This is a genomic window from Streptomyces phaeoluteigriseus (assembly GCF_001896135.2).
Classification (GTDB): Bacteria; Actinomycetota; Actinomycetes; order Streptomycetales; family Streptomycetaceae; genus Streptomyces; species Streptomyces phaeoluteigriseus.
This window is the reverse complement of sequence record NZ_MPOH02000003.1, coordinates 1-57,671: the sequence shown is the minus strand read 5'-3', so window position 1 is coordinate 57,671 and position 57,671 is coordinate 1. Positions and strand designations below refer to the sequence as shown.

The 57,671-nt window shown below is 67.5% G+C and carries 35 protein-coding genes and 9 pseudogenes (1 of these 44 running past the window's edge); 26 read left to right on the top strand and 18 right to left on the bottom strand.

What is annotated here, in order from left to right; all coding sequences use genetic code 11:
- The 3 genes and pseudogenes from BM536_RS40160 to BM536_RS02055 all read right to left on the bottom strand — a co-directional run.
- Positions 1-1,022, bottom strand: the 5' portion of a protein-coding gene (locus BM536_RS40160) for a PLL family lectin (protein WP_143650761.1). 574 nt of this gene lie to the left of the window's left edge; 1,022 of the gene's 1,596 nt are visible here — the first part of the coding sequence; the start codon lies at positions 1,020-1,022; its stop codon lies beyond the left edge, outside the window.
- Between the two features lie 1,009 nt (positions 1,023-2,031).
- Positions 2,032-3,217 (bottom strand): annotated as a pseudogene (locus tag BM536_RS02065) (IS110 family RNA-guided transposase).
- Between the two features lie 920 nt (positions 3,218-4,137).
- Positions 4,138-5,334: an RNA-guided endonuclease InsQ/TnpB family protein gene (locus BM536_RS02055; RefSeq protein WP_073491850.1), complete on the bottom strand. Its 1,197-nt coding sequence runs from the start codon at positions 5,332-5,334 to the stop codon at positions 4,138-4,140.
- 1,553 nt (positions 5,335-6,887) lie between these two features.
- Here BM536_RS02055 and BM536_RS02050 point away from each other — a divergent pair.
- The 4 genes from BM536_RS02050 to BM536_RS40150 all read left to right on the top strand — a co-directional run bounded on the left by BM536_RS02050 (position 6,888) and on the right by BM536_RS40150 (position 10,593).
- Positions 6,888-7,676, top strand: a complete 789-nt coding sequence (locus BM536_RS02050) for an IclR family transcriptional regulator (protein WP_211362804.1) — start codon at positions 6,888-6,890, stop codon at positions 7,674-7,676.
- 587 nt (positions 7,677-8,263) lie between these two features.
- Complete coding sequence (locus BM536_RS02045) at positions 8,264-8,881, top strand: N-6 DNA methylase (protein WP_079274914.1); 618 nt, start codon at positions 8,264-8,266, stop codon at positions 8,879-8,881.
- A 66-nt stretch (positions 8,882-8,947) separates the two neighbouring features.
- Positions 8,948-9,754: a hypothetical protein gene (locus BM536_RS40155; protein ID WP_143650759.1), complete on the top strand. Its 807-nt coding sequence runs from the start codon at positions 8,948-8,950 to the stop codon at positions 9,752-9,754.
- Positions 9,755-10,365: 611 nt separating this feature from the next.
- Positions 10,366-10,593, top strand: a complete 228-nt coding sequence (locus tag BM536_RS40150; RefSeq protein WP_143650756.1) for a hypothetical protein — start codon at positions 10,366-10,368, stop codon at positions 10,591-10,593.
- Here the strand turns inward: BM536_RS40150 and BM536_RS02035 are convergent.
- Positions 10,580-11,032 carry a hypothetical protein gene (locus tag BM536_RS02035; protein ID WP_073491846.1) on the bottom strand — a complete coding sequence of 151 codons (453 nt, stop codon included), beginning with the start codon at positions 11,030-11,032 and terminating at the stop codon, positions 10,580-10,582. The genes BM536_RS40150 and BM536_RS02035 overlap by 14 nt on opposite strands.
- A gap of 142 nt (positions 11,033-11,174) precedes the next feature.
- Here BM536_RS02035 and BM536_RS02030 point away from each other — a divergent pair, with 142 nt between their 5' ends.
- Positions 11,175-11,522: a hypothetical protein gene (locus BM536_RS02030; RefSeq protein ID WP_073491845.1), complete on the top strand. Its 348-nt coding sequence runs from the start codon at positions 11,175-11,177 to the stop codon at positions 11,520-11,522.
- A 130-nt stretch (positions 11,523-11,652) separates the two neighbouring features.
- On the opposite strand, the gene BM536_RS02025 is transcribed toward BM536_RS02030, so the two are convergent.
- The 5 genes from BM536_RS02025 to BM536_RS02005 all read right to left on the bottom strand — a co-directional run bounded on the left by BM536_RS02025 (position 11,653) and on the right by BM536_RS02005 (position 20,801).
- Positions 11,653-12,255 (bottom strand): hypothetical protein, encoded by a 603-nt coding sequence (locus BM536_RS02025; RefSeq protein ID WP_073491844.1) that lies wholly within the window; start codon positions 12,253-12,255, stop codon positions 11,653-11,655.
- A 221-nt stretch (positions 12,256-12,476) separates the two neighbouring features.
- Positions 12,477-13,769 (bottom strand): TIGR02679 family protein, encoded by a 1,293-nt coding sequence (locus tag BM536_RS02020; protein ID WP_073491843.1) that lies wholly within the window; start codon positions 13,767-13,769, stop codon positions 12,477-12,479.
- Positions 13,766-17,905: a TIGR02680 family protein gene (locus BM536_RS02015; protein ID WP_073491842.1), complete on the bottom strand. Its 4,140-nt coding sequence runs from the start codon at positions 17,903-17,905 to the stop codon at positions 13,766-13,768. Before BM536_RS02015 ends, BM536_RS02020 begins: the two co-directional genes overlap by 4 nt.
- A complete protein-coding gene (locus BM536_RS02010; RefSeq protein ID WP_073491841.1) occupies positions 17,902-19,272 on the bottom strand; it encodes a TIGR02678 family protein in 1,371 nt (456 codons plus the stop codon). The genes BM536_RS02015 and BM536_RS02010 overlap by 4 nt, the downstream gene beginning before the upstream one ends.
- Positions 19,269-20,801 carry a TIGR02677 family protein gene (locus BM536_RS02005; protein ID WP_245873229.1) on the bottom strand — a complete coding sequence of 511 codons (1,533 nt, stop codon included), beginning with the start codon at positions 20,799-20,801 and terminating at the stop codon, positions 19,269-19,271. The genes BM536_RS02010 and BM536_RS02005 overlap by 4 nt, the downstream gene beginning before the upstream one ends.
- On the opposite strand from BM536_RS02005, the gene BM536_RS41605 reads away from it, so the two are divergent.
- From BM536_RS41605 to BM536_RS01980, 6 genes and pseudogenes are all read left to right on the top strand, one after another.
- Entirely contained in the window at positions 20,800-20,973 is a 174-nt protein-coding gene (locus BM536_RS41605; protein WP_211362814.1) for a hypothetical protein, read from the top strand. The two genes, BM536_RS02005 and BM536_RS41605, sit on opposite strands and share 2 nt — an antisense overlap.
- Positions 20,974-21,098: 125 nt before the next feature.
- A pseudogene (locus tag BM536_RS42215) lies at positions 21,099-21,337 on the top strand (relaxase/mobilization nuclease domain-containing protein); the annotation flags it as partial.
- Between the two features lie 463 nt (positions 21,338-21,800).
- Entirely contained in the window at positions 21,801-22,268 is a 468-nt protein-coding gene (locus tag BM536_RS01995) for an SRPBCC family protein (RefSeq protein WP_073491839.1), read from the top strand.
- Between the two features lie 668 nt (positions 22,269-22,936).
- A pseudogene (locus BM536_RS01990) lies at positions 22,937-24,054 on the top strand (IS3 family transposase).
- A gap of 3 nt (positions 24,055-24,057) precedes the next feature.
- Positions 24,058-24,771 (top strand): annotated as a pseudogene (locus tag BM536_RS01985) (transposase family protein).
- A 169-nt stretch (positions 24,772-24,940) separates the two neighbouring features.
- Positions 24,941-25,688, top strand: a pseudogene (locus BM536_RS01980) (transposase family protein).
- A 398-nt stretch (positions 25,689-26,086) separates the two neighbouring features.
- On the opposite strand, the gene BM536_RS01970 reads toward BM536_RS01980, so the two are convergent.
- Complete coding sequence (locus BM536_RS01970; protein ID WP_073491836.1) at positions 26,087-26,653, bottom strand: RNA polymerase sigma factor; 567 nt, start codon at positions 26,651-26,653, stop codon at positions 26,087-26,089.
- A gap of 131 nt (positions 26,654-26,784) precedes the next feature.
- On the opposite strand from BM536_RS01970, the pseudogene BM536_RS01965 reads away from it, so the two are divergent.
- From BM536_RS01965 to BM536_RS01935, 7 genes and pseudogenes are all read left to right on the top strand, one after another.
- Positions 26,785-27,354 (top strand): annotated as a pseudogene (locus BM536_RS01965) (IS701 family transposase); the annotation flags it as partial.
- A gap of 145 nt (positions 27,355-27,499) precedes the next feature.
- Positions 27,500-28,462, top strand: coding sequence for a hypothetical protein (locus BM536_RS01960; protein WP_143650753.1), 963 nt, complete (start codon positions 27,500-27,502; stop codon positions 28,460-28,462).
- A 42-nt stretch (positions 28,463-28,504) separates the two neighbouring features.
- Positions 28,505-28,870 (top strand): annotated as a pseudogene (locus BM536_RS01955) (hypothetical protein); the annotation flags it as partial.
- A gap of 16 nt (positions 28,871-28,886) precedes the next feature.
- Positions 28,887-29,552, top strand: a complete 666-nt coding sequence (locus tag BM536_RS01950; protein WP_073491833.1) for a YdcF family protein — start codon at positions 28,887-28,889, stop codon at positions 29,550-29,552.
- Positions 29,479-29,844 (top strand): annotated as a pseudogene (locus BM536_RS44215) (WbqC family protein); the annotation flags it as partial. The gene BM536_RS01950 and the pseudogene BM536_RS44215, both read left to right, overlap by 74 nt.
- Before the next feature lie 112 nt (positions 29,845-29,956).
- Positions 29,957-30,289 carry a WbqC family protein gene (locus tag BM536_RS44210; protein ID WP_342748767.1) on the top strand — a complete coding sequence of 111 codons (333 nt, stop codon included), beginning with the start codon at positions 29,957-29,959 and terminating at the stop codon, positions 30,287-30,289.
- A 1,048-nt stretch (positions 30,290-31,337) separates the two neighbouring features.
- Positions 31,338-31,831, top strand: a pseudogene (locus BM536_RS01935) (lamin tail domain-containing protein).
- A gap of 174 nt (positions 31,832-32,005) precedes the next feature.
- Here the strand turns inward: BM536_RS01935 and BM536_RS01930 are convergent.
- Positions 32,006-32,482 carry a lamin tail domain-containing protein gene (locus BM536_RS01930; protein ID WP_425444593.1) on the bottom strand — a complete coding sequence of 159 codons (477 nt, stop codon included), beginning with the start codon at positions 32,480-32,482 and terminating at the stop codon, positions 32,006-32,008.
- A 574-nt stretch (positions 32,483-33,056) separates the two neighbouring features.
- On the opposite strand from BM536_RS01930, the gene BM536_RS01925 reads away from it, so the two are divergent.
- The 4 genes from BM536_RS01925 to BM536_RS01910 all read left to right on the top strand — a co-directional run bounded on the left by BM536_RS01925 (position 33,057) and on the right by BM536_RS01910 (position 36,138).
- Positions 33,057-33,374: a hypothetical protein gene (locus tag BM536_RS01925; RefSeq protein ID WP_073491829.1), complete on the top strand. Its 318-nt coding sequence runs from the start codon at positions 33,057-33,059 to the stop codon at positions 33,372-33,374.
- Between the two features lie 186 nt (positions 33,375-33,560).
- Positions 33,561-34,232: an HNH endonuclease family protein gene (locus BM536_RS01920; RefSeq protein ID WP_094102426.1), complete on the top strand. Its 672-nt coding sequence runs from the start codon at positions 33,561-33,563 to the stop codon at positions 34,230-34,232.
- A 134-nt stretch (positions 34,233-34,366) separates the two neighbouring features.
- The gene (locus BM536_RS41600; RefSeq protein ID WP_073491827.1) at positions 34,367-35,053 is read left to right on the top strand and encodes a hypothetical protein; all 687 of its coding nucleotides are present in this window, start codon (positions 34,367-34,369) and stop codon (positions 35,051-35,053) included.
- A gap of 101 nt (positions 35,054-35,154) precedes the next feature.
- Entirely contained in the window at positions 35,155-36,138 is a 984-nt protein-coding gene (locus BM536_RS01910) for a phosphotransferase family protein (protein WP_073491826.1), read from the top strand.
- A gap of 478 nt (positions 36,139-36,616) precedes the next feature.
- Here BM536_RS01910 and BM536_RS01905 read toward each other — a convergent pair whose 3' ends face one another.
- From BM536_RS01905 to BM536_RS01885, 5 genes are read right to left on the bottom strand one after another with little or no spacing between them, the layout of a single operon-like run.
- A complete protein-coding gene (locus BM536_RS01905) occupies positions 36,617-37,327 on the bottom strand; it encodes a type I-E CRISPR-associated protein Cas6/Cse3/CasE (RefSeq protein WP_245873227.1) in 711 nt (236 codons plus the stop codon).
- Positions 37,324-38,184, bottom strand: a complete 861-nt coding sequence (gene cas5e, locus BM536_RS01900) for a type I-E CRISPR-associated protein Cas5/CasD (RefSeq protein ID WP_073491824.1) — start codon at positions 38,182-38,184, stop codon at positions 37,324-37,326. The genes BM536_RS01905 and cas5e overlap by 4 nt, the downstream gene beginning before the upstream one ends.
- Entirely contained in the window at positions 38,181-39,536 is a 1,356-nt protein-coding gene (locus tag BM536_RS01895; RefSeq protein ID WP_073491823.1) for a type I-E CRISPR-associated protein Cas7/Cse4/CasC, read from the bottom strand. The genes cas5e and BM536_RS01895 overlap by 4 nt, the downstream gene beginning before the upstream one ends.
- A complete protein-coding gene (gene casB / locus BM536_RS01890; RefSeq protein ID WP_073491822.1) occupies positions 39,533-40,132 on the bottom strand; it encodes a type I-E CRISPR-associated protein Cse2/CasB in 600 nt (199 codons plus the stop codon). Before casB ends, BM536_RS01895 begins: the two co-directional genes overlap by 4 nt.
- Positions 40,129-41,652: a type I-E CRISPR-associated protein Cse1/CasA gene (locus BM536_RS01885; protein WP_245873226.1), complete on the bottom strand. Its 1,524-nt coding sequence runs from the start codon at positions 41,650-41,652 to the stop codon at positions 40,129-40,131. The genes casB and BM536_RS01885 overlap by 4 nt, the downstream gene beginning before the upstream one ends.
- A 118-nt stretch (positions 41,653-41,770) precedes the next feature.
- On the opposite strand from BM536_RS01885, the gene cas3 reads away from it, so the two are divergent.
- The 4 genes from cas3 (at position 41,771) to tcmP (ending at position 50,719) form a co-directional block, all read left to right on the top strand.
- Positions 41,771-44,683, top strand: coding sequence for a CRISPR-associated helicase Cas3' (gene cas3, locus BM536_RS01880; protein ID WP_158086481.1), 2,913 nt, complete (start codon positions 41,771-41,773; stop codon positions 44,681-44,683).
- Positions 44,684-46,764: 2,081 nt separating this feature from the next.
- Positions 46,765-47,160 (top strand): hypothetical protein, encoded by a 396-nt coding sequence (locus BM536_RS01875; protein WP_073491820.1) that lies wholly within the window; start codon positions 46,765-46,767, stop codon positions 47,158-47,160.
- Positions 47,161-47,897: 737 nt separating this feature from the next.
- Complete coding sequence (locus BM536_RS01870; RefSeq protein WP_073491819.1) at positions 47,898-48,887, top strand: ornithine cyclodeaminase family protein; 990 nt, start codon at positions 47,898-47,900, stop codon at positions 48,885-48,887.
- 647 nt (positions 48,888-49,534) lie between these two features.
- Positions 49,535-50,719, top strand: coding sequence for a three-Cys-motif partner protein TcmP (gene tcmP / locus BM536_RS01865; RefSeq protein WP_143650750.1), 1,185 nt, complete (start codon positions 49,535-49,537; stop codon positions 50,717-50,719).
- Between the two features lie 45 nt (positions 50,720-50,764).
- Here the strand turns inward: tcmP and BM536_RS01860 are convergent, their stop codons facing one another.
- Together BM536_RS01860 and BM536_RS01850 are read right to left on the bottom strand one after the other, a co-directional pair.
- Positions 50,765-51,511 carry a DUF5131 family protein gene (locus tag BM536_RS01860; protein WP_073500073.1) on the bottom strand — a complete coding sequence of 249 codons (747 nt, stop codon included), beginning with the start codon at positions 51,509-51,511 and terminating at the stop codon, positions 50,765-50,767.
- Between the two features lie 3,719 nt (positions 51,512-55,230).
- Entirely contained in the window at positions 55,231-56,193 is a 963-nt protein-coding gene (locus tag BM536_RS01850; RefSeq protein WP_073500136.1) for a hypothetical protein, read from the bottom strand.
- Between the last annotated feature and the right edge of the window lie 1,478 nt (positions 56,194-57,671).

Here is a 57,671-nt window from a genome sequence, read left to right as displayed (position 1 = left end):
GCAGACCATGTTCCAGAGGTGGCTTGCACTCTGTGCCAGATTTCGCCGACAGAATTGACACCGAAGAGCTCGATTTGTCCCGCGCCATTGGTTTCTGAAGCGATGGACAGCATTTCTCCACCGATTTCATTCCATCCCGACCAAGTGTCGCTCGCCGGTGCAGTTTGGGATCGATTTAGAATTCGTCCGGTTTGACTGACACCGAATAGAGAAAGCTTTTGCCCAGAACCTAACGAAAGGGCAAGAGGAGATCCAAGCGAAGGATCCGGGCCGGTCAATCTCACCAGAGCTTTAGCTGCTGCCCCGTAACTCGTGCGCGCCATGGCTGTCGCTCGCGGTACAGCGTATGCTTCGAACGGTAGAGAAGTCCCAGGATTCGTAATGAACTTCTTTTTCACCTGACCTATGTCGCCATTATACGCTACGCAGCGAAGCCAGTATTCCGTGATCGGATGCTCAGGAATGGGTATCGGATTACAAGACGGGTTAAGTCGTTCGATCAGGCGGTTATTTGTGTCGACAAGCGTCTCTCTGAGGAGAGTCGTATTGAATCCAGCGCGCGATCGCGCAACCAGAGCGATGGGCCCGACCGTGTTTAGCGCAAAACCGATTCCGTCCACATTAGGCAGCGAAGAGAGGCCTTCAACGTGGGACTGGGCTTTCGTGACGCACTCTGTAGTAGATACGGCAAATGCCTGCAGACTGTCTGGGCTTTTGTTTTCTATATCACCGAGCTCGATGACCGCAGCCCTTGTGCAGGCCCGAACATCATTTTCGGGTATCTGGCCGATTTCTGCAAGGATGACATCCCGGGAAGCCTCTATGGACGCCTGCAATTGATCAGTTGCTTGCTGCAGGGTCAACTGGTGGCCGAAAAAGAGCTGGTATGCACTGTAGGCCTTACCAACATATCCAGCGTAAGTCGCATATTTCTCAACGTCGTCACTAAAATCAGCTCGCGCTGGTTGAGAGAATGCTGACGCGCTCACAGCAAGAGACGTTACTATTGCGATACGTCTCACACGGCCAAGTTTCATGCGTTTCAATTCTCGACCCCATCGAATTGATTTCCCATAGGTGCAACTTCTGCCGACTGCACCTTTGAGTAAGAATACGTACACGGAAAATGGGTGGAACGTGAGCAAGTCGTCTACAGAAGGATTAGCGAGATAGAAGCGTCAATAGAGTCCCATGACATGGCGCGATAGTCGTAGGTATTCAGTACTCAAACCCGCCTGAGACCGCTTGCGTAGTGGGGCGGGTGCGGGTTGAGCTGCCCCTCGTGTGTGAATACAGGGGTTCATGCCGCAAGAGATATGTGCACTGTTGCGTGATGGTGCCGTTCGAACTCCATGAGCGAGAAGCAGAAGAGCACGCTGTGTCGGGCGTGGCAGTGTGACCCACCGGCATACCCTGAGCCTCGTGAGAAACCGGCACGAACTCTTCAGTGCATAGTCCTCGCTCCGTTCACTGCTAGAAGCTCTCAGCCGGGGCACACCCCTAGCTGGAGCCCTACCCATACTTCTGTGGATGCCGTGCCGGTCGCAGAGTTGGGCGAACGCGGCCGAGATGTATTGCGATCCGCGGTCCGCAGTGCGTGGATGACGAGCTCCCCCCGCATGTGCCAGGCTACCGACCGGCCGAGCACCCGGCACGACCGGATATCGATGACTCAAGCGACGCAAAGCCACGCCTCCGACCTGCACGTTTGTTACGTCGCTGCACTCTTTCTCGCCCAGCTGACTGGCGGTGAAGGCCCGCTGGACCAGGTCCGTGCTTGCACATCAGCCTGGCCACACACCTGCGGTGGACCGTGCGGCCGAAGCCTCGCGGAGGCTGACCTCGTCAACCACAAGGATGTCGGGCCGCTGGTTGAAGCCGACCCCGCCGGGCCACAACGCAAGCCAAGAGCGATGTGGGTCTCGCCGACTCCGTGCAGTCCCAGCAGAGCACCATTAGCCTTCGCCTCCGATCCTACGAACGATCAGATCAGATCCATGCCGCGGAAGATCGGACTTCCCATTGCTGATGTCAAGGCGCCTCTACGATGGGGAGTGAACGGTTGTAGCACTTTCTGTCACGGAGCATCGCCCACAGAAGGGCGACACGGCGGCGGGCGAGGGCCAGCAGAGCCTGTTTGTGTCCCCTTCCCTCGCTTCTCTTCCGCTGAGTAGTACGCCTTGGACGCAGGGGCAGACTTCAGGCTGGCCATCACCGACAAGTACCGGGTCCGCAGCAGGCCGCGGTGGTAGCGGCGAGGACTGTGCAGGTTGCCGCTGACGCGGCCGCAGTCACGCGGCTGCGGAGCCAGGCCGGCGAAGCCAGCCAGGTGGTCCGCGCTGCCGAAGGCCTGCATGTCGCCGCCCGTAGCGGCGATAAACTCGGCACCCAGCCTTGCCCCCATGCCGGGCAGGCTGCGGATCACCTCAGCCAGCAGGTGCTGCTGAAACCGGGTCTCGATGAGGGCATCGAGCTCGGTCATTTCGTCGTCGAGGACCATCACACCCTTCGCCAGGCGGACCACCATGGCAGCGGCCAACTGCTTGCCCGGAAGCGCAGTGTGCTGGGCCCGGACGGCGTCCACTGCGGTGCGGGCGAGTACGGCAGCGCCTTTGACCTTGCGATTCTTCAGCCACATCTCGATCCGCCTCGCGCCTGTCCGACGGATCGCTGTCGGAGTCTGGCAGCCGGTCAGAAGCATCACCGGTGTCTTGTTGGTCATGTCCAACGACCGTTCCAACGTGGGGAGGCTCTCTCGCTGTTATGCCCGAGGACGGTTGATCTGCCGGGTGCGGTCGAAGACAAGGTCCAGGCGCCGGGTGGTCAGGGTGCGCAGGTCGACGGCGATCTCGTCACCGGCCTGAGCAGCCCTAAATCCCGGCGGACGCGGGCCTGGTCGGCGCTGACGAAGGCGTCCTTCGCGTCGGTCTTTCCCTCGCCCGATAGGTGGCCGAGGCCCTGTGGATCGCCAGGCCAGTGAGGTGGCCACGGGCTGATTACAGGCGATGAGCAGGCCGATCAGAGCGGCACCGCCGTGATTGAGATCGACGGCCCCCAGTACGTCGTCGGATAACGCCAGCACGTCGCCGATCAGCGCCAACAGCTCCGTCTCGTCGTTGACGATCCGACGCGACAGGAGTTGCTCGCCCTCCGCGTTGATCACCACGGTGTGACGATGCGTCTTCCCGATGTCCACCCCGGCCCAGATCTCGGCCACGACTACCTCCGCCAGCTCGTCGTACACCGATCCCGCAGACGACCTCGCCGACGTTGTCCTACAGCCGCGATCGAGTCGCGTCTCCCCATTGGCGGTCGAGCCGTCGCGGGGCTCATGGCTGTGACGCATTGAGGTGGCGGTGTTGTCGGCGTCCCACTCGGAGGTTTCGTCGAGAGCGGCGGTCTGTTGATGCGAGAGCAGGCCTTCGACAGCTTGGACGATGTCACTCATGTATTCGCGTCGGCCACAGTGACGGGTGAGAGCCAGCCAGTTCTTCAGGTGCGCCATGCCGTGCTCAACGCGGATGCTCCGGCAAGAGGGCGCCTTGCGTTGCTGCTCGTGCCGACCCGCGTACCAAGCCGGAGCGTTCTTGAACTTCCGACGGTGGTGTTACAACGCCTGCGGCGGTCCCATGCCCTCGTAGCCGGATCCGCGAGCGTCTCTATGAAAGGGCCACCGGCCAGGGTGGGCCAGTCCCAGCTGTCGTGCCTGCGTGACGTCGGCGCAGTTGCCGGGCTGAACCTGACTGCAGAACAGCACACGCCCCTCGGTGTCCGTCCGCATCATGGGCTTTACTGCGTTCTACTTGACCTTGTTGGAGACAAATTCGTCCCCGTCCTTGCGGCCTGCGGCTGGGTAGCCTCGGATCTCCGTACCGTCGATGATCCCGGCCCGCCCCTTGACGCCCAGGTGCTCAACGACCTCGGCCAGGGAACACAGCCGGACGTCCCACGCAATGGTGCAGCCCGCCGCGCGAGCTGGGACCGCACCTCCCTCGATGGCGCAGGTGATGATGGAGAGGTCTACGCCGAATCAGCAGGCCCGCACGTCGTGAGCGGTGCCAGACCCCAGACCCACCAAGGAGGCCGACAGCCGGTCGACGAAATTGACTTCCTCCCCCTCCTGAAGGAGGGGGATTCCTACGGCTCGCGCTGTAGGGGTTTCTGCTTCGTCGCCGACTGCCCGCCCGGAGTTTTCCGTTGAGGTCTTACACCAGCTCCACAGACAGACGCCGTCAGCCCGACGGCCAGGATGTTCTTCGCCGCGTTCACGTCCCTGTCATGGGTCGTCCCGCAGTCGCACGTCCAGGTACGCACCTGCAGGGGCATCTTCTGCCGAAGACTGCCGCAGGCGGAGCACAGCCTGGAGGAGGGGAACCACCGGTCGACCGCGATCACCTCACGGCCGTACCACTGAGCCTTGTACTCCAGCATGCCCCGCAATTGCGACCAGGCCGCATCGCTGATGGCCCGGGCCAGGCCGGCGTTCTTCACCATGTTGCGAACGGCGAGGTCCTCGATCACGATCGTTTGGTTCTCACGAACGAGCCGAGTGGTGAGCTTGTGCAGGTGGTCACGCCTGCGGTCGGCGATGCGGGCATAGACCTTGGCGACCTTGAGGCGCGCCTTGGCCCGGTTCGCGCCGTCGCCCTTGGCTTTGCGGGCGAGGCGGCGCTGGGCGTGTGCGAGGCGTGCGCGGTCGCGGCGCTCGTGGCGGGGATTGGAGATCTTCTCCCCGGTGGAGAGAGTCGGCAGGTGGTCGAGGCCGGCGTCGATACCGATGGCCGCGTCGGTGGCGGGCAGCGGCTGCACGGACGGGTCTTCGCACAGCAGGGACACGTACCAGCGTCCCACCGCGTCCTGCGACACGCTCACCGTGGACGGGACCGCACCCTCCGGCAGCGGACGGGACCACACGATGTCGAGAGGCTCCACCATCTTCGCCAACGTCAGCTCGCCGTCCCGGAACCGGAACGCGCTGGCGGTGTACTCCGCCGACCTGCGCGACTTCTTCCGCGACTTGAACCGCGGGTACCCGGCCCGCTTGCCGAAGAAATTGGTGAACGCCACCTGCAGATGGCGAAGAGCCTGCTGGAGCGGGACGGAGGAAACCTCGTTGAGGTAGGCGAGTTCCCCGGTCTTCTTCCAGCCGGTCAGCATCGCCGACGTCTGGTTGTAGTTCACCCGCACCTGCCGCGCCCACGCCTCCGTGCGCGCCGCGAGCGCCAGGTTGTAGACCTTGCGCACACACCCGAACGTGCGCGACAGCTCGGCCGCCTGCGCATCAGTCGGATAGAAGCGGTACTTGAACGCCCGCTTCACGTGACTGGCCCTCACAGTTCACAAACTACCGCATCAATTTGGTGCGTACTGCGGGCAGTTGGAGGCGGACCCGGGTTCGCCCTGGCGGCGAACCGGCTCTTCCTGCCCTGCACCGCAGGAGCTTCGTTTCCTCCCCCGGCCGAAGCCGGGGGTATCCACGAAGGAGTAACCCGATGAACCTGTGCTTCGCCCCGGCTCCTACAACGCGTCACCGAAGCCGAACCGCCGGGCGTGGCTGACGCCGTCCACTCCATAACGGCCCCACCTCAGCCACAAGTTCGACATGCACCGTCGGCAACAACCCCGTGATCCAGCACCCCACCACAACCAACTCGGCGCTCCAGCCCTATCATGCTCACTTCAACAAGCTACCTGGGCGCGAGCCACGACCAACCCTGCACGAGGTCAGCCCGTGCCTACACGGGCATACTCATCGCTTTATCCTCTGCACAGAGCACCAGAATAGAAAAAGCGGATGCCCACCTCGGTGGGGCATTTCACCGCTACTCCCTCCCCCGCCCTGCATGCCCCGTTGCCGATGGCATGTCCTCAATTTGATCGGTCGGCATCCACCTCATGAGCTCACACTATTCGCTAAAACTGGCCACGACTTTACTTACTATCCTCGACTGCCATGAGAATAATCCGCCAACTCGAATCGACGCCTTGGTGGAGACCATCGACCTCGCCATTGTTCGCGAAGTCCTCAATGGCGCCGACCATGCGATGGCTACCCAGACTCTGGCACGCTCGGTCGTCGCCGTGGGGACGCTCTTGCTCCCAATAGGCGATTCACCGAGGATTTCCGCCACACTGAAGGCTGCGGGGGCGTACGTGGAGAACCCCACCGACGAAACCATGCAGACCTACTTCGACTGTGCAACCAACTCCTACCCCTACGGGCCTGGGGACGGTCACTACGGACTTCCTGGATGCAGATGCGAGGCTGGCAGCGGTTGCGCCTCGGGTGCCGGCACGCTCCGCTGCGCCGCTGAAGTGTTAGGCCATGAAACCGTCCTGCATCTACTCAGGGACACACTCCAGCCGTGGCTGTGCACCCATGCTTCGGTCAGCCCACTCTGCCCTCCAAGAGGTGGTCGCGATGACGCGTGACCATCCGGTGACTGTGAGAGTCCTGATGGCTCGGGTCCGACGACACGTCTACGACGCCGCTGCGGCCACTGGTGATCCGGTAGCTACTCAGCAGGTCGGGTCCGTGCGCGTCGGCGCGTAGCTACCGGTAGTGCACGTGAAGAAGCGGCTGCATGTGTCCGCCAACACGAAGCCAGCGCTGGTCACTCGCCGGCAGTGGATTGCCGATGTCATCCTAGCGGCGATACTGCAGCGAGATCACAAATAAACGGGCCATTTCGTGCCACATCAGCTGAGGACTCACTGAGCAGACAATACTCATGACAAGTCCAGTTGATGGGTACTAGATAAGGCATAGAGACCCTACGACGTGCCGTCTGTGCACGCCAATTCCAGCCTCGAAGGCCCTGGGCGCAGCTTGCAAGAGCGGCTTCCCATATCGCCGAGTCGTCGTGAGAACTGAAGGTGTGATGGCTATGCGCGGCCATGAGCCTGGAAAGACCGTGACATCGAAGGTACTCGCCTTGCTTGCCGCATTTGAGGGTGGATCCGAAAGACTGAGACTGAGCGACATGGCAGCTCGCAGCGGTGTCGCAGTCAGCACTGCACACCGACTGGTAACCGAACTCACCACCTGGGGGGCCTTGCAACGCGGTGAGGACGGGCGCTACCAGGTAGGGATTCGGATCTGGGAACTTGGTCAGCACGCGGCTCGTGAGCTGACCGAGGTAGCACATCCCTACCTGCACGATCTCTTCGAGCTCACACGCGAAAATGTGCATCTCTCGATCAGGCAGGGAACCGACGTGCTCTACCTTGAACGCTTCTACGGCAGCCGTCGTGTGCCCTTGGTTGCCCAGGTAGGCGGGCGGTTGCCGCTTCATCCCACAGCTGTCGGGAAGGTGATACTGGCCTACGAAGAAGCCTGGTTTCGCGATACCTACCTGGCTAGAACATTGGAGAGGCGCACTGCCTTCACTATCACTGAGCCAGGGAGGCTGAGCCGAGAGCTGCTCCAGATCCGGGCGCAAGGGTACGCTGTGACACGCGAAGAAATTCGGCTTGGCACCTGCTCTGTTGCGGTTCCGGTGCTGTCTGCACAGGGCACTTGCCACGCTGCCATCGGCATCGTGATGGCTACAGGACGCGCGGTAGAACTCCCCAGGCTCGTAGCTCCGCTTCAAGGCACTGCGCGCCGCGTCGAGGCAGCGCTTTGGCCAGGCCTGGTAAAGAGTCGGCCAGCCCACAGCCTGTGGCATGCGTGAGATCTGCTGATCAGAGGTGCAACTGAAGATTACCGATTACGCATGGGCCATCCTTGATCTGCACCAGGCACGGTCACCGGCCCCAGGCTGATCTACTCCGCACCCACCTCGACCGCCCCGCCAAAGGCCGGGGCAAGGGCTTCACCAACGTGTGGCTTGCCCGGTAGACCGGCCAGCACCTGGACACGGTGCGGCGTTGGAAGGGCTGTTCGCCGAGCAGGGCTTGCCGGGCCTGGCCGATCGCAAGCGCTCGGGCCGCCCGCACGCGTTCACCGCGCTGCAGCAGTGTCGCTCCTGGAGCTCATCACCGATCCTGGTTTTCGCCTCAAGGGCCGAACGCGTCCTGGACCTGTACGCGCGGACCTGGCATGGCGAGGCGCTTGGGGAGGACGAGTACGTCATCAGTGCGGATGAGAAGACTTCGATCCAGGCCGAGGACCGCCACAACGCGACGGCACAGCCGTTTCGGTGGAAGTACACCACCGCCGACCTGGACGATCTGCTGGCCAGGATCGACCGACACACCCTCGGGCCGAGAAGGAGAATCCTCGACCTGGCCAGCTGCATGATCGCCCTGGAAGGGCTTCCTGAGCCCCGGGCTTCCACAGCCCGACAACGCCTCTCTCCTGTTCGCCCAGATCCTGGTCAGCAAGCTTCGGGATCCGGCGGATGGCGGCGGCCGCGGCATCATGTTCACCACCACCGGACCGCTGTACGACGCGGGCGGAAGCGCTATCCGTGCATGGCTGCTCGACCAGGGTCTCCTGGACGCAGTGGTCGCATTGCCCGAAGGGCTCAGCACCAGCACCGGAGTGCGGCTGTACGCGCTGGTCTTCTCCAAACGTCGACGCAAGGTGCTGTTCATCGACCTCCGCGGCTTCTATCAGGACGGGGACGCCCGTCGACTCGAACGCCGCACAATCAGCGAGGCGGCTCTCGACGAACTGTCCCGCAGCCTGAGGCATTCAAAGCCGACGGCCTACAGCCGGACAGCCGCAGCAAAGGATCTGTCCTTCCGACAGGTCAGCGTCACCCACCACACCACCGCGGTCACCAGCAGGCGCGAGGCGGGCAATGTTCCTGCCGGCGACCTCCACCACCGAAGCCTGGCGCGACTCGGGCCCTCGGCCTGCCCAACATCGGCTATCGCGAGCGAAACGGACCACCGACTCTGTCGGCGGCCCGTCAGGAAAGATCGGGGCTAGCTGCCTGATCATATTCCATCAAAGCGAGTTCACCTGGGCAGCCGTCGACGAGGCGACGCTGATACGATGACCGATATGGACTATGAATTATCGGGTCTCGAATGGAAGTTGACGACGTACTGGGAGAAAAGCGCCTCGCAATATCAGGCATCCGTGTACGTGAGTGAACTGTTGGAGCAGTTGGCGAAAACTAACTGGTGGCCGAGATTGGAGTATGTAGGTCACAGTTTCTGGGATATGCACGAGCGGCAAGACAGGACCACCTTCTCACCGATGCGAACGCTCGAAGACCTCCAGAAGGTGACGGCAGGAGCCCATGGAACCTTCACACTGACGCAAGGAGGTGCACGTGAAGCCGTGTACACAATGGAGAGCGAGGCATTCTTCACGTTCGATCAAAGAAAAGACTTCCTCGAGGTGAAAGCAGGTGCTTCTTCAACCACTCTCGCTGATATGAAGGAGCGGTCTCTCGACGACATCATCGACCTTGTGTGCGCACTGAAGCGTGCTCGGCCCGAGATCCGCGTGTCGCACGCATCCGCTGCCCCTTTCGGTCCTCTCTTCTTCAACGACCGCAAACCACCAGCCGTGCATCGCCCTCTGCACGCCGTCGTCGATATCTTCGACCCTCAAGCCAGTGAAGAGGAGCGCGCGTTGGCTCATGCGCCTACTCCGCCCACAGTCCGCCGTCGTGAGCGGGACGGCTTGACGATACTTTCGTGGGTGAATGATCCGTCGTGCTGGGATCAGACCCGCGCTGCTGCCGCTCATCATGAACGGTGGATGACGCGGTGGGTCCGCCCTTTCGTGGCCGACGGGTGGCAAGGGGAGCTATGGCGTGCAGAAATGTCACGGATTGTGCAGCACGGGTAGCCTCCATTCCCGAGAGCGTCGCCATTGCCAGACACTCACGCCCTCCTGAGGAAGTGGGCGGCGCTGTCGCACGTCCAGCTGCACGTATGGTCCGGCCCGCTGCCCGAATCCGTGCTTCGGAACGTGTACGCCGCTTCCGAGGCGGCCGTGGTCGCCCGCAGGCTCGGGGTGACCAAGGAATCCGGCTGGTCGTCGACGCTCTACGCCTGGGGTTCCGCTGATCGTCTCCGATCACGACCCCGCGCTCACCAAGGCTCTGGTCGGCCACGACTGGGCCCGACCTGCCCGACAGCCGATGGAGCCGGTGTCCTGCGAGACCTTGCCTGGTCCCCGCTGCCCCGGCCTGCCGAGAGCGCGGCCGCCGGACTCAGCGTGCCCACAGTCGGCAAACAGGCCGGTTTGCTTACCGAGTTGAGGGATCTATGGTGATGCCCGCACTGCCCCCGCTGATCGCTGTTGACGGACCCGTCGAACCCGCCCCTGCTCACCGCCTGGTCACCCACTACCTGGCGCTCGGGATCGAGCGCCAGGAACTGCCGTAGGCTGCCCCGCGAGCTCTTCACGGGCCTTATCCGTCGTGGTGAGAGCAGCTATGGCTTCACGATGAGCAGATGCTGGCCGAGGCGCTCGAACGCGATTGCGCCTACGTTCCGGCTGTAGCCGGCGGCATCCGGGTCAGTGCTTTGGCCGAGGCCTTCAGCAACCAGCGCTTCAAGCAGAGACGCTTCGGTGTTGTGGCATGGCCAGATGTCCGCATGAGCGCGTTGACCCTCGCGCGGTCGAGCCATGGACATGGGGCAGTGCCGAGCGCCTTCGCCATAGCGCTCATGGCACGATGAACGATCTCGTCCGCCACCGGAGCCGTTGGTGGCTGATCCGGCTCTTGGTTGCGGCCAGCAGCAGCTTGACGAGGTCGTCGATACCCAGGGCCGCCTGGCCGATCGAGAGCTGACCTTCGTCCTTCAGTGCTTGGCACAGCAACCGAAGGAAGAGCGAGTTGTCGAATCCCTCCTGCACGGGGGACGCGGCCGGGGGTTCGAGCTCGTAATAGTCGGTGTACCGCTTTGAGCGCGTCGTACTCAAGGCGCTCGAAGCCCTCCGCACGATCTCGGGGATACTCAGGGCATCCAGCACTACTTCCGGCCGGTAGTGCGACCGCAGGGTGAAGACGACGCGAAGGTGTTCGTACCGGCTCATCTTGGTGACCAGCGAGACCAGTTCGTGCTGCCGCAGAGACCGTAGAACCGATTCGTTCAAGGCGTCGATCACCAGCTGCACCGGGCTTGCTGCAGATCGGCCAGGTGATCCACGCCAGCACCGTTCTCGTGGACCCGGGAACTGACCGGCCGATCATGTCTGTGTCCCTGGATGGGCGCGGTCTACAGCGACGAACAAGCACGCGCTGGAAATCCTGGCGAAGATGAACGCCGACCGGTCATCGCTCAACGCCATCGAGGAACGCGTCGCCCATGAGCGCAGCCGCCTGAACACCAGGGACCAAAACGGCAAGAGGATCGACAACCTCACCCCTCCTCCTGGAGCGATCAGGCCGACCATGCCGAAGACGGACTCCTTCGCCGTCGGTACCGGCGCCGGCATCTACCCCCTCTCCCTGCTGCGGGAACACATCCAGCGAGTCTTCGGTAACGCCGTCTCCCTGCTCGACCTGAGCACCGCAACGTCCTGGACGAGATCACCGAACCCCGGCCGCTCACGGGCGACCTCCCGGGTTTGGACTTTAAGCAGCCACCATGGGGCGAGCCTCTAAGATGGGGGCCCACATCGGGCCATTGCGGGCAGGTCAACAGACCGCCCGAGTCGCCGCAAGCTTACGGGCCCCAACCTTTGGCTCCACGGCAGCTTCAGCCGAAAGTCTCCAGACCAGCCGTGTGGGTCACTCAAGGGCTGCCGTTGGTGAGGAGCAGGTAGCAGGTGCGGTCGCGATGGATGAAAGTCGCCGTATCAGAGTCGCTGCCATCGAAATACACGGGCCGCACAGGCTCTTCGCCATTGAAATAGCCGGACGGGCGCAAGAAGTCTGGTTCGACCGAAGCGACCATCCACGTGGAGCCATCCTGGCTGAACAGCTCTTGAGTGAAATCGTGAGCCAGCCGTTCGGCGTCCGCGTCGGTGTAGTGGGTCATGTATGGGCTAAATGCCTCGCAGAGCATCCAACGCAGTCGCGCACGAAAGCCTGCGTAGCTGAGTGAGCTGGTCGCCGCAAGAAATCCGTCGCGAAGGAGGGGGCGCTCGTTGTGATGCCCGTCGAAGTCAGACAGGTTGCACCAGTCGCGATCACGGTCCGCGGCGAGCATCATCTCTTCGAAGAGACTGCTGCGTAGGTAGGCGTGGAGGACCTGCTGCCGGTTTCCCGCGGTGATTGGCACGTCGGTGGAGACCTTGAGCAGCAGGGTGTTGCTGTTCATCGTCGTGTCGACGGCCGACAGGAACGCGTCGACCGCAGGACGGTCGAGGTCGTCCGATAGGCCGGTGAACCTCACCAGATTCCCCCTTGCTCGTTCTGTCAGCCTTCCGTATTGGGTGTGTACCGCGAAGTTAGATAGATGAGGAAGACGACTCTGTCCGCACCCCGGGTTCCGTCCTCTAGCTTGCGGGCGACCTCATCCGGCGACAGCCTACGAAGGATGCGTGCACTCCATCCCAGGGCCGTAACCCCGCCGTGCCCGATCGCGCACGAGAACCGCGGGGAAGCAAGGTGCCCTCACGGCCGGCCAGGGGGACACCTGTGCTGAGCCACACCAGCGAGGTCTTTCAACAACACGTCAGCCACTAGTTCCTCGACCACGGCGGTACCGTGCCCTGCCATGATCTGGGCCAGCTCAGGGTCCCAGGGTGCTTCGGTGATGCGCCCGGGCTGAGGACCGCGCGGGTTGCGGGCGACCGCAGCACGATAGTCCGCTGCCGTCATGCGCCAAGGGCGCGCCGACGTCTTGTCCAGGACGTACGCGGCGATGCGGAGGCCCTCGCCGTCGAAGTCGCCGTGGTAGCGAAGATCCGCGCCGTGGTCCGCGAGCATGCGCAGGAGCTGGATCGCGGCGCTGTTGGGCCAGCCGGACGTACAGACGAGCGGCGGGCAGCGGGGACCGAAGCGGCGTAGGGCCAGCGCCAGGATGCTGGGGTTCTCCACGACGTGGACGACGGGTTCTGGGGCCTCGGAAAGGATGAACTGGCCCGGGTACCGGACGTGGGCGAGGGTCAGACTGGTGGCCTGACCGGCCTCTGTGCACGCTGTGGCCACCCGGGCGAGCAGGCCGTCGCCGGCTGGGCGCAGTCCGCCGACGAGGACGGTGGCTGACAGCTCGTCGTCGGCGACACCCGCGCGGGTCCACAGGGCACGCCGTTGCGCGGCGGACTGCGGAGGATCGGTGTCGTACAGGGTTGCCAGGGCGCGCAGGACGAGTGCGGACAGGGGTGTGCCGTCGTCGAGTGCGTGCGCTTGGCCGCTCAGGACCCGGGCGGTGAAGACGGGTAGGGGTTCTGCCTGGCCGGGCAGTTCGGCGAGCACCTTGAGCGCGTCTGTGAGCAGCGTACGGGTGTGCTCCGCCGAGCCGGCGACCACGCCGGCTGCCCGGCAGGTGGCGGCCCAGTGGGAGAGCACCGGCTGGGCCCTCACCGTCTCGTGCTCGGTCAGCCAGGTCCACAGCTCGGCCCGTTCGTCCTTCTGGCGGCGCCGCTCGCCGGCTCTGTCGCCGAGCGGGCCGACGAGCTCGGTGACGACTTCCCGTACTGTGCGGCCGGAGAGTTCCGTGACGGCGTCTTCCAGGCGGGTCAGTGCGACGGAGGGACGTGCGTCCGGCAGGCGGTCGAGGCCGAGGAGGTCGGCGAGCGCCTCGCGCTGGGTGTCGTCGAGCGGTCCGAGGCGCACCCGTGTGACGGGGCGGCCCGAGGAGAGGCGGCTGTGGAGCGTGTCCCACAGGGGGCGGAGTTCGGGGCGGCGCAGGGTGGCGTCGCCCGAGGCCGGTTCCGTGGGGATCGTCGCTTCGGTGCTGGTCATCCCACCTCCAGGTCGCTGCCGTTCCAGACGAAGCGGGCGCTGGTGACCGCGTCGTCGTCCCCGCCGGTGAGGAGTTGGTGGACGGCGATGCCGGGCAACTCGCCGTAGGTGCACCATTCGTGGTCGGAGGTGACCATGAGATCCAGGTCGAGTGCGGTGAGCAGCGCGAAGACCTGTCCCCGATTGACCGTGTCGACACCGACGAAGACCTCGTCCAGCAGGATCGGCCGGGGTGCCAGGGGCACGGCCTCGTAGTGGGCGGCGACGGCGGCGAAGAGGGGCAGGTGCAGTGCGATGGCCTTCTCGCCGCCGGAGAGCGCGCCGTGAAGCTTCTGGGTCAGCGGCTGCCAGCCGGTCCCGTTCGCCCGGTCGAGGCGGACGGTGAAGCGGTGCCAGGCGGTGTAGTCGAGCACCTCACCGAGTTGTTCCTCCCAGCTCGCGGCCGTCTCGTTGCTCTTGGCCTCCTCGATGCGGGCGCGGAAGAAGACGTACAGGGCCTCCCGGTCGCTCTCGGTGACCCGGCCGGGGTCCTTGAGCAGCAGCTGACGGGCGGTGCGGGTGCTGTCCGGGAGGTCCGGGCGGACGTCCCAGACGAGTTGGACGGCGACGTTGGAGGCGGTGCGGACCCGCTCCAGGTGCCGGTTCATACGGTCGACGAGTTCGCCGGCCTGGCGGATGCGGGCCGCGAGGTGGCGGCGGATGTCGCCGGTGAGGATCTGGTCGAAGAGGCGCTGCTCGGCGGCCGTGATGTCGTTGCGGCTGTGGTCCCGTTCCTGGGTGAGCGTGTTGAGCAGGCCCGTCGCCCCCACACGTACGCCGTCCAGGGTGGCGGTGAAGAGCTGGATGTCGTCGTCCGGTTCCAGGTCCAGGTCGGCACGGGCGCCGAGGCGCCGGCGGGCCTCGTGGACCGCTTCGGACAGGCGGGTCGCGGCGTCGCCCAGGTTTCGTGGGGCGTGCGGGATGTCCTGCCACTTCGCCGCCGTGGCGCGGGCGGCCTCCAGGGTGGCCTTGGTGCCGTCCCCGGCGTCGAGTGCCGGTGTGATGCCGGCGTCCTCGGCCAGCCCGGCCAGGCACAGGTGCCGGAACCGGTGCGCCGCCGCGTCCCGGGTCGCGACGGCCTGTTCCCGTCGTTCGGCGTCCTGACCGCTGGTGGCCCGCAGTTTTCCGACCTGTCCTTCCAGACGCAGCAGGAGTTCGGCGGCCCTGCCGGCCTCCTTACGGCAGCGACGCAGCTCGGCGCGCGCCTCGGCGACGCGTGCGACGATCTGCCGGTAGTCCGCGCCGATGGTGGCTTCCACTGCTTCCAGGCGCGCTCTGAGCCCCGTTGCCTCCGCTTCGGCGGCGGCCGCGTCCTCGGCGCGTTCCTCGGCGGTCCGGCGCGATCGGTCTGCCTGCGCGGCCCGCTGGCGGGCCCGGTCGGCGGCGGCGGTAGCGGCGAGCCGGGCGTCCACCCAGATCTCGGCCGTGTCCCGGAACCTGTCGATGGCGTCGGAGAGCGCACGCAACCTGGCGCGGTCGGTGGGCAGTCCGTGTTCGGCGGCCCGGCGGTCGAGCGTGCGCAGAGCGCCCGCCACTTCCCTCTCGCACCGCGCCAGGCGTCCGGCGACGTCACGCACGGCGTCGTCCCGAGCCGCCACGGTGTCCTCCGCGCGGTCCCGGTCACGCCGCCGGGCGTCGAGTTCCCGGTGGTCGGGGCGGGCGGCGCGGTCGGCGTCCAGCCGGGCGCGGCGAGCGGCGAGGCCGCGCAGTCGGTCGTCGAGTGCGGCGAGGGAGGCGTTCGTCTCGCCGATGCGGTCGGTCAGTTCGCCGATCATGCGCTGCCGGGCACGCTGACGTGCCAGGGCGCCGATGTGGGCCGGTTCCGGCTTGCTCCATGTCCCGGTGGCGAGCGCGAGACGCCAGGCGCCGTCGGCTGAGACGGCCGCGGGGTGCCCGCCCGGCAGGGTGGGGCCGTAGGCGATGCCTGCGAGGATGCGGGTCACGGTGTCGGATGGTACGGGGATGTCCTCCTCGGGCCTGAGCACCTCCAGCAGGCTGGGCCCTGGGGCGGTCGCGGCCAGGGCGGCCTCGGCGCGGGTGTCATGACCCGGCAGCGTGAGTCCGTCGTAGGGACTGACCCAGGCGTCCAGGAGACCCGACGCCTCCAGTGCAGCCTCCACCGCGGACTGGACGGGTAGCGGGACGCCTTCCCGGAAGGCGACCACTCGCCACAGGGGTGCTCCCGCCGTCGCCGTACGGACGGCGGTGCGGGTGGACGGGGGAACGGGCGGCAGGTCGGTTTCACCGCTCAGCCGTCGTAGCTCCTCCTCCAGCCGGTTCCGCTCGTCCCGCAGGCCCTGACGTGCGGCTCGAGTGGTGGCCTCCGCCGTGGCGATCTCCAGTTCCAGAGGGCGCGCGGCGGCTTCGGTCAGGGCCGTCACCTCGGCCTCCGCCGCCGCGGCGGCAGCCAGTTCGTCGAGGTCGGTGATGCGCAGTTCCGTGCATTCCTCGGCCCAGGCGAGCAGGCGTTCCGCCTGTGCGGCAAGGGCGTCGTCCCAGGCGGCGGACGCCTCGTCCCGCCGGGCAATCGCCTCTGCGAGACGGGTGCGGGCCCCGTCCAGCAGTTCCTCGGCGGCGCCTCGGTCGCTTACGGCGCGATCATGCTCGTCGATTGCCTCGGTGACGAGGGTGATCTGCTGCCGTCGGGCGGTGTCCGCGCCGCGCAGCAGCCGACGAGCTTGTCGCGCGCCGTTCTCGCCCGTCGTGCGCAGGCTGCCGCCCTGGTCGCGTCCCGAGCTGTGGGGAAGGGCCACCGTAGGAACCGCCTCGAGGACCGTCCTCACCTCGTGGTGGATGGACTCCAGCCCTGCCGCCCGGGCCGCCCTGTGTGCTACCCCGGTGGCTTCGCGCGCGTGCTCGCCGAGTGTGCGGGCCTGGTCCGCCGCCTCGTCGGCGTGCTGCTGTTCCTCCTCCGACCGGGCCTGAGCGGCCTGGGCAGCGGCTCGCTGCCTTTCGGCGGTAGCTGCCACGTCTTCGGTGCGGCGGCGGAGCCGGTCGAGTTCCTCGCCCTGCTGGTACGCGTCACTCTCGCGCAGGCCCTCGACGGTCTCGTCCAGCCCATGCGCGCGCAGCTCCTGTTCCTCGCGCCGGGCCCGGGCCGACCGGCGTTCCGCCAGAGCCTGTTCGAGGTCCTCGGCGCTCTGGCGGGCGACGCGTGTGAGGTTGTCCATCTCGGTCGTGGCCGAGATGAGCGCGGCGGAACTCGCCCGCAGGACCCGCCGCGCGTAGGCACGCTGCCGGGACGCGACGGTCTCGGCGGCCGTCACCTCGTCGTCGAGCCGCTTGAGGTGTTCGCGCTGCCGGTCGAGCCGTTCGAAGCCCTCGGCGAGTTCGGCGATCTCCCCCTCGCCCAGCGGGGGCAGGGCACGGGACAGCAGGGTGGAGAGCAGGGAAGGGTCGAGCCGCTCCGACAGTTTGGGCTGACGCAGCTGGAGCAGCGCGGACAGCAGCGACTCGTAACGCTGCTCTCCCATCCCCGCGAAGAGTTCACGCCGTACGGCCGTGCGGTAGTCGGTGGCCGAGACATGGATGTTGCCGCGGTCGCGCAGGGCTTCGGCGAGGGCGGCCCGGGTCAGTGGCTGTCCCGCCTCGTTGACGAGGAGGACACCGCCGGGACGGGCGATCCTGGAGCCGGTGGTGAAGTAGTCGGCGTGTACCGCGCTGGTGTGCACACTCGCCTGCAGGCGCGCCCCGCAGCCGAACCACCGTTCGGTGCCGTCGTCGCCGACGCGGCGGAACTCCATCCACACGTATCCGACTCGGGTCTTGCCGGAAGCGCCCTCGCCCAGCAGGTTCCAGTGCATGGTGCGTTCCGAACCGCCAAATGTGGACAGGCGGTTGGGGCGGAGGCTGGCGTCGAAGAGGAACGGCAGCAGCAGTTCCAGGGCCTTGGACTTGCCCGAACCGTTCTGGCCGCGCAGCAGCAGGCGGCCCTGGTGGAACGTGAACGTCTCGTCGTAGTAGCGCCAGACGTTGAGGATGCCGGCGCGGTGGGGCTGCCAGCGGCTGCCGGCGGCAGCCGCCGCTCGGGCGGCCCCTGCCACGGCCGGTTCGGTCGGCTCCGGCAGCCGCGGGAAGGGAAGCTCGGTCACGCTCACTGCTCGTCTCCTTCTGCGGCGCCGCCTTCGGCGGCCGGGCCGCCCGCCGCCTGGGGGGAGGTGGCGTCCCACTCCGGTCCGGGCTTGTTGTCCCGGTCCTGTCCCGGCTTGTCGTCCCGGTCCGAACTCGTCGTCTCCGTCAGGCGGTAGCGGTACGCGGCCGGGCACGCGACGACACGCCCCCCGGCCCGGTAGGCCAGGCCGACGTCACGCAGGACGCGTACGGCGTCGTCGGACAGCCGGGCCGCGCCGTCCTCGGACTGGTATGCCCTGGCCCACCGCGGGAAACGTCGCAGCAGATCCGCTCCGGCTTCGGCGAGCTGTTCGGGCAGCAGCCCGGCGGGCGCGGTGCACAGCGGCTCCAGGAGGAGCAGCGCGGCGACCCGGGCAGTGGATGTGTCGTCGGGGAAGCGGACATCGGTGGCCAGCCCGTCCGGGTCCACGAGCAGGAAGCCCTCGGCTCGTTCCTCCAGCAGGAAACCGGCCTGCTCGACCGAGCGGCGCAGGATCTGGCGTCCGGTCAGTGAGGTGACGTACGCCAGCTCGTCGTCGGTGAGGTCCGTCCGGTACAGCACGGGGTCGTCGAAGAGGCGGCGCAGCACCGAGTGGCGCAGCCTCAGGTTGCGTTGCGCGTCCGTGGCGGCTCTCTCACCGTACGACTCGTCCGGCGTGCCGTCGGCGCCCGCGCCGCCGTAGCGGCGCTCCCGCACCAGACCGGTGAGGAGTTCCCCGAACCGCGCGGGCACCTCGTCCGGGGGTACGGCGAAACGGGAGGCGCCGACGGGCGCGGCGGGCAGCCGCATCAGCAGCGTGGTGTCGACCCGGTAGAGGACCTTCGCCTCGGCGGACTCGATGTACGCCTCGGTGCTCCCGTCGACCGCGCGCAGCACGTCGTACGACTCCATCAGCTTCAGGACGTCGACGAACGCCATCCGCTCCGGCTTGTGCACCGGGTCGAACGCGGCCAGCGCCCGGTCGGCCGACGTGGCCTGCACGACACGGTCGGCGAGCATGCCGATGGTCGTCATCGGGATGGACAGCAGCTCGGCAGCGGTCACGCACAGCAGCACGTAACGCCGGCGGTCGAACGGGGCCCGGCCGGAACGGACCCTGCGGGCCGGCCGGGAGCCGTCCGGGTCGGCGCGGACCTTGGTGAGGCGGGCATAGCCGCGGCGCGGTTCCACCACCAGGCTCCAGCCGCAGGTGTAGTCGAACCACTGGGCCAGCGGCTCGCGACGGCGGCGTACCAGTTCGAAGCCGGCCGGGTCGGTGGCCTCGGTCAGCAGGGGCCGGGCCAGCAGAAGACGAATGGCACGGGCGACCTGCTCCCGCTCCGCGGCGGCAAGTTGGTTGGCGAGGGTACTCATCCGGCTGCCTCCCGCCGCGCGGCACCCGGGCGTGGTGTGGCGCTCGCACCGCCGGCCGTGGTGATGTGCACAACGTAGTCCGGTCCGGCGAGTGTGCCCTTCATCGTGCGCAGTACGGCGGTGCGCTCGTCGGGAGGTGGGGACAGCGCGATCTCCACCCGGCCGTCCCCCGTCGTGGCGCGCCGCAAGCCGGTCTTGTCCGGCCGGGCGGACAGGGCCCGGCCCACCAGGTCGAGCAGCCGCTCGAAGACGGCGGGATCCAGGGTGCCGAAGGAGGACAGGCGCAGGGGGCCGTCCGTCTCCAACGCCTGCCAGGCACGGGCGAGTTCCGCCCGCTCCGCGCGGGCCCGCTCCGCGCGCTCGGCCCTGACCGCCGTGACGTCCCGCACCCTGGCCGTGCGCGTGAAGCGCTCGGTCCGTCCGCTGGTCCGCAGCAGCGCCGACACCTCCACGGGCGGAGCCTCGGACCAGGAACGGGACGACGGGATCAACTCCGGGTCCGGGTGGGCGAGGTGAGCATGGCGCGCCGGGCCGAGTCCGAAGGCCGCCGACCACAGCCGGTGCAGGTCCTCCTCCGCCGGGGCCGCGGCGAACCAGCGCGCCAGCTCGCGGAAGTCCTGTACGGCGCTGGAGGAGCGGCGCCGTGACTCGTTGATCCGCTCCAGGACCTGCAGGAGCGAGACGATGGCGCGCCGAGCGATGTCGTGCAGCTGCTCGATCCGGGGCCGTGCCCCGTCGTCCGGCAGAAACCACGCCCGCAGGCCCGCCCAGCGCGCCCGCCTGCTCTCCAGCCAGCCGGCCGCAGGGTCCTCACCGGCGACCGGAGGCAGTTCGGCCCCGCGCAGGGCGCGCTCGCGCAGCACGGCGGTCCCCCGCTCCTCCACCCGGGCCACGGCCGCGGCGACCGCCTGTCCGCGCCGGTCGAGGTTGACCAGGAACTCCTGGAGGTACGCGACGGTGGCCGCCTTGACCTCACGGAACACCTCCAGGTCCGCACCCTCGGCACGCAGCAGGCGCTGCAGTTCGCCGTTGAACGCCTTGGTGTTCTCCACCAGTGCATCCAAGTGCGCCTCCAGCTCGCGCAGGGTGCTGAAGATCCGCCGGTCGGCGGAGGGGGGTTCGCCGGACAACAGGCACAAGTCGTCCAGGCGGTCGGCGATGGCCTCCAGCACGGCCGTCTGCAACGCTCCTGTGGAAGCCAGCACCTCTAACGCGTGCCGCACTCCGGCCAGAGCCGCCTCACCCCGGCGGGTCAGCGAGTACTGGAGGTTGCGCCGCTCGTACTCCTCAGCCGTGCGGTAGTTCTCCGCATGGTTGTGCACGACGTCGAGGAGCTCCCACTTCACGAGCCGGGAGAGCGCGTCGTGCAGGTCCCTGTCGTCAACGGCCGCCACCCAGCCCACCATGCGCAGTCGCTCGCGTACCGCCTCGGGCCCCAGCGTGGTTTCGAGGTGCTCGCCGGCCACGCCGAAGGCATCCAGCACCGCCCCGTTCAGGTCGGCCTTTTCACCCGTCGTAAACCGGAACATGTCCGGTGGCACCCTGCGCACGCCTGTTGTCCCTCCCCACCGCCCCGGCGACATCCTGATCTCCACCGTAGAGGGCGGCACCGACATCACGGGCCGTGTCCCGGAAGAGGGCGTGCGCCCCGGTCACCAGGGTGCAGCCGCGCCGCCCCTCGCCGCAGGAGGCACCGAGTGATGCGTGCCTCTCAGTACGACCTTGCGCGACAACAGCCCTTGGCACCCGCTCAGGCGGCCACGTCACGTCGAGCCGCCAGTACTGTGGCTGCCTTGTGTCAGGCGTCAGGGATGTTTTGATCGATGCCGCGAGCCGCGACCGCCCGCCGCTTCGAGCAGGACGTTCGTGCGGCCCTCCCGGACCGCGCCGACCGGATCCTCGCCGACCCCGCTTGGGCCGCCCTGACCACAACCCTCGCCCACGCTGAAACCGCCGGCCACAACCCCCGACGCCCCTGGCCGAAGTGGGCACCCAACGAGAGCTCGACAGCGCCGAGCACCCCGCCGAGGTCGTCAACTGGCGCATCGTACGCCGGTCACGCCGGGGCGTGCCGCATAGTTGCCAGGCCTACACCGCTCGGTTATGTAGAGGGCTGAGCCTTCCACGGGGAAGACTGACCACGTGTGGACACTGCCGTAGCCGGTACTCGCTGCCCCGTGCCCGATCCTGCTCGCTCCCGGGGTGGGCCGCGGAGCTGAAGTTATGGATGAGGTCAGGAGCGGAACGGCCGACGCCTGCGAGGTTCCCCAAGGCTGGCGTTAAGCATGCGCACGCGCTCGGAGGTTGCTTCGTAGGCTGCTTCCACTGCCTCGGTCATCTCTCCAAGGTCTGTGTAGACGCCGATCCCAAGAGTCGTAACCGTCCACGAGCTCGAAAGGCTGACGCGTAGCCCGGCCGTCTACTGGGCTGGTGCCAAGATCATCGCGCCTAGTCACTCCCGTTTACCGTCGGAATCGATCTGTTTCACCTCTGGACAGTCAGCCCCTCCCTCATGACACAGTAGGCGCATGAGTTGGACAAATACCGCAGTCATACAGGCGCCTGCTGCGACCGTCTGGAACATCGTCTCAGACGTGACGAGCTGGCCCGACTTTCTTCCCACCATGCAGCGGGTGACCCGCGTCGATCAAGGCCCCTTGCGCCTGGGAAGCAGCGCCATGGTGAAACAGCCATTACAACGCTCCGCGTTATGGACCGTGACTGATTACGAGCCGAACACGTCCTTCGTCTGGGAGAGTCACCGCAAAAACATAACGATGACCGGCATTCACATCGTCAAGGACCTTGGCCATTGCTGCGAGAACACCCTGTGCCTCGAAGTGAAGGGTACGGGGGCACGTTTCGCCAAGACAACTATGGGCTTCATGTTTCAGCGCGTGCTCGTTTCGGAGAGCAAAGCCTTCGCTCGATACGCTCTCCAGCGGAAGGCCATCACTGATGGTGACATCACCGAGCGGGACTGGAAGAGGGGCTGACAACAAAGGAACCTGTCGCGGCCCATGGCAATATCCGACGGGGGCTCTACGACGCCTCCGACGAAGCGTTGGCTTCACTTTCTTTGCACGCAGCTTGGAGAATTCAGCTACTACTACCTCGTCTCCCGCGCCCGCAGGAGACGACGCTAAAGTATGAGAAAAAAAGGCTGGCGGTCAGATGACGGGCCCATAAAACCCGGCCGGAGTTCCCGTCGAATGGAGCTATACCACCCACCGCTCCGGCTCTCGGTCTCGGCAGTGCAGGACAGACACTCTGCTCCACGCTGCGCGTCTACGCCTCGTCGGCGGTGCAACCCATATCGGTTTCCGGCTGGAGGGAACCGCAGCTATCACACTCGCCTCAACTTCAGGATCGCACGTACTCCTGCGCGCTCTCAGTGAACCTCCTTCATCCTGGGGTCCGAGGAGCGAAATGGGCTGGTCAGCGTGGGGGTGACGTGGCGAAGCCCCTCGTCGTTGGTGTGGTGATCTCACTCATCACGCCGACGGCCGGGGGGCTTCGTTGGATGCGTATCCCTCCACGCTCGATGTCCCGCACGAGCTGGATGAGCATGTCTCCTGGCTCATCTGCACCCAGGGCCTCCCCCTGAGTGGTGGACACGCTGATAATGGATCTGCTTGATCCGGAGGAAGCGAGAAGACCGCCGATGGCGATGAAGGACTATTCGGACGAGTTCAAGGCCGATGCTGTGGCCCTGTACGAGTCCCCACCTGGGGCGACGTACAAGAGCATCGCTGCTGACCTGGGCGTTAACCGGGCGTCCCTGCGCGAGTGGGTGCTGCGGGACCGCGAACGCCGTGGCGTCACCGCCGCGGCTGGGAAGTCGGCCGCCCGACCTCGGGAGGCGGCACCGTCCGCCGATCCGGACGAGCGGGTCCGGCAGCTGGAGGCGAGGGTGGCAGAACTCGAGGCGAGTGAGCGCAAGCTCGCCACCGAGCGGGACATCCTCCGCCAGGCGGCCAAGTATTTCGCCGGGGAGACGAACTGGTGATGAGCCGCTTTCAGTTCGTTGACGACCACCGGGACACCTACGAGGTGAAGCGGCTCTGCCAGGTCCTGGACGTGAACCGGTCCAGCTACTACATGTGGCTCGCGGGCGCCGAGGCCCGGGCCGCCCGGCACCACAAGGACCGGGTCCTGGCCGAGGAGATCCGTCAGGTCCACGGCGAGTCCGGCGGCGCCTACGGCTCCCCGCGCGTGACCGCCGAGCTCCGCGAGAAAGGGCGGCGGGTCAACGAAAAGCGGGTCGCCCGGATCATGCGGACGTTCTCCATCACCGGAATCCGCCTGCGCAGACGCGTGCGCACCACCGTCCCGGACCCGGCCACCTCACCGGTTCCAGACCTGTTCCAGCGGGACTTGTCCATCGCCGACCACATGCGCACCAGTTTGGTCGCCGACGCACTGCAAATGGCAGCCGCGACCCGCGGCGGCCTGGACGGCGCCGTGTTCCACTCCGACCACGGGGCCCAGTACGCCTCCCAGGCTTTCGCCGGCCTCTGCGACCAACTCGGGGTCACCCGGTCGATGGGCGCGGTCGGCACCAGCGCCGACAACGCGGCCTGCGAAAGCTTCCACGCGTCCCTGAAACGCGAGACCCTCCAGGGCGCCCACCACTACGGCGACGCCGACGCCTGCAGAAGGACCGTCTTCGCCTGGCTGACCCGCTACAACACCCGCCGCCGGCACTCCGCCAACGGCCACCTCAGCCCCAACGAATACGAACGCCGACACCACACCGCTAAACTCACGCTCGCCGCGTGATCAATAACCGCGTGCCCACCTTCGCGAGGGAAGGCCCCCCGAAGGCGTGAACTTCGCTCACCATGGCGGAGGTTGACCTGCTTCAAGCAGGCACTGCTGGCACTGGCCCACCTGCGGAGGAACTAGACGTTCGCACAGGTCGGCGCGGGGTTCGGGGTGTCGGAGGCGACGGCCTGGCGCTACGGCGACGAGACGCTCGAGGTCCTGGCCGCCTGGGCGCCGGGCCTGCACGAGGCCCTGGTCGGGCTGGGCGAGGGGGACTTCGTCATCGTCGACGGGACGCTCATCCCGGCCGACCGCGTCAAGGCGGACGAGCTGTACTACTCGATGAAGCACCGCAGACACGGCATGAACGTCCAGGTCATCGCCCGGCCCGACGGCACACCGCTCTGATTCTCCCGCGCGACACCCGGCCGCACTCACGACCTGACCTCCGCCCGCGCCCACGGCATCCTCCAGGCCTGCCTCACCCGACAGATCCTCGTTCTGGCCGACCGCGCCTACCAGGGCGCCGGCGCCACGTTCCGCACCCCCTACCACCACCACAGCGAACAACCCGAGCACTACCAGCAGTTCAACCGCGACCACGCCCGACTGCGAACCCCCGGAGAACGCGCCTTCGCCCAACTCAAGTCCTGGCGCATCCTCCGACGAGCCAGATGCTCAACCAGCCGCATCAGTCGCACCGTCCAAGCCATCCACGTCCTGCTGACCTGAGACTTTCCACGATGAAAGAGGCTCACTAAACGCTTCTCATCCTGTGGTTCGAGGGTGATGACGGCTGGTGGTCGGGGGTCGTAACGCGGCAGGGCTCCTGGTCGTTTCGGCTGGTGATCTCACTCGCCAACGTCTCGACGCAGGAGCCCTGTTGGTCCCGTATCGTGCCATGCTCGACGTCCCGCACGAGGTTGTTGAGCACGTTTCCTGGCTCATCTACGCCCGAAGGTGTGAGCTGAACTCCCGCTGGCGCAGGCTGGGCTGCTTCCGGCAGGCTCTGCTGGTCCTGGTTCACCTGCGCAAGAACGAGACTCTGGCCCAGGTTGCTGCGGGGTTCGGCGTCTCCACCGCCACCGCCGCACGGTACGTGAGCGAAACGATCGACATCCTCGCCGAGCGCGCCCCGAGCCTGCACGAGGCCCTGCGCGAGCCGCCGCCGGAGGGATTCGTCATCCTCGACGGCCCCCTGATCGCCACCGACCGTATCGCCGCGGACGAGCCGTACTACTCGATGAAGCACCGCCGTCACGGGATGAACGTGCAGGTCGTGGCCGCCCCGGACGGAACACCCCTGTGGTTCTCGCGAGCGTTGCCCGGCCGCACGCACGACCTGACTGCAGCCTGCGCACACGGTGTGATCCAAACCTGTCTGTCCCGTCAGCTCCTCGTCCTGGCCGACCGCGCCCTACCAGGGCGCCGGCGCCACCGTCCGCACTCCCTACTACCGCCACCACGAACTTCCCGAGCACTACCAGCAGTACAACCGGGACCACGCCCGGCTGCGAGCACCGGGCGAACGCGCCTTCGCCCGCCTCAAGCAATGACGGATCCTCCACAAGGCCCGGTGCAGCACCAACCGCATCGGGCACACGGTCGCTGCCGTTCACGCCATCGAGATCACCTGGCGCTCAAGATGAGAAGCGTTCACTGACGACGCTGATCGTCACTCAGGAGGGTGATCGAAGATGCAAGCTGTCCCCGTCTAAGCTTGTCCTACCTTCCAAGCGTGGTTTGAGCCGGTCATTCGAAGATCGGCGAGACCAGGGGTACTTGGTATGGCTGTGAGCTTGTCGCCGTTGGATGGCTCAACGAACTTGGCCGCTCGGGAGCCCCGCGACGACTCGATCGCTAATTGGGATACGCGACCTGGAAGCCGACATCCGGGCCTGGGTCAAGGGCGGAAACGAAGATCCCACGCCCTTCATCTGGACCGAGATCATCGACTCCCTAGCCCGCTTCTGCCGACGCATCTCCGACGCAGGATACTTGGTCAACGTCCCCAACCCCGGCCATATTTCATCTGCGAGTAATCAGTTCAGGAAGCAGCGCGGGACGAGCTATCTCTCAGCAACATCCTCATACCTATTCTGCCCGCACGTATGCGATTGTTCACCGTTCCCAAAGATACGCCTACTTCTCTGCTGATTTCACGCTGCGACCTACCCTCTATGTAGGCAAGCCGTATAACATCACCCTGCTCGGGCGTGAGAGACATTAAGGCGTGATCCACTTCCCATTTGGCAAGAATGGACTCCTCAAACGACGCTTCAACATCGAGACTCCTCGCCGCCTTGTCGTCAATTGAAAGGCATTGCATGTGTTTCCGCTCTTGACGAAAGGCGTCGATTGCCGCATGACGCACGATCGTCTTCAGCCACGGCCACATGTCACGAGAAGGGTCATACGAATCAGCGGCCAGCCATGCCCGAAGAAGAGCCTGCTGCACAACATCGCGCGCCATTTCTCGATCCTTGAGTAACATAACAGCTGCGCTATGCAAGGAGCGCTCATAAATCCCAACAACCTCACGCATCGCCTTCTCTTCTCCACGGGAAAACCCCTCCCGAACCCACCTCTCTGCGAGCCCCGTTGGTTCCACCATCAGAATTCCTCATCACGTCCGCGTGGCAATTTTTCACTATTTGAGAGATCTAGCCTGAGTTAAACGCATGACGCAAGGAATGCTCGTGCATTGGGTAAGGACTACTTGTTCAAATGCGGGATGCGGTACACATGCGGGACTATGTCCGTGGTCTGCTGGGACGGGCGACACGCAAAAACGGCTGGCAGCTCGCGGAGTGGGCGGGTCACCGCACTCCGGACGGCTTTCAGCGGTTGCTCAACAGCAGTGTCTGGGACGCGGACGCCTTGCGTGATGACGTCCGTGATTATGTCGCCGAACGGCTCGGACCTGGCGGTGTGCTGATCATCGACGACACCGGGTTCATCAAGAAGGGCACCACCCCGGCCGGGGTCGGCCGGCAGTACACCGGTACTTCCGGAAAGATCGACAACTGCCAGATCGGGGTGTTCGCCGCCTACGCCACCAGTTCGGGCCGGGCCCTGGTGGACCGCGAGCTCTACCTGCCCAAAGCCTGGACTTCCGACCGGCACGGTGCCGGGGGGGCGAAGATCCCCGACGAGCGGGGCTTTGCGACCAAGGGTGAACTGGCCCGGGACATGGTGCGCCGCTGCCTCACGGCCGACCTGCCCGCCAGGTGGGTCACCGCGGATGAGGCCTACGGGCAGGACTGGCACTTTCGTCGCCTGCTCGAGCAACTCGACGTCGGCTATGTGGTGGCAGTGCCCAAGTCCCAGCAGATCAAGTTGGCTGGAGTTCCTTGCCGAGCGGGGCGTCAATCCGTTCAGCGACCGCGATGAGTTGCGGTCGGCACTGAGCGCCTTCTCTGAGTACCGCTTCTCCGGCCCGTTGGCTGCCCGGTGGGATGTGAGCACGTGGGACCTCAACGTGAAGACGGTGGCCCGCTTCTACGCCTGGGCGGTTGACCAGGGCTTTTGCTCCGCACAGCCGTTCACGTATGCCGTGGTCAGGCGGTACACGGAGGCCGGAGTACAGCAGACGCGCCGGAACACCGCGACCCTTCGGCGGGCGAAGGCCCACTCCAAGGTGAAGTACCTCGATGCCGACTTCCGGCGGCTGTTTCTGCAGGGTTTGGGTGGTCTCGGTCCGGACGGCGAACCTGACGGCTTCCGGGGGCGTCACCTCGGGCGCAACGCCGCCATGGGGCGGCTGGTGATCTCAAGCGGTCTACGCGCTCAGGAGTTCACCCACCTGCTGACGTACGAGCTTCCGGGACTTCCGGCGCGCCGCAGTGCGGTACCGGTCCGATTCCCGCTGGCCGCTCAGATCACGAAGGGCAAGAAGGCCCGTGAGACCTGGGTGAGTTACGAAGCCCTGGAGGAGTTCTGGCAGTACATCGAGCTGGACAGGGCTGCTGTCCAGCTCGGGCGCGAGTACGTCCCAGATCAGCGGCTGGGACCTCGCCTGGTCATCTCGGCGCCGGACTGGGAGGGAGCGAAGATTGATGGCCGGCGGGTGTCGTGGCGGAAGCTGACGCCGGAAGAGCGGTTGCAGCTAGTGACGCCAGAGGGAACTCCGGCGATCAACGCGGTTCAGTCGAACGGCAGCCCGTTCACTGACTGGGCGACGACGTTCCGCCGCACATCCGTGCGCATCCGGCGCGACTTCGAGCCTCGCTTCCCGACGGTGGGCCCGCACTTGCTCCGGCACACCTTCGCCATGGCCACCCTGGAGAAGCTGGTCAAGGGCCACTACGCGCGGGCCGCAGCTCTGATCGCCGACGTGGACGAGGACGCGGCACTCGCGCTCTACCTGACCAAGCAGGACCCGATGCTGTGCTGCGTGACCTGCTCGGGCACGCGAGCGTGACGACGACGGAAATTTACCTCCAGCGTCTCGATGTCCATCAGCTATGCCTCCCGCGTCATGCTCGCCGCGACCCGCGAGTTCGAGGACCTCGCCGAACCCGAGGACTGGTCGGTCGCCCACCAGAAACTCGCCCTCGCCCACCGCGGGGCCGGCGACCTGACCAACGCCCTGCACTTCATCTCCATCGCCCGCAGCACGGCCGCGACAGACGCGCCGATGCAGCGGGTCCGCCTGGAAACCGCCCACGGCCACATCCTGCTGTCCGATCCCGCCACCCGCGATGATGGCCTTCACGTACTCGACAAAGCAGCCAAGCTGGCTGGGCAGTTCGGCCTCAGCCACCAGCTGACCAGCATCGAGGGCATCAGGGCCATGAGCGAGGGGCCCGCCGGCCCCCGACGACGGTGACCAGGGAGAAGATCGCGTGACGTGCATCCAGCAGACGATCACCGAGGACCAGTGGCACAAGGCCAAGCTGATCTGGGACTACCACCAGATGGGCCACGGCCTGGCCCCGGTGGACGTCGCAATCGGACTGGGCAGCCACGACCTCGGAGTCGCCGCGGCCACCGCCGACCTCTATCGCACCGGCCTGTTCCCGGTCCTCGTGTTCACCGGCGGCAACAGCCCCACCACCGCCAAGGTGTTCCCTCGCGGCGAGGCCGTCCACTTCCGCGAGCACGCCCTCGAACTCGGCGTCCCCGACGACGCGATCCTCGTCGAGCCGAACGCCGCCAACACCGGCCAGAGCATCACCCTCAGCCGAGAACTCCTGGCCGCGAACGGCATCACCCCGAAGACCGTCCTTTTGGTCTCCAAGCCGTATATGGAGCGACGGTCCTTCGCCACCGCCCGCAAGCTGTGGCCCGAGGTCGAGATCATCTGTGCCTCGGAGCCGCTCGAGCTGGACGACTACCTTAAGAGCATCGGCGACGAGAAGCTCGTCCTCGACATGCTCGTCGGTGATCTCCAGCGGGTGATCGAATATCCGAAGAACGGGTTCGCCATCCCCCAGGATGTCCCGGAGGACGTGCATGACGCGTACGAATCCCTCATCCACGACGGCTTCACCAGCCGCCTCATCTCCTGACGTCCCAGTTCCCGGGAGGCTGTGTGCCATCCACCAGCCCAATCTGTTCCCTCGGCTGACGACACTGGCCAAACTGTTCGCGGCGGATACCTGGATCGTCCTCGACGACGTCCAGTTCACCCGCCGCGACTACCAGCACCGCGCCCCCCTCGCGGCCCCCGGAGACGCACAGGCATCACGGTGGATGTCGATCCCGACTCACCTGCCCCAGGGCCGACAGACACTCATCCGTGATGCCCTGATAGTTGACCCCGACCTTGCCCTTCGCCGAAGCACGGCCATGCTTCAGCAGTACTACGGAGCCAGCCCGCACTGGCCCACCCTCGCCCAGGCGCTGGAGCCGATGGCGGCCGCCTTCGGCAGCAGCCGGACCGCAGCCGTCGCCGAGACGTCCACCCCGGATCTTGCTGGACCTCCTCGGCTGGAAGGGCCAGATCCTCCGCAGCAGCGACCTTCGCTCCAGGCCGGGCCGGTCCCAGCGGCTCACCGACCTCACCACCGCCGTCGGCGCACGCTCGTATCTCTGCGGAACCGGCGGCATGAAGTATCTGGACATGGCCCCTTTCATGACTCAGGGGATCGCCATCACCCCGTTCCTGACTCCGCCTGCCGGGGTTTGGGCTTCCGGCCACCGGATCACTGTCGTGTGGGCCCTGGCGACGCTCGGCCCCACCGCCGTGGCGGGGCGACTGCAAGCCGTCGCCGCGGCCCAAACCGCGCTGGCGACGACCGTCTGAGCATTCTTATCTGTAGCTCCCCAACCCTCGAGGGGAAGAGGAATTTGCTCAGCCGCGTACGGCTTCATCGGACCCTGGCAAGATCTTCGTTCGTCCGGGAGCTGTCCCACTACCTCTCCGAGCACCCTGGCGAGCAGATGGCACTGATGCCGGTCTATGACGCCGCCCGCGACCACGCTCAGCACGGGACCCGTACCCACAGCCGGCGCTGCCCCCTCGTGACGGCGGGTGCGGTCGTCGTCGATGAACGCGACCGCGTCCTCCCTCTGCGGCACGAAAGCGCCTTCGTCCTCGCGGAGGCGGAGCCGGAGGAACAGGACGACTCGCTCGGCGGAGCGGCCTTGCGCCTGTTGGCCGAGACGGTCGGTATCCGCGAGGTGTGGACGGAACCCGATGCCGAGGGCCCGGTCCTGATCGACGTGACCAGACCGGGGCAGCACAGGTATGGCCCCCGCCTCCGGATCGGCTTCCGGTACGGCATGAGGGTCGGCCGGAGTGCTGTCCGGGCAGCGAGGCACCGCGGTGTCCGTCCTTACTTCGACGGGGCCTGTGGGCGGCCCATGCCTAGCCTGAACGTGATGCTCTCACGGTCCGACGCTCCCGGCGGCCCGCTCATGACCGGCCCGTCGCAGGGCGGCAGCGCGGGTGGCGTGGCTTCGCGGCGGCGCTCAGGGCGGGTCCCGCCTCGATCGCGGCCGGCGCATCGTCCGGGACGACTCGAGTGCATGGCGTGGCTACCGCAGAAGCAGTCCGAGGTGGCGGCCTCGCCGTGAGGCCGGCCGCACTCCGGGCTTACGGGGCGCGCCTGGGTCAGTACGGCGCGGGCCAGGGCTGGAAGAACCGACGTGGTCGGGCAGGTCTGGGAAGGCAGCGGTCGCGATGTCCGGCCACTGGTCCAGCACGATTCCGCCGACGGCACGGGTCAGGGCCGGTTTGCCGGGTGGGCCTGAACGTCGACTCTTCACGATCTACACACACTGTCACCATCTACTGATCACATTCGGTATGCTCCGTGCGCTCTATTCGCACCACTGAGGGGGGATTCCTCATGCGTATGCGCCACGCGCTGGCCGCCGTTGCCGCGGCCGTCTCGGTCGCCGCCGTCACCGCCGGCCGGCCCAGGCCGCCGAATACACGTCCGCGCTGAAGGTCAAGGGCGTCCAGTACGACGCCCCCGGCACCGACTCCAACCGGTGCTCCGGCGGCAACACCAAGAACGAGTACCTGACCATCAAGAACTACTCGCGCACCGCGAAGGTCAACCTCAAGGGCTACGTCGTCAAGGACGCCGCCGGCAACAAGTACACCTTCACCGCCAACCACACCCTCGAGCCCGGCGACTACGTCAAGCTCCGCGGCGGCAAGGGCACCAACTCCGACGCCGGCAACGTCGTCTACCGCCAGAACTGCAACTTCATCTGGAACAACGACAAGGACACCATCTACCTCCTCAAGCCCGGCGGCGCCAAGGCCGACGTCCACTCCTACACCAAGCGCGCCAACGACCCCGACGGCAACGGCTACATCAACTACCACGGCTAACCAGCCCCAGACAGCCCTGTGCCCTTCCCGGCCATCCGGAGGAGGGCACTTCCGTGTTCACCCACCCCCCTGCAGGTGAGCAGCGCGCCCGCCCCCCGGAATGAGGGGCGGGCGCGCCGCTGCCTGTGCGGGCCGGTGGACTTACGCGTCAGTCAGCTGTGCCCGGGGGTGGTGTCAGCGGTGGCCGCCGTGGTGGCGGGGGCCCCAGGACTCCTTGTCGACGATGCGGTCGTGGTGGTTGCGCAGAGTGGCGGCGTCGGAGCGGTTGTCCCAGATGTGCCAGCTGCGGTCCTGGTAGAGGTCGGTGCGAGTGTCGCGGCCCTCGCCGGTGTGGATGCGCACCGTGGCGCGGCCGGCGAGGCGGTAGTGGTCGAAGGTGTAGGTGTGGCCGTCCGCGTCCGACAGCGTCCAGCCGTCCAGGTTGACGGCGCGGCGGGTGGTGTTGGTCAGCTCCACCCATTCCTTGTTCAGCGAACGGTTGGTGCGGGTGTCCCGGCCCGGCGCGTCGTACTGAACGGCGCTGATCTCTACCTTGGGCCGGTCCGGCGTACGGTCTGCGGCCGACGCCGGCAGCGCCACCGCTCCGACGACAGCGGCGGCAGCGAGCGAGGCGGCAGCCAGGCGACGAGCGGTGAAAGCGGAAGAAGACACAAGGCCCCCTGCAGTACGGGCACCCCTCCCCCACGCCGACATTGTCGTGGTGGAGGTTGGTTGGTGCGATGTGCGGGTGGCGGCCGATCGGCCGCGCACTCACACCCTGGCCACTGTGCACAAAAGGTGAACGCGTTACGCGCACCTCGTTACGAATCACCCACATTGCTGTGACACTCACATGCAATGTTCATATATGACATGGATGCACCATGTTGACGGTTTGTTGGCAGACAGAGCCTTGGCCGCCCTGACCCCTCCGCCTCAGCAACTCCGCTACGCCACCCCAGCCGCGGCCAGACCCTCACCCGAAAGTGCGTAACAGCGGCGCAGGTGCCCCTCCCAGGCGCGGACATGACCGAAGGCATTGGAGGCCTTGAGCTCGCCGTCTCTGGGACCGTCACGTGCGTCATCACCGACACCGTCTCGGTCCCGCGGCCTGGGCCGCTCGTCGGACCAGACGATGAGCCGCCGATGACGCCAACGGCATGACATCCACCTCCGGCCGCAACCACCACGAGGTCCGCGCGACTCCCCAACGGCACAACCGCACGCCGCTGGCGAGGAGATCCCCATGAGCACCACCGCCCTCGAGCACCACGCGCCCTACGCATACGTCGACCCCTACGCTGTCGACACCACCGGCGACTACTGGCCCGCCCCTGTCCACACCTACCTCGACACGGACTACCTGCTGGCACCGCCCAACCCCGCCGAACGGCTCAGCTACACCATCGACCCACGCGACCGGCACCGCCTCGACCTGCACGCAGCACTGACCGCAGCCGGCATCCCGCCACGCCCCGAAGACCGCGACGCCATCGACCAACTCAGCAGCCTGCCGGCCGGCATCAACGCCACCCTCCAACGCTGGCTCCACCACACCGCGTGAACCCACCAACTGCAGCTGCCCTATCCCTCCCCCGTCCATCGCGAGCCCGGGCGCACACCCGAGAAGCCTCTGCAGACACTGACCTGCCGTCCGCACGGGTGAAGCAACCGCCGAAGGCAGGACGGAACGCGGTCAGGACCACTACGAAGATCACCGACTGTTCGTGATCTCCGGAGGGAACCCCTGATGCGCCCCACCCGCGCCGCCGTCGCCGCCGCAGCCGTGTTCTCCGTGCTCGCCGCGCTGTTCACCCCGGCCACCGCACACGCCGCCGCCCCCGGCGACACCGTCACCCTGCCCGTCGACGACGCCCTGGCCGCACTCCCGGTCCGCGACGAGGACCGCACCGGATACGAGCGCACCAAGTTCCGGCACTGGACCGACGCCGACCACGACGGCTGCTCCACCCGCAACGAGGTCCTCCTCGAAGAGGCCGTCACCGCACCCGAACAGGGGACGAGGTGCCTGCTGGCCGGCGGATCCTGGTACTCCCCCTATGACGACACCTACTTCACCGTCGCCCGCGCCTTGGACATCGACCACATGGTTCCGCTGGCCGAAGCCTGGGGCTCCGGGGCCTCTGGCTGGAGCGCCGGTGAGCGGGAGGCGTACGCCAATGACCTCGGTGACACCCGCGCGCTGATCGCGGTGTCGGCTGCCTCCAACCGGTCCAAGGCCGACCAGGACCCGGCCACCTGGCAGCCCCCGGCCACCGGATATCGCTGCACCTACGCCACTGACTGGATCGCGGTGAAGACCCGCTGGGGCCTCGCCATCGACACCACCGAACAGGGCGCGCTCACCAGCATCCTCGTCGACTGCCCCAACACCCCCATCGAGGTCACCCGCGCCCGCTGACCGGACATCAGGTCGCCTCACCTGATCGGCAGCCGCAGCGCTACGGGCACGCCCGTGCGCAGGCACAGCTAAATGATCGAAGCTGTCGACAATTTCACTTGTCGACGAACCTGCCGACAAGTACTCTTGTCGCTATGGAATCCTCTCTGAACGACTTCTGGCGCGACGTCATGACCTTCCGGGAGCCCCCGTACCGGGCGCCCATCGACGACGAAATTCTTCGCCTGCAGGACCAGGTGGCGGAAGCTGCCCAGGAAATGGCCCGTGCGATCTCCACACGGGAATCCGCCTACCGCGCCGACGGACAGGAAGTCCCCAACGGCACCGCGCTCTCGCCGGACTGGCAACTCGCCCATCTGTACGCCCTTCACGAGATCGAGGGCATCGTCAGGAGGCTCGCTGACCGTGCGGCGCGTACCGCCGGCGGGACCGGAGCCAGCTACGCCCAGCTCGGGGCTGCCTGGGGGATCACCAAGCAGGCCGCGAGGCTGCGCTGGCCCGGCGCCGTACGCAGGCCCGACGACACCAGCGGAGAAGCGGCATCGTTCGAGCTGCGGCTCGACGGAGGCCTCGCCGAGATCAACCAACTCCCCGACGAGGGCGGCTTCATCTGGGAAGCCACCGGCGCCGACGGCACCAGCGGCCAGGCCAAGGAACCCTACGGAAACCGGATCCAAGCCGCCGCCCATGCCGGTGCCTTCCTGGCCCGGCACGCCACCCCGGCCGACGGGTCATATGCCGAGGATGCGGCACATGCCGGCTGCTTCGAACCCCACACCGGACCTGACGGCTCCATCGACTGCGACAGTCAGCCTCGGTGAAACCGGCCGGCAGAAGGACTGGGGGGCACCCCGATCGTGCCCACGGCGAGTAGACGATGACCGACCCGGCACCGTCTGACCGAGGCCGTATAAGGAGCGTCATGGACTTTCGACCCATCCCCCGCGAGCCCGATGCCTTCCAGCAGTCCGTCACGGCCGACGACATCCAGGCGATGTGCCGTCGCGCCTTCGGCTCCACCGTGCAGGTCACCTCGGCGGTGGAGCTGGGCGGCGGCATGTACAACACCACCTACCGGATCGCCGCCAACGGCCTGGGTGCACCAGTCATCCTGCGCATCGCCCCGGCCCCGGGACGCCAGTTCGTCTCCGAGTACCAGCTGATGCGCAACGAGTACGCGACCGTGCCCTACCTCGCTCCCATCGCGGACCTGATTCCGCGGGTGCTGTTCGCCGACTGGTCGCAGGAGATCACAGGCCGGGACTGGATGGTGCAGAGCCACCTCGACGGAGCGCCCGCCCCCGACCGCCTCGGCGACTACCCCCGCACCCTGTGGCCGGGCTACTTCGCCCAGCTCGGCACGATCGCGAAGGACGTCCATGCCGTACGGGGCCCGCACTTCGGCCACGTCGCCGGACCCGGCCATCCCACCTGGAGTGCAGCCGTCATCGCCTCCCTCTCCGCCATCGCCGACGACGTCAACTCCGTCAGCCTGGACGCCGCCGACGTGCGCAAGGTCGCCGACCTCGCCTCCGAGCACCGCAAGGTCCTGGACGAGATCACCCAACCCCGGCTGCTCACGGGCGACCTGTGGACCGTCAACACGATGCTCGCCGCCGCACCCACTCCGGTGATCAGCGGTGTACTCGACCTGGACCGGACCCTGTTCGGCGACCCGGCTGCCGACTGGACCATCCGCATGGCCAGCGCCAAGCAGGACGAGCGCACGGCGTTCTGGGACACCTACGGGCCCCGCGCCGCCACTTCGGCCGATGCCTGGCGGGCACTCGTCTACGAGGCGCGGCATCTGGGCGCGATCCGACTGGAGCGCCACCGCCTCCACAACACCGACGGCGTCCACAGCACGTACGACTCTATGGCCACCGTTCTGAGCCAGCTGACCTGACAACACCGCATCCCACACCCTGGAAGAGCGGTACGCCTTGCTCAGCTTCGTACAGCGGTGACGGCGACTCTGCGCAGCAGGTGCGCGGTGGGCAGCCGTCGCCGGGCCTCGCCCTGCAGTCCGGCCAGGGCTGTACCGCTGTCCGCAGCGGGACCATCCCCGCGGGCGCAGGGGACCAGCCGTTTGCGGACCGGTTCGTCGATGTCGGGGCCATCTCCGTGGGTGGCGGGGAGCAGCCGAGGTCGAGGACCCGCCAGCGCGTTCAGGAGACCATCCCTGCGGTAGGGGCGCACAGCCGATCGTGTCGGGCTTCCTCGATCAACCTGGTGGATCATTCCCGTACGGGATCGAACACGGGTTGGTGGTGGTCCCTGCCTGCGCGGGGAATCGGTCGATGTCTTCGTGTGCATCTGGCCGATCTCCGCTGGAGGCGCGGAGAATATGTCCGGCCGGAATCGGGGAGTCCGCGGTGTGGATATTACTTACGTACGAGGACGAGGCCAACTCCGTAGGAGCGAGCTTTCCCTAGACCTTCGGTGAGGGTATGGACGAAGGTGGCTGGGTCGGTGACAGTGAGCTGTCCTCGGACTTCGGCTCGGACGACCTTCAGGCCGTTCTTCTCGGTGGAGACGAGTGGCGGCAGCATTGTGGTCGTGATGCGGGTGGGATCAGCGTCGGCCCCGATCCGCTTGATGCCGGATGGCCCGATGGGGGGCTCGCCTTCGGCTTGGAGGCGCTGCGTGAACCACTCGGCTGCGTGGCGGGGGGACGTGCTGGCCATGCGTCGTCCGCGTTGGCCCTTCTTCGGGCCGGTGGTGGGCATGACGGCCCGGATGGGGTTGATGATTGCGCGGAAGGTGTAGGTGTCGCCGGCCTTGATGGTCTGGTCGACTTTGATCAGGTGGGGGGCTTGCAGGAGCGCGGTGCGCGGGACGGGGGTCCAGTCGGGGGTGACACGGGCCTGGGTGATGAGGGTCAGGGTCTGGGTGCGCAGGTTGACCGTCCAGGCGGAGAGTAGACCCATCTGTGAGCGGGCGTCGTCTTCACCTTCGGGCACCCAGCCTCGGTGGCCGCTCATGACGAGGCGGTGCATGTCGTGGACGTCGTTCATGGAGCGGATGACGTCGGGATGGCGGGTGTCGAGGGTGAGGACACTTTGAGTGGCGACGAAGCGCGTGGGTGTGCTCACGGGGTGGGCGTCCATTCGATGCTCGGGGTCGGCGTGATGCGGGTGCGGGTTTCCCAGCGGGTGGCGTGGGTGCGGTGGTCGGGGTGGAAGGTGACGGGTTGGTCGTCTGTGGGGGTGGCGCGGGGGGTGCCGGGGGGCGCGTCGATCCAGGCCCAGGGGCGTTGGGTGGTGGCTTCGGGGAGGAGGGGGGCGTGAGTGAGGGCGTGTTCGAGGGTGCCGGGGTGGACTCCGCCGGAGAGGTCGCCGGTGGGTGGGCAGGACTTGCGGCCGAGCCAGAGGAGTCGGCGGGGATGTTCCAGATGGTGGGAAATGGTGTCGAGGAGGCTGGTGTCGTGGTGTTCGACGGCGGCGACGAAAGCTGCGTCGGCGAGGTACCAGCGTTCGCTGACGGCGGGGTGGCGCAGGACGGCTTTCGCTGCAGTGTGGAGGTGGCCGGTGCCGGGGTCGGGTTCGATGTACTTGGGGGCTCCGTACCAGCCGTCGATGAGGTGCTGGCCGAAGTGGGGGCCGGTGGCGTCTTCCAGGGAGGTTGTTCTGGCGGCGCGGTGGTGGTCGGTGACGAGGTCGCGGGGGCGCAAGGGATAGGGGCCTCCGCCCGCTACGTGGAAGTCGCGGTAGGGGGTGCCGGGGCGGTCGGCGCGGACGCCGAAGCGGAGTTCGGTGAGCTGGCCGAGTGGTTCTTCGCGGTCGTGGCCGAGGGCGGCGGCGATGAGGCCAATGACCGCTGATTTGGTGGGCCGCATGTGTGTGGCGCGGCGTTCGAAGGCGCCGGAGGTGCCCCAGGCTTGGAGGGGGGCTGCGAGGCGGATGAGAAGCGTGGCCGCTTCCCTGCTTGCGCGGGGAGTGGTGGTGTTCATGCGGTGAGTTGCTCCAGGGTTGTGACCTCGGCGGCGGGGAGAGTGCCGTCGGCGGCGAGCTGGTCGATGAGTTCTTGGATGTCGAGGTCGTAGGTGAGGAGACGGCCGGGGGTGGCGTCGGTGCGCTTGGTGGTGACGAGGCGGTGGTGGTCGAGGAGCCTTTTGGCGCCGGCGAGGGCGGCCGGCCCGTCGGAGGTCTCATCGATGTGGCGCTGGAAGGCGGCGGCGTAGAAGTAGGGGCGGGCGCCTTCGTGGGCCAGGACGAGGTTGGGGAGCGTGCCGGTGGATGCAGTGGAATTGGTCTTGGCGCGGGGGACGGCGTCCACGAAGGCCTGGATGAATTCCGCTTCGGCGGCCTGGGCGGCGGTCTCGGCTTCGTCCGTGGGCATGCCGGCAGCTCGGAGGTTGACGCGGAGCTTGTACCGGTCGAGGGCGGCGTGGCGGTAGAAGGTCCCGGAGATGAGTGACTGATAGCCGGTCATACCCGCGCCGGCGTTGTCGGCGGCGTCGAGGAAGTCGAGCGCGTTCTCGCGGCGTTCGAGCTTGGCGTCATCGGCGGCGGCGTAGAAATCGTCAATGTGTTCGGCTGGGGCGATGGTGAATGCCCAGGAGTGTTGAGCGGCGCCGTCCACGGTGCGTAGCTCGGCAACTTCGGCGAGGAAGCGGCCGAAGACGGTGATGTCGATGGCGTCGCGGGGGGCGAAGGCGGTGAGGATGCCGGTGCGGAGTTCCTTGGGAAGTGGCGGAACCTTGGTTTCCTCTTCCCTGCTGTCCTTGGTGGCGGGCTCGGCCGGTGCGTCGGCGTCAGGAGTGGCGGCCTTCTTTCGGGCGCTCTTCGCGTTTTTCTTGGCTTCTTCCTTCGCTGCGGCTTCTGTTTTGGCGGCCGTGTATTTGGTCAGCCACGTGTGGAAAGCGTCGGCGTGGGTGTTGAGGTGTTCGGCGATTCGGTCTCCGGAGTCCTCGGGTGCGTAGAAGAGGACCTTGGTGAGGTGGGTGGTGGAGTCCTTCTCGCCGAACTTCAGGCCGAGTCCTTCGAGTGCGGCCTTGGCGGCGTAGATGGCCTCGTCGGTTTCCCAGTCGTAGTTCTTCACCAAGGCGTCTCGGGTGAACAGGGCCCATTCACGGGTGCGCCTGCCGCTGCTGTAGGAGGCAAGGGGGCCTTCGCCCTGGTTGGCGCGGTGGCGGGAGTGGGTGCGTTCGGCGCGGCGGCGGGCCTGGGCGGAGATGGCGGTACGTTCGGCGCCGCCGTAGACGAACGCTTTGGGCTGGCCGTTTTCGTCGCGGACGGGGAGGGCGGCGGCGAAGGTCTCCAGGGCGTGCAGGGACAGGTACTGGGGCTTGCTGATGCTCACTTGGCGGCTCCGGTCGTGCGGTTGGCGGTGCGGTGGCGGGTGTAGAAGTCGTCACCCCACGTGTGAGCGGTGGGGCGTCCGCGTTCGGTCCATTGAGTGAGGTCGGTGATGAGCTGGGCCCACGAGGGGGGTGTGGTCTCGCCGGCGCGGATGCGTTCGATGGCGTGCTGGAGGTGGCGCCAGGGAATCTGTCGGGCCGGGAGAATGCGCATCATGAGGCGTTCGGCGCCGGGGTTGGAGGGGCCTCGGGCTCCGCCGTAGCCGATGGAGCGGATGGCGGTGCCCATGCTGCGGTAGCCGTAGTGGGGTTTGGTTCTGCCTGCGTGGTAGCGGGCGAAGAGGAAGCCGACCTGCCGGTACAGGGCCCGGTGTTCTTCGGTGGGCGCATAAGCGCGGGCTTCGTAGTGCGTGGGGCTTTCGGCGGTCGCCGGACGGCGCAGGTCGGCCAACTTGCCGTACTGGTGAGTGTGAACGAGGCTGCCCAGCCAGGCCACGTACTGTTGTTGCGGCGTGGCCGTGGGTCCGGCGGCGGGGGCTGTCTGTTCAGTATCGGGTGGGGGGCTGGGGTTGGGGGTCTCGAAGAGAGGCAGAGTCATGCGGCCTGCTCCTTTCTCAGGTATGCGGGGGCTTTGCGGGGGTTGTTGAGGATGCTTTCGAGTAGTTCGCGGGCTTCGGTGGAGGCTTTGTGGCCCTGGCTGCTCGGGGGCAGGGAGCGGAGTCGTTCGGTGAGGAAGCGTTCGGCGTTCGAGCGGACCTCTGTGGCGTAGGTGGTGAGGGCCTCGGGCACAGGGGCGCCTTCGGCGGTCTCGTCCAGCAGTTCGTGGAACAAGGGTTCAGTCGCGGCGAAGTGTTCGCCGGCGGCTTTGAAGCGGGCCAACTGCTGCTGCTTGTCGGCCGGCTTTGAGTTCGGGTAGGCGATCCGCCACGCGGCGTAGGCGGCGTCGTCCAGGGCTGTGCCGACGTACTCGGCGATGGCGCAGCCTTCTTCGGACGCCTGGCGCAGGGCGGTCTCGCGGCCGGGAATGTAAGGGAAGGCGTCGTTGACCCAGGCGATGAGCTTGCCCGGCCTGGCGAGGAGGCCGACGGTCCACAAGGTGGCGCGGTGGTTTTCGGGCAGCGTGGCGAGGCGCCCGTAGAGGTCCATGCCCTTTTCCCGACGTGTGGTGGCCGCGTACAGGGAATGGGCTTCTCGCCACAGGGCCCGCGCGGAGGATGCCTTGAGGGGAGCACCCTTTTCCATCACGGCGTCCTGGAAAGCGCTGACATGGGTGAGGTCCACGATGTCGCCGGCGCCCATGAGGACACGGTCGACACCCCAGCTGCCGTCGGGCAGCCGGGCAGGACGGGTGAGGATGGACCGGCCCAGAATGCTGTGCAGGTCGGCGGGACCGTCGGGGAAACGGGCGGCAGGCTTGGCGGTGAAGGAGCGTCGCGGCCGGTCGGTCCAGGTGTAGTTGAAGCTGCCGGGATCGCCGTCGTGGGGGTGCAGGCTCAGCCGGAGCGTGTCGCCGAGGGTTCGGCCGAGCGCGGTGACGTGGACCCGTTGCCCGCCCCGGCACATGGCCTGGTTGTTGAGGGCGGCGCCGAGGAGGTTGCCGGGGATCATGCCCCGGCCGCCGTTGCCGCAGACGTGCTGGGTGATGACGGCCACGAATGCATCGGCCGCGGCGAAGGGCTCCCCGTGGTGGAGGTGGTGGCGGTCGAAAAGTTGCACGTAGTCGCCGACGTGCTGCATGACGATCTGTGAGGTGCCGACGCCATGTTGGCTCATGAACGGGGCCAGCAACGCGTTCTGGAACAGCGGCCGCTCCGGGTGGAAGAAATTCCATTGTTCGTCCGGCTGCCGCCTGAGCCAGTCGGCGACGTCGGTGAACGGTCGGCGGCCGGTGACCCAGGTCCGCCACTCGTTGCTGGTCTCCGGGTAGACGTCGGCCGCGTATGAGACGGCCTTGAGCAGCTCGAGCATGGCGAGGGTCTCGCCGGGGTGGCGCCCGGCCACGCCCTGGTAGTCGTCGGCTCTCTCGAATGCCTCGATGAGGCCGAGACGGGCGGACAGACCGGCCGTTGTCAGTGCCGCAAGGCAAGGTTGGGTGCGGGGATCCCAGTACGGAACCACGTCACCTCCTTCAGGTGTATCTCATCGTGTGCATCGTTGACTGGCGTGATGAAGTGGTCAACGACGCTAGCAGCGCAGGGAGTTGATGGTGAGCCGTTTTGAACAGTTACTCCGAGCCGTGGTATTGGCGTGGGGCAAGACCGACCAGAGTGGTGACAGTGCCCGGCGCGGCGACCCGGCGTGGACACCGCTGCTCGCTCACCTCCTGGACGTCGCTGCTACAGCGGGCGTCCTGTGGGACCGGCACCTTCCCCCGCACATCTGCCGACGGCTCACCGAAGCCTTCGGCGCCGGGAACGAGGCAACCGCCCGGCAGGTGGTGATGCTGCTGGCAGCCCTCCACGATCTCGGGAAGGCGTCCGACTGCTTTCTCGGGCAGTGGCAGCACGGCCGGGGAAACCTCCAGTCGAAACTGCTGGCGAAGGCGTGGGAGGAACAGGCCCGTACAGCAGGTCTGCCTCTGGGCGACGACTTGGCCCGCGCCTTCTACGCCCGGCACGAGCACATCACCGCCGTAGCGCTGCCCCAGCTGCTGGGCTGCCCGTGCCCGGAGTGCGGCGGCACCGGCGAGCGCCATGCAGGGCTGCATGATGCCGGGGTGCTCCTGGGCGGCCATCACGGACACATCCCGAACCCGGAGACTGTCGAGCGGGCCCGGGGAGCCGCGCCGGCCGCACAATGGGGAGACGTACACGCAGCGATCGTGCAGACAGTGGCTGACGCGGTCGGACTCGACCTCGGCACCCTGGTACAGGTGGTCGATCCGGTGCGGCCCTCAGCACGGGTCGCATTCCTGTACCTGGTGTACCTGGCGGACTGGGTCGCCTCCGACACGGAGTTCTTCCGCTTCCGTGTCCACACCACGCCGGTCACCGACTGGTGGCAGGCCTCCGTCCAGGAGGCCAACCAAGCGGTGCGGGTCCGGCGGCTCGCCCGCTGGCAGGCACGACCCATGACGTGGGCCCAGATGTGGCCCGACACCCCGCTGCCGCGCACGTTCCAGGCCGCGGGCATGCGCCTCGTACCGACCGAAGGGCAGGCCATGATCGTGGTGGAGTCGGACACCGGCTCCGGTAAGACGAGGCTGGCACTATGGATGGCCCACCACCTGGCACGTACGTGCGGATACAGCGGCCTGTACATGGCGCTGCCCACGAGAGCGGCCGGCAACCAAGTCGCCAAGGAGCTACGGAAGTTTCTGCAGACCGTCCTGGCACCAGGGGATGTACGCGACATGGCGCTCGTGCACGGCACGGCCCAGGCCACAGATCTCGTCCACCAGCTGGTCGACGCACACCAAACGCACGGGGATGCGCTGACCGACCTGACCAGTGCAGTGGAGACGGCCACCTGCACCGACGGCAGCGGCCTGGCAGTACTGGACCCGTGGTACCTGCGGCGCTGCCTGGCTCTGGTAGCCGGATTCGGGGTCGGCACAGTCGACCAGATCGCTCTCGCACCGCAAGGCTCACGACACTGGGCACTGCGACTGGGGGCACTGATGTGCAAGGTCGTCATCATCGACGAGGCACACGCCTACGAACTCTTCCAGCAGAACCTTCTGAGCGCCGCTGTGGAGTGGCTGGCAGAGGGCGGGGCATCGCTGGTAGTGCTGTCGGCGACACTCCCCCGCAGCATCCGAGACGAACTGACGGCTGCCTGGCGGCGCGGCCTCGGAGCGACCGGAGACGATGACGGAAGCCAGGGGATCACCGTGGTGGACCACCATGGCCGGCTCCGCCGCGGCGGCCCCCTCGCCGAAAATCCCGAGACGCCAAAGCTGCTGACGGACATCCAACTGAGCAAGGACTCAGGCGACAGGAACCTCGTCGCCGCGCTCCTGGACCGGGCACGCAGTGGCGGATGCGTCGTGGTCCGCAGCACGCGGGTCGACCCGTGCCGCTCCCGCTACCGCGAAGCGGTACGACTCGCCCGCGCAAGCGGCTGGCAGCCGGACGAGATCCTCATCCTGCACGGAATGCTGCTCCCCCGGCACAGGCTGCTGCTCGAAGCCCGGCTCGCCAACATCCTCGGACCCGGCACCGAAGGCAAGCGCAACCCCAACCGCCCCAACCGCCTACTGGTGTTCGCGACAGGGGTGATCGAACAATCCCTGGACCTGGACTTCGACCACGGTGTCACCGACCTGTGCCCCATCGACGTTGCCGTACAGTTCCGCGGCCGCATCCACCGGCACGCCGTCAACAACCCCCACCGGCCGTCCTGGTGCCGCACGGCACGCCTCACCATGCTGTGGCAGCCCGACCCAGACGGGCTGCCCATCGTGGAACCCCCCGACTTTGACGCCGGACGACCGATCGGGACCTACGACGGCCTGGTCTACGCCCCGTACGTCCTGGCGGCCAGCTGGCACATCCTCACTCAACGCCGTGACCGTGACGGTACGGTGCGGCTTCAGACCCCGCGTGACTCCGCATGGGCCTTGGAGAGCGTCTACGGCGCCCCCCTCCAGGCTGCCGGGGCGGTACAAGGGCTTCTCGACCGCACCCGCGCCGCATACCTGGACGCGCTCGCCGACGAGGCACTCCAGGCCGAAGCCCGCATCTTCCGTCCTTACACGCGCCGGCGGCGGACCCCGGTGGCCACCTACGACCTTGCCTCTGGCTACGCCCAAGGCGACGGCGACAATGGAGGCGTGACAGGGATCGCGGCCGTGTCCCGCCTCGGAGAGGAATCGGTCGACTGCCTGATCCTGTACCAGCAACCGGACGCCACCATCACCTACGACCACGAAGGCCTGCTGAAAGCCGACCTGGGCCAGCGCTCCCCCAGCCGAGACGTGATCGCCTACCGACGCCAGCAGAAAGACCTCCTCGCCAACACCCTCGCCATCCCCACACGCTGGTTCAACGGCCGACGCGGCCTCCCCCCAGCCACTGACTGGCCCAAGCACCCCCAGCCCGCTCTGAGGAACAAGCACGTCATCCTCGTGGCCCCGGACGGCACATGCCTCAGCGGCCCTGCCGGCAGGCTCCGCTACGACCACACCACCGGAATCGAGCGCACGTAACCAACCTCTCCCTATGATTACTTCACTGCACTAAGCAAGTTCGAACGTGCGTGTCATCCAACTCCCCGCGTCCAGCGGGGATGGCCCCACTCCCAGGGTCCAGCAGTACACCGGCCTGGCCTACTACCCCCGCGCCTGCGGGAATGGCCCTGGCCCTGGCCCCTTCGAGCGCGGCATCCTCACGTTCCGCACCTACTGCTCCCCGCACGCGCGGGGATGGCCCCGCGCCGGACAAGAAGAAGGTGACGGTCCAGGCGCCTGCTCCCCGCGCCCGCAGGGATGGTCCCACCGACGAGGAAACCGGCGCCGGCATGATCGGTTACTCCCCGCTCACGCAGGGATGGTCCCCGGAAGTAGGTGACACTGTCGCCGGTGCGGCTCTGCTCCCCGCACAATCGGGGATGCTCCCAGCGTCGACTGCCCGGTCACCGGTCGCGTCCCCTGCTCCCCGCGCGCGGGGATGGCCCCGACTACACCGAGGTGTTCGCCGATGAATGCGTGTGCTCCCCACGCCTGTGGGGATGACCACGAGATCCGCAGCAGTGCGTCGACCTGCTGCGCCGCTCCGCGCACGCACGGTGATGATCCCCAGGCGTATTCGTGGCTCCTCGAGCGGCGTCTGCGCCCCGCAGCGCGGGGATGGTCCGAAGACCAAGTCGAGGTGGTGGTGATGCGGACCCTGCTCCCCGCGCCCGCGGGGATGGCCCCGACTCGGCGTCGACGGCGGTGTCGCCGTTGATCTGCTCCCTGCGCTCGCGGGGATGGACCTCGGCGGTACGGCGGAGCTGCCCGACCGACCGAATGCTCCCCGCACGCGCGGGGGTGGTTGCACCGTGGTGGCCGGCGCCGTCACAACGGGCAAATGCTCCTTGCACCTGGGGAACGGCCCTTCGATGAGCTGATGGTGGCTGGTTGGTCGCTGCCCTCCCCCGGCGGGGCGGTACTGGTTGAGGACTTCTGCTGCCCGGCTTCGCCTACCCCCCCGTGACCAGCCGCTCTGCTCCCACCCTCTGGCAAATGCGGCCACCGTGTCATCGCCGGCGCGAGACCGTCGGGTATCGCTACAGCCACGCTCCCTCATTAGGGAGTTTGCCGTGTATGCCGGAGTCGGTGAGAGTGCTGAAAAGAGGGCCTTGCTCGGGAGACTCGCAGGTGAAGAAGTCTGCTCCCCGCCCGCGCAGGGATGGCCCCGGATCACCGGGCCGGTTCACTTCAGAGCGCAGAGCCCTGCTTTTCGCATGCGATGGTGCGCCGGCCACGCCTACGATCGCCGCACGGACTGCTCCCCGCACTGGCACGGGGAAGGGCCCAACGCCACCAGCCTGGTCATGACGGCCAGGTGCTGCTCCCCGTTGCCCGCATCATCCCCACTGGCGTCCGCTAGTTGGGATGTTCGGGATGGTATGACGGAGTGGTTGAAAGTGCTGAGAAGCGAGCCCCACTCGGGAGTGCAGGTGATGCAGTCTGCTCCCCGCGCCCGCGGGGATGGTCCCCACGCGGGCCCGATCCAGTCGACGCAGGCCGCCTGCTCCCCACACACGCGGGATGGTGCCGTCGTCCAGGCCCACGCGGGGTAGGTTCGCCCCTGTTCCCCGCACGCGCGGGGATGGTCCCGCCTGGTGGTTCGTGTTGGCCACGCAGTCCTCCTGCTCCCCGCACAAGCGGGGATGGTCCCCGCGACGTGGTCAAGGTGCTGGGGATCTTCGACTGCTCCCCGCGCCTGCGGGGATGATCCCCCATCAGGGCCTCCAGCACACGAGTGCGTTGTCTGCTCCCCGCGACTGCGGGGATGGTCCCGACCTCGCCGTCCGCCCCGCGGCCCTCCGTCACTGCTCCCCGCGCCTGCGGGGATAGTCCCCGCATCGTCAAGGCCAAGCTCGCCGACCTCCACTGCTCCCCGCGCCTGCGGGGATGGTCCCATGCGGTCGGTTACGGCCTGTTGATACGCACGCTGCTCCCCGCGCCTGCGGGGCGCGCGGCAGGTGGTCACGGCGGTCATCGTAGGGGCGCCATGGGTCCGGTTTCGGCCGGTTGCCTCGGTCTCGGCATCAACGGCTTCGCCACATGGGCAGGATGCGCCCATGGCCTTTACTTGGAAGATCCCGCCGTGGCAACGCAACGAGGACTGTACGCACATGGCGGTCTTGGTCACCGATGTTGGCAACGGTCAGATCGGCTTCACCACGGAGAGCGTGCGCGGTGACGACGCGAACGAAGCGCTCGCGGATCTGCTCATGGGGCCGGGCGGCGCCGGCGGTGCGGCGGTACTGCTGCCCGGTCTGGTTGCGGTGGTGGTTCGCCGAGGGATCGACGTGATGTGGATGGCGCAGCCACCGATTCAGGTGTCGCCGACAGGGAACGGCGAGGTGGAAATCGCTGTCGCCGGGGCCACAGAGGAGGATCAGGTGACCGCCTTCTCCACAGCGGACGCTCGGGCTTTCCTCGACCAGCTCCGAGCTGAGTACGGACCCAAGTAGCCGCGTTCGTGAACCGACAGCTCCCTGCGCCCGCAGGGATGGTCCCCAGACGGTCTTCGGCCTCCTGGTCGCGCAGCCCTGCCCTCCGCGCCAGCGGGGATGGTCCCCATGCCAAGTTCAGCCGTGTCGCCGACACCTTCTGCTCCCCGCGCTCGCGGGGATGGTCCCCCCACAGGAGTGGCGCGAACTGCTGCGCACGTCTGCTCCCCGCGGGGACGTCCACCGTGCTGGTGGCAAAATCTGCTCCCCGTGCCCGCGAGGATGGCCCCATCTACCGCCGGTTCCGCACCGGCGAGGTCCGCTGCTCCCCGCGCCTGCGGAGATGGCCCCGGAGTCGACGAACGAACCAAGGACGACTACGGCTGCTCCCCGTGCCCGTGGGGATGGTCCCAGCGACGCCCGGCGTGCACAGCGCGTGGCCGACTGCTCCCCGCGCCCGCGGGGATGGTCCCGAGACCCCCGACGAGTATTCCGACGGCCAGGTCTGCTCCCCGCGCCCGCGGGGATGGTTCCCCCCGGAAGGAACGAACGTGACCACCGATAACTGCTCCCCGCGCATGCAGGGATGGTCCCGCCAACAACCCCGAGTGTCGGCGTACTCGCTGATGGGCTCAGGCGCGTACGGATGAACGTGCTCAGGAAGGACAGCGTGTCGCAAGCGGGGCAATGGGGGGGCTGCAGTTGACGCTTTGGCTGTGCGGTCGCTGGCCGGATGACGCATCAGGAGGTTGAGGCGCATGCTTGTTCTGGGCCGCTCGCAGGTCGAAGCCCTGCTCGATGTGGACTCGCTGATCGATGCCCTGGCCCCGGCGATGGCAGACCTCAGTGCCGGCCGCGCCTCGGTGCCCGACCGCGTCGCCGCCCTGGTGCCCGAACGCGATGGATTCCTGGCGGCCATGCCGGGCTTCCTGCCGTCGGCCGGGGTGCTCATGACGAAGCTGGTGTCACTCTTCCCGCACAACGACGGGGCACGGCTGCCTACACATCAGGCGCTGATCGTGGCGTTCGATCCGGACACCGGCGAGCCCGCTGCGCTGCTGGACGGTACGGCCATCACCGCAGCGCGGACCGGCGCCTGCTCCGCGTTGTCGGCGCGACTGCTGGCCCGCGAGGACGCGACCGTGCTGGCAGTGCTGGGCACCGGGGTGCAGGCCCGGTCCCACGCCCGCGCGATCTGCCGGGTCCGCCCGATCCGGCAGATCCGCGTCGCCGGCCGGGACCCGGCGAAAGCCGCTGCCCTGGCCGAGGAACTCTCCGCCGTACTGGAGGGCGACGTCCGGGCCGTGTCCAGCTACGCCGAGGCACTCGACGGCGCGGACATCGCCGCCGCGACGACGCACACCGTCGAACCCGTGATCCGCCGTTCCTGGCTGACACCCGGGGTGCACATCACGTCCGTGGGCTACAACTCGGCCGGCCGCGAGATCGACGACGCCACGGTCACCGAGGCACTGGTCTGCGTCGAATCACGCCAGGCCGTGCTTGCCCCGCTCCCCGCGGGCAGCAACGACCTGCTCATGCCGATCCGCGACGGCCTCATCACAGCCGATCACGTGCACGCCGAACTGGGCGAACTCATCGCTGGCAGCAGACCGGGACGCACCGCGCCGGACCAGATCACCCTCTACAAGTCGGTCGGCGTGGCAGCGCAGGACGCCGCAGCCACCGCCCTGGTCCTCGCCTCGGCCCGCGAGCAGTCAATCGGCGAGGAGATCACACTGCGGTAATGCGACTCCCAGCACACGATCACGGCGGCAGGATCGGCAACGCGGTCCATCGGTTGAGCACATTCACCCGTACGCGGTTGAGTACATTCGCGTGTAGGCCGACACCGAGCCGCCGTTGCCCCTGCTCCCCGCGCCCGCGGGGATGGTCCCTTCAAGGCGGTGTACGGCGGCGGCACCATCACCTACTCCCCGCACGCGCGGGGATGGCCCCGGCGCCACTGGCGGGGTGATGCGGCCAGGTGCTGATCCCCGTTGCCCGCATCACCCCACCGGCACCTGCCAGTTGGGACGTTTTGAGCGATATTCCGGAATCGGTGAAAGTGCCGAGAAGTGGGCCTCGCTCCGGAGAGACTCGCAGGTGGCGCAATCTGCTCCCCGCGCACGCGGGGATGGCCCCGGAGCGGCCGGACCCGCGAGCGCGTCCAGGGTCTGCTCCCCGCACGCGCGGGGGGGGGTGGTCCCTCTCGTCCGTGACCAGCTCACTCATATGGGATACGTCTGGGCCCGAGGGTCGGCACACGCTCCCTGGACCGGCACAGCCGTTTCCGACACGGGCGGGTGGCGCAATGGGCCTCTTGCCGGTCCCTGGCTGGTGGCTGACTATGCGTTACAGGCGCTCAATTGAGCCGTGACGGAGTGGGGGGACTGTGTCGACCGGAACGGGCGGGAATTACTGGGCGGACAAGGCGTTGCCCAGCGTGTTCAAGCATGAGTTGCTGAAACGTTACTTGCCGCAGTTCGGCGGCATGACGGGAAGTCAGTCGCACGACAAACGAGTGGTCTATCTGGACGGCTATGCCGGCGAGGGCCGCTACGAGAACGGTGAGCCGGCGTCGGCAGAGATCGCGCTGCGGGTTGCCTCCCACTTCCGCGCCCGGCACGGCGTCACCGTGGAGTGCTTCTTCACCGAGGCGCAGCAGAAGTCGTTCGAGCGGTTGCAGCAGGTGGTCGAGCACTACCGGGCGGGAGGGGTGCTCGCGCACGCCCACCGCAGCGAGGTCGACGGGGTTCTGGACAGTGTGATCCAGCGAGCTGTGCGCGAGCCGCTGTTCCTGTTCCTGGACCCGTGCGGGCTGGCTCTGCCCGTGGAACGGCTCGTGGACGTGCTGGCCCGGCAGCGTCCGCAGAAGAAGCCGGCGACCGAGCTGCTGATGAACTTCAGCATGATGGCCGTGTGGCGCCTGGGCGGGCACGTGCGGTCCCCGAAGGGCAACGAGAAGTCGCTGCAGCGTTTCGACGAGGTGTGCGGCGGCACGTGGTGGCGCGAGTACTTCGCCGACGCGTCGGCTGCCTCCGCCCGGGATGGTGCAGCAGAGGACGCCATCGAGGCGGTGGCAGCCGAGTACTCCCGCCGCCTGGCCCGGCGTACCGGCATGTTCGTGCAGTCGGTACCGGTCTCGCACGCACCGCACAAACGCGCCGTCTACCGGCTGGTCTTCGCCACCCACAGTCAGTACGGCCTGTGGGTGTTCGGCGACACCGTCGCACGAGCGCGCAACGAATGGTGGGAATCACACGAACTGCGCGAGGAGGAGGAGAAGGAGGGGCAGTTGTCGTTCTTCTCTTCGCGCCCGGACCCCGAAGAGGTCGAGAACCGAGCGGTACTGGAGATCGCGGACCACCTGGAGAAACTGCTGCTGCGCACGCGCCGCCCGACCAAACTGGTCGACCACACCCTGGAAGTCTTCGGGAATTTCTACGGTCAGGTGACCGAGCCGGTGGTCCGCAAGGCAGTACGGCTCCTCTGCGACCAGGGCAAGACCCCCAGCAACGGAGTGGGAGTGCGGAAAATCCGCGAGATCACCCTCCATCCCAGGGGACTCGCGGCGTGATGTGCCGGACAGGCTACTGCCCGGCACATCACCAGTTGCAGCCGGTCAGACTGCCGCGGGCAGCGGCATCTGATCCCAGGTGCGGCCCTCCAGCTCGCGGCCGCCGGCCTTCGGCGAGCGGCCGCCCCACTGCTTGAAGAAAAACGCCACGCCTGCCTCCTGGCAGGTATCCCGGATCTGCGTCACCCACGCTTCGTCCAGCGGCCGATGTCCAGGCCCGGACTCGCCTCCGGCGATGACCCAGTCGATGCTCTCCAATTCCAGCCCGTCCAAGGGCCCCAGCAGCGGCTCGCACGACAGAAACTTCACCGCCGCAGGCACCTGCCGCAGGTCGTCGACGCGCGGCAGTTCCTTTGCGCTCTCCACCGAAACACCCATCCACAGGTTCTCTGGCCACTCCAGCCGGTCGGCGACCTGTCGAAGCCGCCGGGCCCGCTTGGTGAGCACCTGGTAGGTGTGCTGCGGCGTATCAGCGATCACGTCGAAGACGCGGCGCACATAGTCGAGCGGCACCCGCGCGTGGAACAGGTCGCTCATCGAATTGACGAACACGGTGCGCGGGCTCTTCCACCCGTACGGCACGGTCAGGGCGTCCGGGTGCACCGTCAGCCCGAACCCAGGACCGGAGGTCCGCGGGTCACCGTCGGCCTGGTATTTCGGCGATCCCATCGCTTTCAGCCGCTTCGCCAGCGTCAACGCATAGCAGTTGTCACATCCCTCGGAGACACGGTCGCACCCCGTGGTCGGGTTCCATGTCGCCTCGGTCCACTCGATCGCACTGCGGTCACTCACCGGCCGGCCCTCCATCCCCTCGAACCGAGCCCTGTCTCCGACGGCACAGCGGCGTTCCGCTGTGAATTCAACGACCCGCCACACCACCGGATACCGGCATCCAACCATCCGACGGCCACACCGTACTCACTACCCTCAACATCGAACACGTGTTCCCTTGCTTGTGTCAGTGGGCATGATGTAAACAGGCCAACCTCGTGCACTGATATGGCCGTTGCCCGCCGCGACCACAGCCTGAGGACTTCACCTTGAGACCCACCGTGGGATCATCCCCTCACACGCAGGGATGGTCCCCAGACGATTTTCGAACTCTAGGTCGCTCAGACCTGCTCCCCGTACCGACGGGAATGGTCCCTCCCAGTTGTCGGAGTCAGGGCCGCTGTACGACTGCTCCCCGCACGCGCGGGGATGATCCCGCACCCGGCGGGACGGGCCGTCATCACTCTCTGCTCCCCGCGGGATGGCGCCTTCGACCACGTGGTTGTTGCCGTGGTGAAGCGCAGATCCCCGCGTCAGCGGGAATGGCCCTTCAGCCTTCATTCGGGTGGCATAGCGACCAACTTCCCGCACTCGCTGGGAAGGTCCTGGGTCACCGGCTGGGCGATGGCGGCCAGGTGCTGCTCCCCGTTGCAACATCATCCCCACCGGCGCCGGCTAGTTGGTGCGTTTTGAGTGGTATGCCGGAGTCGGTGAAAGTGCTGAGAAACGAGCCCCGCCTGGGAGAAACTTGCAGGTGACGCAGTCTGCTCCCCGCGCCCGCGGGGATGGTCCCCGCTCCTACTATGCCCGCTGGGTGGAGTACGGCTGCTCCCCGCGCCCGCGGGGATGGTCCCTCCTCATCCACCCGGTACGTCCAGCCCGTTGGCTGCTCCCCGCACCAGCGGGGATGGTCCCCACGACGGCTACATCGACTTCTCGAATCCGAACTGCCCCCGCGCCCGCGGGGATGGTCCCAACGACCTTCCGGTGGTCGTCACCACCCAGTCCTGCTCCCTGCGCCTGCGGGGATGGTCCCTGGGCAGTGGACGAGGAGGAGACGGACCGCTCCTGCTCCCCGTGCCCGCGGGGATGGTCCCCAGGCTCTGCAACTCGCGGCCTGTCGGCGACGGCACTGGGTGATGGCGGCCAGGTGCTGCTCCCCGGTCCCGCACGATTCCCACCGGCGCCCGCTAATTGGGCATTTTGAGTGGTATGCCGGAGTCGTTGAAAGTGCTGAGAAAAGGGCCTCGCTCGGGAGGAACTCGCAGGTGATGCAGTCTGCTCCCCGCGCATGCGGGGATGGCCCCTACGCGGCCTGCCCGCACGGCTACCTCCTCGACTGCTCCCCGCGCCCGCGGGGATGGTCCTGCCCTGGCCGGCACCGTTCCGTCGTCCTGAAACTTGCTCCCCGCACGCGCGGGGATGGTCCCGAGGCGAACACCGACGGGAACGCGCGCTTCTACTGCTCCCCGGACGCGCGGGGATGGTTCCCTTCGAGGCGGTGTACGGCGGCGGCACCATCACCTACTCCCCGCCCGCGCGGGGATGGCCCTGCGGCCCGCCTCGGCGCCGGCCGAAGCCGCATCTGCTCCCGCGCCCGCGGGGTTGGTCCCGGCAGCCGCGGCGCATCCCACACCGCAGCCCTCTGCTCCCCGCGCCCGCGGGGATGGTCCCCCGCAAGAGAACCCCCCGCCGCCAGTCCCTCCTGCTCCCGCATGCGCGGGGATGGTCCCGGACCTCGGTGGCGCCAGTTCCGGTCGTCGCCGGCGCGGGCTCGTGCGCTGTGGGGCCGCCCGGCAGCATCGCCACCATCGACGCCTGCCAGTTAGGGCCTTTGGGTGGTATGCCGGAGTCGGTGAAAGTGCTGAGAAAAGGGCCTCGCTTGGGAGAAACTTGCAGGTGACGCAGTCTGCTCCCCGCACGCGCGGGGATGGTCCCCTCACACAGGCCGTGATCTTCGGCGCCGGTCTCTGCTCCCCGCTCGCGCGGGGATGGCCCAGGCGCGGCGCAGGGACCGCGTGCCTTTGCGCTGCTCCCCGCGCCCGCGGGGATGGTCCTGTGGCCCGGAACTGGGTCAGGCTCAGCTCTGTATGCTCCCCGCACGCGCGGGGATGGTCCCAAGGGCGGCGTCGTCCCCGGCACCGGCAGCTCCTGCTTCTCGTGCCCGCGGGGATGGTCCCCCGCGGGCACGAGCACCACCCACCCGGTCTCTGCTCCCCGTGCCCGCAGGGATGGTCCCGACCATTGGGACCCGGGCGCCATCAGCAAGGCCTGCTCCCCGCACGCGCGGGAATGGTCCCGGCTGTATCGGCTCGATGCGTGTCACAGCATGCTGCTCCCTGCGCCCGCGGATGGTCTCATCGGGCACAACGCGGGGACTTCGCCTGTTCTCGCACCCGTTCCGGTCGGCGGCGCCGGCGCGGGTGCGGCCACTGCGGAGCCGCCCAGCAGCATCGTCACCATCGACGCCTGCCAGTTAGGGCGTTTTGAGTGGTATGCCGGAGTTGGTGAAAGTGCTGAAAAGCGGGCCCCGCTCGGGAGAAACTCCCAGGTGAGGAAGTCTGCTCCCTGCACGCGCGGGGATGGCCCCAGCGCCGTTGGCTGCACACCGCCGCCGCGCACCTGCTCCCCGCGCCCGCGGGGATGGCCCCTTGATCTGGCTGGCGCCCTTGCGGTTGAACCTCTGCTCCCCGCACGCGCGGGGATGGTCCCGGCAGGGCCCGCAGCCACCTCACCCCCGAGGCCTGCTTGCTCCCCGCCCGCGCGGGGATGGTCCCCGCTCCCTCTCAACTCCGCACCGTTCAAACTCCGTTCCCGGCGCCCGCGAGGATGATCCCGCTTCACTGTGGACCGACGCCGACGTGTACGTCTGCTCCCCGCGCGACCGGGGATGATCCACGGCGCATGGCGTCTTGCGTGGCCTGCCGGCGCCGCTCCCTGCGCCCGCGGGGATGGGCCCTTCAAGGCGGTGTACGGCGGCGGCACCATCACCTACTCCCCGTACGCGCGGGGATGGTCCCGACTCCCGCACCGGGCTTGAGTTCCGCGTCGACTGCTCCCCGCACGCGCGGGGATGGTCCCCTTTTCGTCTCGACCATGCGGACGCTGGTCCCCTGCTCCCCGCATGCGCGGGGATGGCCCCGAAGATGTTGAAGGCGCCGGCCAGAACCCCCGCTGCTCCCCGCGCCTGCGGGGGTGGTTCCGGACCCGAACGGCTCAACGGTCCGGGCCCTCCTCGCTGGCGCGGGCCCGCTCATCAACGCCCCCGGATTCACGGTGACACCCCGTCACCGCGGACCGGGCAATGTGAGGCCGGCCGACAGCATCGCTGCCACCGAGGCCTGCTTTAGGACTTTTGTAGTGGTATGCCGGAGTCGGTGAAAGTGCTGAGGAACGGGACTCGCCTGGGAGAAACTTGCAGGTGACGCAGTCTGCTCCCCGCGCCCGCGGGGATGGTCCCGCCTGGTAGGCGGTACGGAGTTTGGTTGCGGCCTGCTCCCCGCGCCCGCGGGGATGGTCCCTGGAGATCACGAAACTGGAATCCGCCGGACGCCTGCTCCCCCGCACGCGCGGGGATGGTCCCGCGAATTCCAGCGGCGGCCGCCCTCGTTCCATCTGCTCCCCACACGCGCGGGGATGGCCCCGCCAACCGGGTACGAGTGAACCTGCTCAGCGAGCCGTTTCCACCGGTCACCTCCACCACACCCGCTTTGGGAGCAGGCCGCCCGCTGTCGGTGGTGTCAGGACACAGGCTCGCCCTGGCGGGATCTGGGAGGTAGGGCCTGGTGGTGGCGTTGCAGGGTGTAGAGGTCCCAGCTGTCGGGGTCGCCGATGTAGACGAACAGCTTGGGGTGCTCGGAAGTTCCGAGCACCTCCCAGGTGTCCATGCGGCAGTCGTCGACGGAGATAATCACCTCCTGTGACCAGGGTCCTGCACCGGGGTCGTACTCCCAGGTCCCGGTGCCGGTGCACTCGTGCATCACGGTTTCGAAGGAGTCGTCGAGCTCGAACGTCTCGACGCGGGTCGCCGTGGCCGTACCGTCCGGCATGAGGGTGAGCGTGCCGCCCTTTCCGTCGGACCATGTCCCGGCGGCCGCTTCGACTCCCAGCTGCGGAGGTTCGTATCCGATTCCGGCGTACAGGCTGATCACGGCGAGCGAGCCGACGGCGGTGACAGCGAGTGTTCCGTACATCGCCACCCGCCCGAGCATTGCGCTCCCGGACAGTCGCGGGCGGTCCGGGAGCAGCAGTCGGCGGGCGACCAGCGCCGTGGCGGTGAGCGCGGCTGTCGCAGTGAGCCATCCGCCGAGGCCTTCCAGGGCATTGGCCTTCACGAACACTGCTGTGGCCAGGGCCAATGGGGCACTTCCGGTGGCCGCCAGCGCCGGAACCCACCACCACGTCTCGCGCCCGCAGAACCGGCGGCCGCACCAACCAGCGGTGACCAGAAGCGGCATCACCACGCAGATTGAGAGCAGGGCGGCGAGAACGGCTCCGGCCGCCACGAGGAACGGCGCCATCAGGATCAGGAGAATGATCCCCAACGGGTTGTAGGCAAGGCCCGCGCTCTCCTGGGACTGCCCCCACACGAAGAGCGCTATTGCCCCGATCACCGTCTCGACGGACAGTACCGACATCGAAGCCGTCAGCACCGCGCCGAACCGGTCCCGCACGCCCGCCGATGGCTGTACCGGCTCCTGCATTTTTGAACGCATTCAAAATCCCCTCCCGGCCCGTATCCTCCTCCATGCGGGACGAGCCCCGTAACGGGGCCCCCGACGGGGTGCTGTCTTGCGCGAGAGCTCGGCCCGGGGCGGTCAGACCCCACCGGGAGGGGGCGGCGTCGGACCGCTCCCGGGTGGCACAGGGACTGCTGCCACGAGTGACAAGACCAGCGACAGAGTCCGTCCCTCCTTACTTGACCGAGCACTTCCACGAGTACGCCGACAACTGCCCCCCGCACACGCGGGGATGGTCCCTCTCGGCCGGACCCGCGAGCGCGTCCAGGGTCTGCTGCTCCCCGCACGCGCGGGGACCTCGCCTGTCTCGCGCCCGTTCCGGTCGTCGCGTCGCCGTCGTGAGCGCTGTGGGGCCGCCCGGCAGCATCGCCTCCACGAAGCCTGCCGTTTAGGGCGTTTTGAGTGAGATGCCGGAGTCAGTGAAAGTGCTGAGAAAAGGGCCTCGCTCGGGAGAAGCTCGCAGGTGATGCAGTCTGCTCCCCGCGCCCGCGGGGATGGCCCCTCGGCGGGGAACAAGGCGATGAACCTGACGATCTGCTCCCCGCGCACGCGGGGATGGCCCCCGCGGCGTGAACAGGGCTGCCAGGGAGGCCAGATGCTCCCTGCACGCGCGGGGATGGTCCCGAACCCCGGTCGCGCCCGTTCCGGTCGTCGCCGGCGCGGCTCGGGCGCTGTGGGGCCGCCCGGCAGCATCGCCACCATCGACGCCCGCCAGTTAGGGCGTTTTGAGTGGTATGCCGGAGTCGGTGAAAGTGCTGAAAAATGGGTCCTGCTCGGGAGAAACTCGCAGGTGAGGAAGTCTGCTCCCCGCGCCCGCGGGGATGGTCCCGCTCGCGGAGCAGGCCAAACTCAAGGGCATCCCTGCTCCCCGCACGCGCGGGGATGGTCCCCGCCACCTGTCGCCGGTCCGCCGTCCCCAGGTTCTGCTCCCCGCGCCCGCGGGGATGGTCCCGAGATCGAGCGAAGCGTGCTGGACACGGCTGTCTGCTCCCCGCATGCGCGGGGATGGTCCGGCAACTCGGGCAGGCCGACCGCTTGCGCCAGGCCGCCGCCCCCTGCTCCCCGCACGCGCGGAGAGGGCAGGCCCACTCGTCGGCGCCCCGGTCCGGGGTGACACTCCGTCACCGACGGGCGATGTGGGGCCGCCCGGCAGCATCGCCACCATCGACGCCTGCCGGTTGGGGTGTTTTGAGTGGTATGCCGGAGTCGGTGAAAGTGCTGAGAAACGGGCCTCGCCTGGGAGAAACTTGCAGGTGACGCAGTCTGCTCCCCGCGCCCGCGGGGATGGTCCCAAGGCGTACCTGAGCGCGTACGTCGTCGTGGACTGCTCCCCGCACGCGTCGGGAGGGTCCCGGCCTTCGCGAATCCCTCGTCGGACGGGTCGACTGCTCCCCGCACCCGCGGGGGTGGTCTACATTCGTTCGCATTCGTTGCTGACTGGC

Excerpts from the sequence above, each read along its gene's own strand:
- BM536_RS02050 (WP_211362804.1), top strand. The coding sequence starts at position 6,888 with ATGCGCGGCCATGAGCCTGGAAAGACCGTGACATCGAAGGTACTCGCC.
- BM536_RS40155 (WP_143650759.1), top strand. The coding sequence starts at position 8,948 with ATGACCGATATGGACTATGAATTATCGGGTCTCGAATGGAAGTTGACG.
- BM536_RS40150 (WP_143650756.1), top strand. The coding sequence starts at position 10,366 with ATGCTGGCCGAGGCGCTCGAACGCGATTGCGCCTACGTTCCGGCTGTA.
- BM536_RS02030 (WP_073491845.1), top strand. The coding sequence starts at position 11,175 with ATGAACGCCGACCGGTCATCGCTCAACGCCATCGAGGAACGCGTCGCC.
- BM536_RS02020 (WP_073491843.1), bottom strand. The coding sequence starts at position 13,769 with ATGACCAGCACCGAAGCGACGATCCCCACGGAACCGGCCTCGGGCGAC.
- BM536_RS02010 (WP_073491841.1), bottom strand. The coding sequence starts at position 19,272 with ATGAGTACCCTCGCCAACCAACTTGCCGCCGCGGAGCGGGAGCAGGTC.
- BM536_RS41605 (WP_211362814.1), top strand. The coding sequence starts at position 20,800 with ATGTCCGGTGGCACCCTGCGCACGCCTGTTGTCCCTCCCCACCGCCCC.
- BM536_RS02005 (WP_245873229.1), bottom strand. The coding sequence starts at position 20,801 with ATGTTCCGGTTTACGACGGGTGAAAAGGCCGACCTGAACGGGGCGGTG.
- BM536_RS01995 (WP_073491839.1), top strand. The coding sequence starts at position 21,801 with ATGAGTTGGACAAATACCGCAGTCATACAGGCGCCTGCTGCGACCGTC.
- BM536_RS01970 (WP_073491836.1), bottom strand. The coding sequence starts at position 26,653 with ATGGTGGAACCAACGGGGCTCGCAGAGAGGTGGGTTCGGGAGGGGTTT.
- BM536_RS01925 (WP_073491829.1), top strand. The coding sequence starts at position 33,057 with ATGAGCACCACCGCCCTCGAGCACCACGCGCCCTACGCATACGTCGAC.
- BM536_RS01920 (WP_094102426.1), top strand. The coding sequence starts at position 33,561 with ATGCGCCCCACCCGCGCCGCCGTCGCCGCCGCAGCCGTGTTCTCCGTG.
- BM536_RS41600 (WP_073491827.1), top strand. The coding sequence starts at position 34,367 with ATGGAATCCTCTCTGAACGACTTCTGGCGCGACGTCATGACCTTCCGG.
- BM536_RS01910 (WP_073491826.1), top strand. The coding sequence starts at position 35,155 with ATGGACTTTCGACCCATCCCCCGCGAGCCCGATGCCTTCCAGCAGTCC.
- cas5e (WP_073491824.1), bottom strand. The coding sequence starts at position 38,184 with ATGAACACCACCACTCCCCGCGCAAGCAGGGAAGCGGCCACGCTTCTC.
- casB (WP_073491822.1), bottom strand. The coding sequence starts at position 40,132 with ATGACTCTGCCTCTCTTCGAGACCCCCAACCCCAGCCCCCCACCCGAT.
- BM536_RS01875 (WP_073491820.1), top strand. The coding sequence starts at position 46,765 with ATGGCCTTTACTTGGAAGATCCCGCCGTGGCAACGCAACGAGGACTGT.
- BM536_RS01870 (WP_073491819.1), top strand. The coding sequence starts at position 47,898 with ATGCTTGTTCTGGGCCGCTCGCAGGTCGAAGCCCTGCTCGATGTGGAC.
- BM536_RS01850 (WP_073500136.1), bottom strand. The coding sequence starts at position 56,193 with ATGCAGGAGCCGGTACAGCCATCGGCGGGCGTGCGGGACCGGTTCGGC.